Origin of the sequence: Streptacidiphilus jeojiense, assembly GCF_000719095.1 — a bacterium.
Lineage (GTDB): Bacteria > Actinomycetota > Actinomycetes > Streptomycetales > Streptomycetaceae > Streptacidiphilus > Streptacidiphilus jeojiensis.
In genome coordinates, this window is record NZ_JOEH01000009.1 from 173,015 (window position 1) to 227,539 (window position 54,525).

Sequence of the window (54,525 nt, forward strand, 5' to 3'; positions counted from 1 at the left end):
AGCGGGCCCGCTACCAGGGCTACATCCTCGCCGTGTTCGCCACCTCCAGCGTGCTGGGCCCGCTGGTCGGCGGTTTCCTGGCCGGTCAGAGCACCATCCTCGGCATCGCCGGCTGGCGCTGGGTGTTCCTGGTGAACGTGCCGATCGGCATGGTCGCGCTGGTCGTGGTCGCCAAGGTGCTCAACGTCCCGCACACCCGCCGCAACCACCGGATCGACTGGTGGGGCGCGGTCACCATCGCCCTGGGCGTCGTCCCGCTGCTGCTGGTCGCCGAACAGGGGCAGACCTGGGGCTGGCTCTCCGGCCGGTCGCTGGCCTGCTACGTCATCGGCGTGGCCGGCGTGGTCGCCTGGATCCTGGTGGAGCGCCGGATGGGCGACGCCGCGCTGATCCCGATGCGGCTGTTCGGCAACAAGGTCTTCAGCCAGACCAGCGTGCTGTCGGTGCTGGTGGGCATGGGGATGTTCGGCGGGATGCTGATGATCCCGCAGTACCTGCAGATCGTGAAGGGCGCGTCGCCGACCAAGTCCGGTCTGCTGATGCTGCCGCTGATGCTGGGCATGATGTCCGCCTCGATCGCCACCGGTCAGCTCACCGCCCGCACCGGCCGCTACAAGATCTTCCCGGTGATCGGCACCGCACTCCTGGTCGTCGCCATGCTGCTGTTCCACTTCGAGGTGCAGTGGAACACCCCGCTGATGGAGACCATGGTCTTCATGCTGCTCTTCGGCATCGGCCTGGGCCTCACCATGCAGACGCTGACCCTGTCGGTGCAGAACGCCGTCCCGGCGAAGGACATGGGCGTGGCCACCGCCTCGTCCACCTTCTTCCGCCAGCTCGGCGCCACCGCCGGTACCGCGATCTTCCTGTCGGTGCTGTTCAGTACCGTCGGCGACAAGATCAACAACGCCTTCACGGCCGCGGCGAAGACCCCGCAGTTCCAGCAGGCGCTGAACAACCCCGCCGTCGCGGGGAAGGCCGGCAACCAGCCGGTGGTGCAGATGATCCAGCACCCGGGCTCCAGCGGCGGCGGTGCCTCGGTGCTGAGCGACTCCTCGTTCATCCAGAAGCTGGACGACGTGTTCGCGGCCCCGTTCAAGCAGGGCTTCGCCGACTCTATGCACCTGGTGTTCCTGCTCGGCGCCGGTGTGATGGTGCTGGCCTTCGTGCTCGTGCTCTTCATCAAGGAGGTGCCGCTGCGCAGCGTCTCCGGCATCCAGGCCCAGGCGCAGGCCGCGGCCGCGGCGATGGAGAAGGCAGCGGCGAAGGAAGCTGACGCCTCGTAGGACCGCTCGTAGGAGTGTCCGACGCGTGAACGGCCCCACCGTGAGGTGGGGCCGTTCGCATGTTCGGGGTCAAACCTGGGAGGGTGTGGCCCGCGCCAGTTCCCCTGTCCCAACCCCCCCGTCAGACCCCCCAGTCCCAGCCCCCAGTCCCAGTCGCTGGCGCCGGACAGTACGGAGAAGAGAACCATGAAGGGTTTCCGCAGTTTCCTGCTGCGCGGGAACGTCGTCGACCTCGCGGTCGGCATCGTGATCGGTGCGGCCTTCACGGCCGTGGTGAACGGGTTCGTCACCGCGTTCCTGACGCCGATCGTCGGCCTGATCACCAACTCGACGGGTGACTACAGCAAGAAGACCTTCAACGTCAGCGGGGTCACCTTCCCGTACGGCGCCCTGGTCTCCGCCCTGATCAGCTTTGTGCTGATAGCGATCGTCGTCTACTACTTCGTCGTCATGCCGATCAACCGGCTGCACGAGCGCTTCTTCCCGGCGAAGGAGCCCGACGTCCACACCAAGGACTGCCCGGAGTGCCTGAGCACGGTTCCGGCCGCTGCGACCCGCTGCTCCTTCTGCACCATCCCGCTGACGGTCCAGGTCGAGATGCCCAAGCAGTTCCCGCAGAACCCGCAGTACTGACGTCACTCGCAGTACTGACGTCCGCTCAGCCGACGACCAGCGCCGGTCGGCGCGGGTCGTCGGCCCGGACGACCAGGTCGGCGGCGTCCGTCGGCAGGGTCTCCGCCTCGTAGCGGGCGAAGGCGGGCAGGGTCCACCGTTCGTCCTCCGGGGTCCGCCGCTCCAGCGCGGCGGGGCTGAGCCGCAGATGGACAGTCAGGTCCAGCGGCAGCCAACGGCCGAGCAGCAGCGGGCCGTCCAGCAGCAGGACGCCGCCGGGCGGCAACGGTACCGGCAGGGCGCGGACGGCGCGGTCCGCCCGGGCGTCCCACAGCGCGGGCAGGACCAGGCCGCTGCCGCCCGGCTCCAGCGGATCGAAGACCTCGCGGAACAGGGCGTTGGTGTCCAGCCAGCCGTCGAAGTAGGCGTCGGCGTCCTGGTGGCCGTACTCGAGCCGGAGCGAGGCCGGGCGCAGGTAGTCGGCCGCACTGACGCGCACCACCGGCCGCCCGAGCAGCCGCAGCAGCGCGGCGGCGGCCTCCGCGAGGCCGCCGGGGTCGGCGGCGGGCGCCCCGTCCACCGCCACCCGCAGCCGCCCGCCCTCGGGGAGCGGCAACGCGTGCACCCGTTCCGCGAGGGTGTCGGCGAGCGCTGCCGGTGTCAGCGGACGGACCTCCACGGGAATCCCCAATCCCTTCCTACGATTACGGCGACCGGTTACGCCGACCGATTACGCGGACGCGGCCGTGAGCAGCTGGATCTCGTCCGCGCCCAGCTCCAGGTCGATGGCCGCGACCAGGCCGGGGAGCTGCTCCACGGTACGGGCACTGGCGATCGGGGCGGCCACGGTCGGCTGCGCCAGCAGCCAGGCCAGGGCGACGGTACCGAGTTCGGCGCCGTGCGCGGCGGCGACGGTGTCCAGCGCCTCCAGCACCTTGGGCCCGGTCGGGGTCTCCAGGTACTTGGACGCACCGGCGGCCCTGACACTGTCGACGGCGGCGCCGCCCGGACGGTACTTGCCGGTCAAGAAGCCGGCGGCGAGTCCGGCGTAGGGGACCGCTGACAGCCCGAACGCCGCGGCGACGTCGGCGAGCTCGCCCTCGTAGCTGTCGCGGGAGACCAGGTTGTACCTCGGCTGCAGCGCGACGTACGCGGCCAGGCCCTCGCGCCTGGAGAACTCCAGCGAGTCGGTGAGCCGGCGCGGCGAGATGTTGGACGCGGCGATGTGGCGGACCTTGCCGGCCCGGACCAGGGCGTCCAGCGCGGTGACGATCTCCTCCACCGGGGTGCTCTCGTCGTCGAAGTGCGTGTAGAGCAGGTCGATGGTGTCCGTGCCGAGGCGGCGCAGGGACTGCTCGGTGGCGGCGGCGATGGTGGCGGCCTTGAGTCCCCGGTACTCCGGGTGCGAGCCGACCTTGGTGGCCACCACGATCTCGGCGCGGTTGCCGCGCGCGGCCAGCCACTCACCGAGGACGGTCTCCGACTCGCCGCCGGAGTTCCCCGGCGCCCAGGCGGAGTAGACGTCGGCGGTGTCGATGAAGTTGCCGCCGGCCGCGGTGTAGGCGTCGAGGACCGCGAACGACTGCTCGGTGTCCGCGGTCCAGCCGAAGACATTGCCGCCGAGGGAGAGCGGGGAGACCGAGAGGTCGGAGGCGCCGAGGGTGGTGCGCCAGGGGGAGGGGGACCCGGAAGCGGAGGTAGAGGTCATGATCAGGGGCAACGCGGCGGTGCGGCGGGGTATTTCCACCGCCGCACCCGCCCTGCCCCCGCTACCGCTACCGCAGCGTCGTGCCCGCCTCCGCGTCCAGTAGCCCCAGTTCGTCGCGGGTCGGTTGGCCGGACCAGTCATTGGGGACGGTGACGGCGAAGGCTCCGGTGAGGCAGGCGAGCCGGAGGCGTTCCGCGACGGGGGCGCCGTCCAGCAGCGCGGTGAGGTAGCCGGCCACGAAGGCGTCGCCCGCGCCGACCGGGTCGAGGGCCCGCACCGGGACGGCCGCGCGGTGCAGCTCGGGGTTGCCGTCCGCCGGATACACGGAGGCGCCCCGCGCTCCGCGCTTGACCACCAGCTCGGGGCCGCCGGAACCGCCAGGGCCGCCGAGCCGGGCCACCGCTGACGGTTCGTCGGTCGCGTCGGCGAGCAGCAGGAGTTCCTCCTCGCCGCCGAAGAGGTGGGAGAGGTGCGGCAGCAGCGGCGCCAGCCGCTCCCGCAGCAGTTCCGCTCCGCCCAGCGCGGCGCGGTGGTTGACGTCCAGTGAGACCGGGACCTCCGCCGCGACCGCGAGCTCAACCGCCCGGGCGACGGCCCCGGCCGCGCTCGGTGAGAGCAGCGGGGTGATTCCGGTGATGTGCAGGACACCGGCGCCGGTGATCACCCCGACCGCCGCGTCCACGTCGGCCGGGCAGAGCCGGGAGCCTGCCGAGCCGGTGCGGTAGTACTGGACGCGGGTGACGTCCGGGGTGCGCTGCTCCTTGACGAGCAGTCCGGTGGGGGCGTCCGGGTCCACCAGCGCGCCGCTCACCTCGACCTGTTCGGCGCGCAGCCGCTCCAGCACCAGCGCGCCGAACTCGTCGGCGCCGACCCGGCCGATCCACGCTGCCGGGTGCCCCAGTCTGCGCACGCCGATGGCGACGTTGGACTCTGCGCCGCCGATGGAGAGTTCCAGGTGGGGGGCGTGCCGCAGCGGGCCGGGGCGCGGGGAGCCCAGCACGGCCATGGTCTCGCCCAGGGTGACCAGGCCGGGCATCAGCGCTCCGCCGAGGTCGCGGCGACGTAGGCCCGGGCCCGTTCGGCGAGGGCGGCCAGCGCGGCCGGGCTGCTGTCCGTCCCGGCCTCGCGCAGTAGCGGGGAGCCGACGCCGACGGCGACGGCGCCCGCGGCGAAGTAGTCGGCGATGTCGTCCAGGGCTATGCCGCCGATGGCGATGAAGGGGACGTCGGGGAGGGGCGCCCGGAGGTCCCGCAGATAGCGCGCGCCACCGACGGCGTAGGCGGGGAAGAGCTTCACGGCGGTGGCGCCGAGCCGTACCGCGGCCATCGCCTCGCTGGGCGTGAGCGCTCCGCAGAGCACCGGAACGCCCTGGTCGACGCCTTCGGCGAGGACCTCCTCGGTGACACCGGGGGTGACCAGGTAGCGGGCCCCCGCGTCGATGGCGGCCCTGGCCTGGTCCCGGGTCAGCACCGTCCCGGCGCCCAGCACGGTGTCGGGCGGGAGTGTGCGGTCGGCCGCGACGCGGCGCAGCGCGGTGAGCCCGGCGTCGCTGGAGAGGGTCAGCTCGATCAACCGGACGCCGTTGGCGGCGAGGACGGCGGTGGCGGCGGTGAGCGCGTCGGCGTCGGCGCCACGCAGGACGGCGACCAGCCGCTCCCGGCGCAGCAGGTCGAGGACGGGGGGACGGGGGGTGGCGAGTTCCATGGGTGGGTCTCCAGGCGCAGGCAGGCGTGCAGGGGGGCAGGCAGGCAGGGGGCAGGCAGGTGGGCAGTGGGACGGCAGCGGATCCTGATGGAGCAGCACGAACGATAATCGATTGGATGGATGCCGGATACCCCCCGACCGATAGAGTCGGTTCCGACACTGAGGAGCACCGCCATGACTGTTGAGCCCGTACTCGGCGGACGGTTGTCCGACCAGGTGTACGACCTCGTCCGCGCCTCCATCACCGCGGGCGAGCTGGTGCCGGGTGCCCGGCTGGTCGAGTTGGAGCTGGCCCGCCGCTACGGCGTCAGCCAGGCGCCGGTGCGCGACGCACTGCGGCGGCTGGCGGCCGACGGCCTGGTGCTGCAGTTCCCGCGCCGGGGCAGCTACGTCGCCGACATCTCCGAGGAGGACGCCCGCCAGGCCTACCGGGTGCGGGCGGTGCTGGAGCAGTTCGCGGCCACCGAGGTGTGCCGGCTGGCCCCGGCCGGGCTGGTCGAGGTGCTGCACGGGGACGTCGCGGCGATGCGCGAGGCGGCCGGCCGCGACGATGTCGCCGGCGTGGTGGACAGCGACGTGTCGTTCCACCGGCACGTCTGGGAGGCGGCGGGGAACGGGCTGCTGGCGCGGATGTGGACGGTGACCGAGGCCAGCCTGCGCAGCTTCACCGCAGTGTCCAACAAGGTGTACTTCGGCCGGCTCGAGGAGATCGTGGAGCACCACACCCCGCTGGTCGCGGCGCTCCAGGGCGGCGTCCCGGAGGTGGCCGGAATCCTCTTCCGGGAGCATGTGCTGGACATCTGGGAGCGCATCGGCACGCCGATCGCCGACTGATCAGCGGTCGACCGGCGGCCGAACAGCACCTCATCTCTGGCCGATTATCGATCGGACCACCGCCCCGAATGGGAGGGGTGGGGTTTCCGCGCTCCCAAATCGTTCAGTAAACTGAATGCAGTTCATGAACATGAACGACCTGATGCCCTGCTGAGGAGCCCCATGGACCTCCACGCCGTACTCACCCCACCGCTGTCCTTCCCGTTGACCCCCTTCACCGACGACGACCGACTCGCCCTGGACGTCCTCGCCGTCCATGTCGAGCAGCAGGTGGCCGCCGGTACCGCCGCGGTGTTCATCGCCTGCGGCACCGGGGAGTTCACCGCCCTCAGCCGGGAGGAGTACCGCGAGGTGGTCGCCCTCGCCGTGAAGACCGTCGCCGGGCGGGTCCCGGTCTTCGCCGGCGTCGGCGGCGGTCCGGCTGTCGCCCGTGAGTACCTGGCCGACGCCGCGGACTGCGGCGCGGACGGGGTGCTGCTGCTGCCGCCGTACCTGGTCAGCTCCACCCCGGAGGGGGTCCTCGGCCACATCCGCTACGTGGTGCGGGACAGCCCGCTGCCGGTGATCGTCTACCAGCGGGCCAATGCCCGGCTGAACCCGGCCACGGCCCTCGCCCTGCTGGACCTGGAGCAGGTGGTCGGGCTCAAGGACGGCCTCGGCGACGTCGAGCAGATGCAGCGGATCGTCGCCACCGTCCGGACCAGCGGGCACCGGCGCGCCGCCGACTTCCACTTCCTCAACGGTCTGCCGACGGCCGAGCTCTCGGCCCGCGCCTACCGGGCCATCGGCGTCGGCAGCTACTCCTCGGCGGTGCACTCCTTCGCCCCCGACCTGGCCCACGGCTTCGCCCGGGCGCTGGACTCCGGAGACGACGAGCTGGTCGACGCCCTCCTCGCGGCCTTCCTGCTGCCGCTGGCGGACCTGCGCGACAAGGTCCCCGGCTATGCCGTCTCACTGGTCAAGGCCGCCGCGGTGCGCGAGGGGCTGGCCGTCGGGCGGGTCCGTCCGCCGCTGGTCGAGGCGGCGGAGGAGGATGTGGACGAGCTGGTCCGGCTGATCGCCGCAGGACGGGCCGTCCTGGCCGCGTCCACTGCTGCCGCAGCCACTGCATCCACTGCCACCGCATCCACCGCCACTGCATCCACCGACACCGCATCCGCCGTCGAGGAGGCCAAGTGAAGATCCGCCAGGTCACCGTCACCCCGGTCGCCTTCCACGACCCGGCCCTGCTCAACGCCGTCGGCGTGCACGAGCCCTACGCCCTGCGCAGCATCATCCAGCTGCACTGCGACGACGGTGTCGTCGGTCTCGGCGAGTCCTACGGAGACGACGCCTTCCTCGCCCTGCTGGAGGCCGCCGCCGACGCGATCACCGGCCTGGATGTGTTCCACCTCGGCCTGATCGAGCAGGCCGTCAGCCGCGCCGTCGGCGGCGGGGCCTTCGCCGACAGCCACGGCCTGACCGGCGGCTCCTCCAGCTCCAAGACCGTGCTCTCGGTCTTCTCGGCCTTTGAGGTCGCCTGTCTCGACGCCCAGGGCAAATCCGTCGGCCGTCCCGTCGCCGACCTGCTCGGCGGTGCGGTGCGGGACCGGGTGCCCTTCTCGGCCTACCTCTTCTACAAGTGGGCTGCCCACCCGGGCGGCGCGGAGGACGAGTGGGGCGCGGCGCTCGACCCGGACGGGATCGTCCGGCAGGCGCGCTGCATGATCGACCGCTACGGCTTCGGCGCCGTCAAGCTCAAGGGCGGGGTGTTCCCCCCTGAGGAGGAAATCGAAGCGATCCGCGCGCTGCGCGCCGCCTTCCCCGACCTCCCGCTCCGGCTGGACCCCAACGCCGCCTGGACCGTCCCCACCTCGCTCAAGGTCGCCGCCGAACTGGACGGTGTGCTGGAGTACCTGGAGGACCCGACCGCCGGTATCGAGGGCATGGCGGAGGTCGCCCGGCAGGCGCCGATGCCGCTGGCCACCAACATGTGCGTGGTCGCCCCCGAGCACCTGGCCCCGGGGCTGAAGCAGCAGGCCATCGGGGTGCTGCTGTCGGACCACCACTACTGGGGCGGGCTGCGCCACTCCCAGCAGGTCTCGGCGCTCTGCGCCACCTTCGGCGTGGGCCTGTCCATGCACTCCAACAGCCACCTCGGGATCAGCCTCGCCGCCATGGTCCAGCTCGCGGCGGCGACCCAGCACCTCAGCTACGCCTGCGACACCCACTGGCCGTGGAAGCGCGAGGACGAGGACGTGATCGTCCCCGGCGCGCTGACCTTCCGCGAGGGCGCGGTGGCGCTGCCGTCCGGCCCCGGCCTCGGCGTCGAACTGGACCAGGACGCCCTGGACCGGCTGCACCGGCTGTACCTCGACTGCGGGCAGCGACGCCGGGACGACACCGCGTACATGCAGCGGTTGCACCCGGGTTACCAGCCGCACACGCCGGGTTGGTGAGGCAGGAGTTTCACTTGATCGGTACAGGACTGCGACAGACACGCGCGACCACTGCTCACCCTGATTGGCTAGAGTCACCTGCCATGGCCGACTACCAGAACCCCCCTGTCGAGGACCCCTCCGCGAGCACGCAGATGTTCCGGGCCTTCGTCGACGAGCCCCAGCCCAAGCCCGCCACCGCTGTCAGCGAGAGCAGCCGCACGGGCGTCATCACGGTCGGCGTGATCGTCGCGCTGGCGATCATCGCCGCTGTGGTCTACCTCGCAGTCAAGTAGCAACCACTGCACCAGAGCACTACTGCACCACAGCACCACAGCACCGCTGCACCACCGGCACTCGTGGCCGGCAGCACCGGCACCAGCAGCACAGCACCCCGCCGACCGGCGCGCCCACCCCCGCAGGGGCACGCCGGTCGGCGGGGTGCTGCCCTGCGTCCGGCAGGCGTCGGCCCGGCAGGTGCCGCCGACCCCGCCAATTTACTGACGAGTCATCAGATGGAAAGGGTGAGTCTCCCCGCCCTGCCTAGACTGGCCTGCAGCACTCGGCCAGGGGAGAGAACGACGTGACCGCAGACCAGCACGGGACCCGCGCCCGCAGCCTCGGCCTCAAGGCTGCCGCCAACGCCCGCGATCTCGGCGGCTACCGCACCGCGGACGGCCGCACCGTCCGCAGCGGGGTCGCCCTGCGCGGCGACGCGCTGAACCGGCTCACCGATGCCGACCTGGACGTCCTCGCCGGGCTCGGGCTGCGGCACGTGGTGGACCTGCGCGGGCTCAACGAGGTCGAGGAGAACGGCAGCGACCGGCTGCCCGAGGGCGTCCCGGCCGGCGCCGACGGGCCGGTGCGGCTGGTGCACCTGCCGGTCTACTCGCCCGAGCACGACATCTACCTCTCGCTGCGCGACGTCCTGGCCGGTCAGGACGCCCGGGAGCAGCACGCCCTGCTGGGCGACGGCGGTGCCGAGCGGATCATGGCGGAGATGTACGGCTGGTTCGTCACCGACCCCGCGATCCGCGAGCTGTTCGCCGGCGCGGTCCGGCTGCTGGCCGACCCGGACGGGATCCCGCTGATGTTCCACTGCACGGCCGGCAAGGACCGGACCGGCTGGACCGCCGCGATCGTGCTGACCGCGCTGGGTGTGGACCGCGACACCGTCTACGAGGACTACCTGCTGACCAACACGCGCTCGGCCGCGCTGATCGAGCGGATCATGGAGGTCTTCAACAGCAGGGGGGTGATGGAGGACCCGTCCTTGATGCTGCCGGTCATCCGGGCCGAGGCCGCCTACCTGGACGCCGCCTTCGCGGCCGTCGAGCAGGGCTGGCCGAGCTTCGACGCCTTCCTCGGCGAGGGGCTGGGGCTGGACGCCGCCACGCTCGCCGCGCTGCGGAAGAACCTGCTGGAGGACTGAGCGCGGCCCGCCGGGCCGCTGGAGGCCTGAGGCCTGGCCGGTCCGTTCGTGAGCCGGACGGTGGGCAGCGGGCCCGCCGTCCGGCCGGCGGTCATCCCTCGGAGATCAGGCCCTCCCGGAGCTGCGCCAGGGTCCGCGTCAGCAGCCGGGAGACGTGCATCTGCGAGATCCCGATCTCCTCGCCGATCTGCGACTGGGTCATGTTCCCGAAGAAGCGCAGCATGATGATCCGGCGCTCGCGGGCGGGGAGCCGGGCCAGCAGCGGCTTGAGCGACTCGCGGTACTCCACGCCCTCCATCGCGGTGTCCTCGTAGCCGAGGCGCTCCGCGAGCGGGCCGTCGCCGTCCTCGTCGGTCGGGGTGGTGTCCAGCGAGCTGGCCGTGTAGGCGTTGCCGACGGCGAGGCCCTCGACCACGTCCTCCTCGCTGACGCCCAGGCAGGCGGCCAGCTCGGCGACGGTGGGCGAGCGGTCCAGCTTCTGGGCCAGCTCGTCGCCGGCCCTGGTGAGCGAGAGCCGCAGCTCCTGGAGCCGGCGGGGGACCCGCACCGACCAGCTGGTGTCGCGGAAGAACCGTTTGATCTCGCCGATGATGGTCGGCATCGCGAAGGTCGGGAACTCGACGCCGCGCTCGTTGTCGAACCGGTCGATGGCCTTGATCAGGCCGATCGTGCCGACCTGGACGATGTCCTCCATCGGCTCGTTGCGGCTGCGGAACCGGGCCGCGGCGTAGCGGACCAGCGGGAGGTTCAGCTCGATCAGGGTGTCCCTGACGTACGGGTGGTCGGGGTGCTCGGGGGTCAGCGTGGCGAAGCGCTGGAACAGGCTGCGGGAGAGGGAACGGGTGTCGAGCCCGGCCTCCGCCTCGGTGGCGATCTCGGGCTCCGCCGGCGTACCGGGCGTCGCGCCCGGAAGGATCGGAGCTTCGACCTCGGCCGCCCGGGGGGCGGGGAGGACTGCTGCGTGGGAGTGAACCTCAGGGCTGCCCAGTTCTACGGACACGCTACCCCCTCATGGTGACAAAACCGCCGCTGCCCGAGTCGACAAGGCGACGACTCGATGTACCTCCACTGGGATACCGGCTCAGCATCCATCGCAAACCCCAACACGACCAGACGTCACGCGATGGTAACGCGCTGCAATGCTGGCTTTGGCACGGAAAGTGACGGATTGTCACCAAGTGAACTGCAGGTTTGAAACGGCCCCGGGCGGGCCCGGGAATCAGTTCTCCCAGGCGTTACTGCTGCGTAGCCGGGCGAAGATCCGTGCCAGCAAACGGGATACGTGCATCTGCGACATTCCGAGCTCGGTACTGATCTGGGACTGCGTCAGATTGCCGAAGAAACGCAACATCACAATCTGTCGCTCACGGTCGGGCAGCTGCACCAGCAGGTGCCGGACCATGTCCCTGTGCTCCACATGGGTGAGGGCGGAGTCCTCGTACCCCAGCCGGTCGAGCAGGGCCAGGCCGCCGTCGTGCTCCTGGGTGGCCTCCAGCGAGGTGGCGTTGTAGGCGCGGCCGGCGTCCAGGCAGGCCCGGACGTCCTCCTCGGGGATGCGCAGGCTGGCGGCGATCTCCGGGACCTTGGGCATCCGCCCGTGGGCCACCGTCAGATCCTCCATGGCGGCGCTGACCTGGACCCACAGCTCCTGGAGCCGGCGCGGTACGTGCATGGTGCGGACGTTGTCGCGGAAGTAGCGCTTGATCTCGCCGAGGATGGTCGGCAGGGCGTACGTCGGGAACTGCACGCCCCTGTTCGGGTCGAACCGGTCGATGGCGTTGATCAGTCCGATGGTGCCGACCTGCACCACGTCCTCCATGGGCTCGCTGCGGCCGCGGAAGCGGGCGGCGGCGTAGCGCACCAGGGGCAGGTTCACCTCGATCAGTGCGGCTCGGACGTGCTCGTGCTCCGGGGTCCCCGGGGTGAGCTCGGCCATCCGTTCGAAGAGCACGCGTGTGAGGGTGCGGACGTCCACACGGCTGGAGTCGACCGGCGCGGGAGCCGCTGGCGCGTCACCTTCGTCCTTTGCGCTCCCCTGTGTCTGCACCGACACGCCACCCCTCGCGAGCTCCATGGAGGCGCAACGCGTGCCCCAGTTCACCATCCGGCAAACCGGTCATAGCATCACAAGAGGGATGCTATTCGGGCAAGCACCACATATGGGTGTGTTGATCTCGGCCGGTACCCAGGAGTGAATCGGCGCCGCCGTCCGGTCCTGCTCCGGGGTGGCGGCGCCGGGGCGCACTGTCGGGGTGCTGTCGGTGGGCTGTCGGGATGCGGCCGGTGGGCTGCCGCGCCCCCGGGGGCCCTAGACGGGAGGGGAGGTCCTAGACCTCGATGTCGGCGATCACCCAGGTCGCGAACTCGCGCCAGAGGGCGACCCCGGCCTGGTGTGCGGGGTGGGTGAGGTAGGCCTGCAGCGCCTCGGCGTCGTCGACCAGGCTGTTGATCGCGTAGTCGTAGGCGATGTCCCGGACCGTCAGGTTCCAGCCGCACTGCCACTCGCGCAGCTCGTCGATCTGCTTGCCGAGCCCTTCGAACGCCGCGACGCCGGCGAGTACCCGCGGCTCGTCCTTGGCGACGCCCTCGTTCAGCTTGAAAAGGACCAGGTGGCGAATCATGGATGGCTCCTCGGGAGTGGTGTCCGACGGCCCGAGGCTACTTCACGGCTCCCGCGATGGATGCTCCGACAGATGGTCCGGCAGATGCTCCGGCCGGGACAGCAGCCTCACTTGACCAGGCTGGTCATAAAGGTCCCCACCGACTTGGCCGCACTGGAGATGCCCGTGAAGCCGACCTGCACCAGGTCGGCGGCCCGCACCGGAGACGTGATGATCGTATAGAGCACAAAGATGACCAGGCAATACATCGCGATCTTCTTCGCCTGCCCCATGACCCCGCCCGCCTCCCAGCGCCCCACTCCTATGGCCGAAGCTTAGTGCTCCCGGATCCGCTCGTGGACGGCAATCCCGGGCCGGATCCCACCTGCCCCTTCCGTGCCCCGGCTAAAGTCCCGGTGAACCCGAAGGGACCAAGGTCCCCCCGGAAGGGGACGCTTGCCGGGTGCGCGGCCCCGCTCCGTGCAGCAGAGTAGAAGGTGTACCGAGCGGGTCTGGCAGGAACCTCCCGGTACACGGACCGGAGTCCCCGCTGTGGGACCGGCCGCCGCGGCATCCCCCCGACGCGACGGCCGGTTGTGGGACTCCGCCGGGGGAGCGGCCTGTCCCCCCACGGCCGCTCCCCCTCCTTCCGGCAGTACCTTCCGGATCTTCCGGCAAGCCCCCTCCCCGGGTTCTGGTGATCAGCACCCGGGTGCAGGGGGTTTCGTCATGTCCGGCGGCTTCCCGTCGGGCTGGCGTCCCGTCCCGCCCGGCCGTGGACGTCAGAGCGCCAGCGTGCAGATCACCGAGGGGATGGCGGCGGCCGGGGCGGGCTGCTCCAGGGAGCCGTCGTCCAGGATGCGCAGGGCGGCGACGGTGCCGCTGTACTGGTTGGCGACGAGCAGGTGACCTGCGGTCAGGGCCAGCCCACGGGGCCAGCTGCCGCCGCTGGGGGTCTCCCCGACGGGCTGCAGGGTGTCGCCCTCGACCCGGAAGGCGGCCACCGTGTCGGCGCCGCGGTTGGTCATCCAGACGAAGCGGCCGCAGGGCGAGGCGACGATGCCGCCCGGCTGGTTGTGGGTGTCGGCCGTGGTGGCGCGGACGCTGGAGACCTCGGTGAAGGTGCCGGCCGCCGCGTCGTAGCGCAGGCCGGTGACGGAGGAGGAGAGCTCGTCCGCGATCCAGGCCTGGTCGCCGCCGGGGGCGAAGGCGAGGTGCCGGGGTCCGGATCCGGCCCGCAACTGGTTGGCGACGACCAGCTCCAGGGTCCCGGAGGCGGTGTCGAGCCGGTAGGTGTAGACCGTGTCGGTGCCGAGGTCCACCGCGAGCACATGGCGGCCGGACGGGTCGACGACCACCTGGTGGGCGTGGCTGACCTCCTGCCGCCCGGCGACCGGACCGCCGCCCTGGTGGAAGACGACATCGGTGAGCTCGACCGGGACGCCGTCCTCGTCGAGCCGGTGCACGGCCACCGTGCCGGCGATGGTGTCGTCGCCGTAGTTGGCGGTCAGCAGCCAGCCGCCGTCCGGGTGGACGCTCAGATGGCAGGGGTTGGTGCCGCCGCTCGCGATCGGGGACCCCAACGGGACCAGCGCGCCGTCCGGCTGCCGGGCGAAGGCGCTGACGGTCCCGGACACGGACTCGTTGGTGCTGTAGACGACCTGCCCGGACGGGTGGGCCACCAGGAAGGAGGGGCCGCTGACGGGGACCTCCGGCAGGGCGGCGTCGACCGTGAGGGTGCCCGTCTCCGGGTCGAACCGCAGGGCGGCCAGGCCGATGCCCTCACCACCGGTGTCCGGGGTGTAGGAGCCGGTGTGGACGAGGAGACCGGGGTGCGGGCCGGTGGGGGCGGGGTGCGCTGTCATGGGGATCAGTGTCCACGGTGGGGCGTCGGTGCGGCGGAGCGGGTGCCGACTGTTTGCGCCGACCCCGCGCCCCACCCCGCCGCAGCCCACCCCACTTCGCCCCACCATGCCGCGCCCCACCGGGCCCCGCCCCGCACCCCACCGCAGCCCACCGAGCCAGGCTGCTGCTCAGCCGTGCTGACGGGATGTCACCAGCCGCGGGTGGAGCCCGCCTCGCGCTCGATGGTGAGGTGGTCGAACGCCGTGCCGGACTCGGTCAGGGCGGTCAGCTTCAGCTTGGCGGTCGCACCCTTCCGGGCCGGGACCACGTCGACGCGGAGGAAGGAGTAGCCGGTGTAGCGGACCCGGGACCAGTCGATGGTCTCGGCGACCTTCACCGAACCCTTCTCCCAGTGGTAGGTGACCAGCTCGTCCACCCGGTGCTCGTTGCCCTCGTAGGTGTCCGCGTAGTCGAAGCTGTAGAGGCTGCGACCGGCGGCACCCGCCGTCACGTACACCACGCCGTCCTCGGCCGGACGGATGCTCGCACCGCTCGGGGCGGCCTTGGACGCCTTGCCGCCGAGGATCGCGTCGGTGCGCTCGTAGACGTGGTTGTGGCCGTTGATCACCAGGTCGACCCGGTACTGCTCGAACAGCGGCACCCAGGCGTCGCGCACCCCGCCCTCGGAGGCGTGCTGGTGGGTGGTGGAGAAGGCGCAGTGGTGGAAGAAGACGACGATGAAGTCGACCTCCGCGTCCTGGCGGAACTCCCGCAGCCGGCGCTCCAGCCAGGTGGTCTGCTTGCCGCTGGTGATGCCGTTGTTGGCCGGGATCTCGTAGGAGACGTCGTTGGCGTCGAGGGAGATCACGCCGACGTTGCCGTAGCGGAAGGAGTAGACGCCGCTGTCCTTGGTCGGGCCGTTCTCGGGCAGCGAGAAGCGGGCCTCCTCGCCGCCGTAGCCGGTGGGTGAGTACCAGGCCTCCATGTCGTGGTTGCCGTAGGCGACCATCCACGGGATCTTCGACGCCACGGTCTCGGTCTGCGCCAGGAAGCTGTCCCAGGTGGTCGCGGCGTAGTCGGCGCCGTCGCTCTCCAGGCCCTGGCCGTCGGGGTCGGCATAGCAGATGTCGCCGGCGTGCAGGTGGAAGGCCGGCTGCTGGGCCAGGATCACGTTGTCGTTGGCCAGCGCGTGGGCGCTGACGCCCTGGTCGCCGAAGGCGGTGAAGGTGAAGGCGTCGTGGGCGCGGCTGCCCTCGCCGCGGCGCGGGGCCGGGGCGGTGGTGAAGGTGGACAGGGTGGCGGCGTGCGCCGGGTCGGCCGGGTCGAAGCCGGTGTGGCCCACCCCGTAGTAGTAGGTGGTGCCGGGCTGCAGGTGGTCCAGCGCCACGTGCAGGTAGTACTGGTCCAGCGCGGCCGAGGTGGCGGTGAGCGCGGGGGTGTGCAGGTCGCGCAGCTCGGCCGGGATGCGCTGGCCCAGCTCGTGCGGATGCCGGCCGAAACGCAGGAAGGGCTTCTTGACGGCGGCCGGGACCTGCCAGGAGATCCGGAACTGGGTGCTCGGGTCGGCACCGAAGGCGAGGTGGCGGCCGACCGGGGCGACCAGGGAGCCGTCGATCCCGTCGGTGGCGGAGCGGGTGACCAGGTCAGGCGCGGCGGCGAAGGCGGGGGAGCCGAGCACGCCGACGGCCGTGAGCGCACCGGTGGTGGCCGCGCTCGCGCGCAGGATGCCTCTTCTGGAGTACCCGCGGGAGAACCGTCGGCGCAGGTAGTCGTGCTGCTCGGCCATGCTCATCTGCTCGGCGAGGTGGTCGGGAATGCCCATCCGTGGAATGTCCATGTGGCGGGACTCTGGCAGCGTGAGGTGAAGCCGAGAGGGCGCGGACATGAACACCGAACAGCCATGACCAATGAGCCCAACTCGCTTTCGGGGCTGGACATATGACGTGCTTGGCGGAGTCACAGCGGGCCCTCAGCCGCCCCCGGGCCGCGACCGCACTGCCACCGCGCTGCCACCGCACTGCGCACCACTGTCCAGGCCCGCACCAGCGGCCCCGCAGGACCCGCCGGTGCTGCCGCGAAACGGCTGTGACCAGGCGTAACACCCCTCGGACAGAAGCCGGAACCGGCCTGTTCCGTTCTCTTCCGCCTTCGCGGGTTCGGTGCGACTGTCGCGGTCATGGCATCCACAGAACCGTCCTCGCCCCCCTCTTCGCCCCCGCCCCCGTCCCCGTCCCCGTCCCCGCCCTCGCCCCCGCCCGTGTCCGGATCCCCGTCCCCCTCCCTGTTACGTCGCCGGCGGCGGCGCGGGGCCGCTGCGGCGACCGCGCTGGCCCTCGCCGCAGCCATGCTGACCGGAGGTCAGCTCACCGGGGCCACCCGCAGCTCCGCCGCCGCCGCGGGTTCAGCACTCTGGTTCGACACCGCGACCGCCGACCAGGTGGTCGTCGCCACCGACAGCAGCGGTGCCCCCGTGCTGCGGGACGGCTACGGCCGCGAGGTGGTGCTGCGCGGGTTCAACGTCTCCGGTGAGTCCAAGCTCGCCGAGAACGGCTACCTGCCCTTCGCCACCCGCGCCGACGCCGACATCGCGGCGGCCGCGATGCGCAAGCTGACCGGCGCCGACCTGATCCGGCTGGTGGTGTCCTGGGCCGGCGCCGAGCCCACCCCCGCCGGTGTCGACACCGGCTACCTGAGCGCCCTCACCGACCAGATTCAGGCCTTCACCTCACGCGGCATCAGGGTCCTCATCGACTACCACCAGGACCTCTACTCCCGCGCGCTGTTCAACCAGGGCAGCTGGTACACCGGCGACGGAGCGCCGGCCTGGGTGGTTCAGGCCGGCGGATACCCGCAGGAGTCCTGCGGCATCTGTGTGCAGTGGGCCAGAACTACCTCACCAACGCGGCGGTCACCGAAGCGCTGCACGACTTCTGGCACAACCGGACGCTGACCACCTCGGCCGGCGCGGTGGGCGTGCAGACGGCCTTCCTGGACCAGGCCCAGCAGTCCATGGACTACCTGCGCCAGCACCTCTCCGCGAGCGACTTCGCGCAGATCGTCGGCGTGGACCCGTTCAACGAGCCCTCGGCCGGCAGCTATGACTCCGGGCAGACCAGCACGACCTGGGAACGGGACCTGCTGTGGCCGTTCTACCAGCGGTTCCGGGCCCGGATGGACGCGGCGGGCTGGCAGGCCAAGACGGCCTGGGTCGAACCGCTGGCCTTCTGGGACGTCAACGTGAACGTCGGCGGCACCTCGCAGCCCGGGGGCTTCCCGCTGGTGGCCTCGCTCGGCAGCCGCTACGTCTTCAACACCCACTACTACGACGCCAAGGCGCTCAGCGGCATCCTGATGCTGGGCAAGGCGACCGACGGGCAGTACAGCTCCACCTTCGCCGGATTCCGGCAGCGGGCCGCGGCGCTCGGCAGCCCGCTGGCCGTCACCGAGTTCGGGTACCCGCTCACCGGCTACACCTCGGACAAGGGCCCGAGCGTGGAGAAGGCGACCTACCAGGCGCTGGACTCCACCGCCACCGGCGCGACCTGGTGGAGCGCCGCGGCGGGCGGGGCGTCCACTGGCACCGTGGTCTCCGGCACCCAGTGGCAGTGGGACGTCTACAGCGGCCAGCACCACGAGCTGATGAACGACAACCCCAGCAAGGTGCAGACCAGCGGCGACGGATGGAACGGCGAGGACTACTCCGTCGTCCAGCAGGGCACCTCCGGCGTGGCCTTCCGGGTGGACCAGCTGCTGGTCGACCGGGTCTACCCGCGCGCCGTCTCCGGCGACGCGCTGGCCTTCAGCTACGAGGACCTGTCCCGGGACGGCAGCACCACCATGCGCTGGAACAACGTCCCCGGAACCCTGCCGAACGTCGCCGCACTGCTGGCCACCGGCGGCCCCTACGCGGTGCTGACCTGGCGCTCCGGCAGCACCGACGCACCCACCGAACTCCACCTGCCGCAGGCCTTCGACCCGGCCACCACCACGGTGGTCTCCGACCTCGGTACCCTCCGCGGCCTGCCCTCCTACACCGCCACCGGCGAGGTCGCCGACCACCCGGTCGCGGTCGCCCCGGACGAGGCCGGCGACGGCTCCAACCGGCTGCTGCTCTCCAGCAGCTCCCCGGCCGGAACCCTGCACTACGCCCTGATCGCCGCCGGTGCCCCCGACTCGGCGTCCCAACGCACGGCCGCAGCCAGGGAACTGGCGGCCTGGTCCGGCACCGGCTGAGCGGGGGCGGCTGAAGCGCGGGCGGCCGAAGCCGACCTGCCCGGCTCAGGGGGCGGCGGGCCGGTGGATGAAGCCGGTCAGCGGTGCGATGACCTTCCAGCCGAGCGTCTCGTAGAGCGCTCGGCCCTGGTCGGTCGCGCCGAGGACGCCGGTGGCCGCACCATTCTCGACGGCCGCGTTGGCGAGCGTGCCCATCACGGCCGTCCCGAGGCCGAGGCGCTGATGGGCCTTCTCGGTGGAGATCCGGTCGAAGACGCAGGCGGCATCCGGGGCATCCGGCCGTCCGGTCTTGCCGCCGGCGGCAAGCTCCCCGTCGGCGGCCAGGATCCGTACACAGGTGACACCGTCGGCCGTCTCGACGGTGGCTGAGTAGCCGTCAGGCAGCTGTACGGCGGACGGGCGCAGGTCCACGCTCATCAGGAAACCGGGGCTGTCCGGTTCCCACCCGGAGCGGAACCACGGCCGCATCACCTCAGGTTCGAGGAAGGCCTTGATCCAGGTGGCCGGCTCGGTGACGGAGTCGACGAGCCCGCGGGCGGTCTCGACGTCGGCGTCGAGCAGGACGTGCCGGACCGTCTGGGTCGGCAGTCCGACCGCGATGCTGAGTCCCCATGGCGTGTCCACCGGCTTCGGCGTCCGCCGTGAGACGGTCCATCCCTCGACCCATGAGCGCGCGATCTCCAGCATCCGAACAACCCTCCGAACAGTCCTCTGAGTAATGGTTGAGTACTGTACTCGGATATTACACAGGGCTGTCAGGAGCGATCGCCGCGCATGAGGGTGTTCAACTCCCGGTAGTCGAGGGCCTGGTCGAGCGTGCTGTAGGTGCCGCTGCGCACCAGTTCCTCGGCGGCGCGACGGACCGCCGCATAGGCGGCCAGGGCCGGCGACGAGCCCAGACTGACCCGGGCGACACCCAGCCCGGACAGTTCGGCGACGCTGGGCGCGCCCGGCCCGACCAGGATGTTCACCGGTGCGTCGATACCGGCGGTCAGGGCCGCGACGGTGGCGGGGTCCGTGACACCGGGTACGAAGACGCCGTCGGCGCCGGCGTCGAGGTAGGCCCGGGCCCGGTCCAGCGTCTCCGCCAGCCGGCCCTCGGGGTCCCCCACCGCGCGCAGGTAGGTGTCGATCCGGGCGTTGACGAACAACGCCACACCGGCCGCGTCCGCGGCGGCGCGGGCGGCCGCGATGCGCTCGGCCTGCTCGCCGGTGGGACGCAGCGGGGAGACCGGCTCGGTGTGGGCGTCCTCGATGTTCACCCCGACCGCGCCAGCGGCGACGACCAGGCCCACGGTCCGGCCGACCTCGGCCGCGGTCTCCCCGAAGCCGCTCTCGATGTCGGCGCTGACCGGCAGGTCCACCGCCGCCACCACCCGCGCGATCAGCGCGACGGCCTGCTCACGGTCGAGCCTGTTCCCGTCGGGGGCGCCGAGCCCCCAGGCCACCCCGGCGCTGGTGGTGGCCAGCGCCGTCGCCCCGGCCGCCTCGACGACGCGGGCACTGGCCGCGTCCCAGACGTTGGCCAGCGCCAGCGGAGCCAGCGGATCGTGCAGCGAACGGAACAGCCTGGCGTGATCGTCCTGAGTAGTCATACGCCCCATTCGACCAGCCCCCACCGCATCCCGCTGGCGGTTTTCCGACAGGCTCAGCGGCCGAAGTAGCCCGCCAGATCGCCGACCAGGTCGACACGGCCCGACTGGTTGTAGAAGTCGACGTTTCCGCCGGAGCCGATCGGGATGAAGGCCGCGTTGGGCCGGGTCGTACCGCGGGCCGGGTTGAGGGTGGAGGTCTGCGGCGCCTTGGTCCAGGGCGCCGGCCAGGCGGTGACGGTGGTGTCGACGGTCGGCAGCGCCGCGGTCAGGTTGGTGGCCACCGCCAGGGCGTTGGTGGGCACCCCGTGCGAGCCGGCGATGTGGACGGCGACATAACTGGCGGCGCCGACGGCCCCCTTGCGGACGCCGGTGCCCGACCGGGTGTCGAAGATCCGGACCGGAGTCAGAGGTACGAACGCCGCCGCCGAGGTCGCGGTGGTGTAGTAGCCCTCCAGGTCGGCGATCAGGTCGACATGGCCGTAGCCGTTGGTGAACTTCACCGTGCCGTCCGGGGCGACCGGGACGGTGACCAGGTTGGGGGAGATCTGGCCCTTGCCGAAGTTCAGGTCGGACGCCGAGGGCCGGGTGGTGTTGCCCGGGTAGACGACCGCATAGCCGGCACTGTCGGCGTCCGCCGCGGTGACATTGAGGACGACGGCGGTCACCCCGGGGTACTTCGCCAGGTTCAGCCGCAGGGTGTCGGTGCCACCGGGCCCGATCTTCGCCTCGGGTACTCCGCCGGTTCCCTTCCTGGTGTCCATCACCCGGACGGGCGTGAGCGGTTGGTAGTAGCCCTGGTCGGCCGCGGCCTTGACGTCGGTGAAGTAGCCCTGGACGTCGGCGACCACGTCAGTGGTCCCGAAGGCGTTGTACAGGTCCACGTAGCCGTCACTGCCGACGGAGACGGTGACCTGGTTGGGCACGGTCTGACCGCTGGTGAAGTTCAGGTTGGAGGTGCTCGGGACGGGGGCTCCGTCCGGGTAGGCCGCCAGCCAGCCGCCGGAGCTGGATCCGGTGACCGTCACATTGAGCGTCACCGCGGTGACCCCGCCGGAAGGGAGCCCTCCGGCTCCGGCGATCTTCAGCCGCAGGGCCTTTCGGGCGCCCAGCTTCCCCTTGGCGACTCCGGTGCCGTTGCGGGTGTCCAGCAGCCGGGTCGGCCGGACCGGGACGAAGGCGTCGCCCACGGTGACCGTCTGCTTGACCGTGGTGCTGCGGCCGTAGACGTCGGTGACGGTCGCGGTGGCGGTGTAACTGCCGGGCTCGGCGTAGTGGTGGACGGCGGTCGCGGTCGTGCTGCGTGCCGGGACGGCGGCGGCCAGCGTCCCGGTGCCGTCCCCGGGGTCGACGGTGGCGGAGGCCAGGTAGGTGTTGCCCTGGACCTTCAGCGACTCCGTCTGCGGGGCCGAGGCGGAGGCGGGGGCGGCGGGGAAGGAGGCCGAGAGCGGGGCGGGGGTGGCGATGGGCGTGTACTCCCCTCCGTCCATGAGGCCTTCGCTGTCCGTCGTCGGGATCTGCTCCCCGTCCGGCAGTACCGCGTAGACCTTGGGGTAGGCGACCTGGCCGGCCATCGAGAGCGGATACCTGTAAGTCGCCTGTGGCTGGGCGCTGGTGGTCGTCAGCGTGGACCCGTCGAAGTAGAACGCATACGAGGTGACGCTGGTCTTCCACGGGTTGGACGTCGTCTGCGCCCGGACGGTGTAGGCCAGCGGATCGGCCGGATCGTCGGCGGTTGCCGGACCGTTGAAGTCGAAGGTGTAGGGGTTCTGGGCCTCCACCGCGCCACGGTCGACCGGCGCGCTCGTGGCGTCGATGTCCTTGACCAGCGGATCCTGTACAGCCCTGAGGTCACCGTAGACGTCCCGTGCGGGTTCACCCGGTGCATCCGCGCTGCCGGAGTCGATCGCCGGCGATGGATCGGCCGGCTCCCAGGCGCGGGCGCCCACCGTGCGGAGATCTGCATTCGCATAGAGATCATGGGCACCCTGCTGAGAGGCGGCCTGAAAGGCGGCCACCGTGGCATAGGTCGTCCCCGCCCAACTGTAGGGATCCCCTGCTGAGGTCGGGCCGAGCAGGTTGTAGTCCACGGTTGACCCGGTCGTGGAGGCTGCCGAGATCGACAGTAGGCCGTCCGCGGCCCCCTGGCAGTTGCTGCCCGACACGACGTTGTTCTCGATGGTGGCGCCGTGCGAGTCACCGGAGAGGGCGATTCCGGTGTCGCAGATCTGCGAAACCGTGTTGGCCACGACGACGGAATCAGGAGCGTCGGTCAGGGATATGCCGGTCGTGTCGAAGTTACTCGGCGAATCTACGACGTTGCCGGTGATGGTCGTGTCCGTCGCGCCACCCTCCACCCTCACGCCGCTGTTGCTGCCCCCGGCATACATGAACAGCCCGGACAACGTCACATTGTGGCTTGCCCCCTGGACGAGGAACGAGCCCATGGCGCTGAAACTGTGCAGGACCGAGATGTCCGACGAGTCCTTGACCGTGACGGCACCGGCGCCGTACCTGAAGCCCCGCAAGGTGACGTCATGAACACCCTGGAGCACGAAGCCGGAGCCTCCGTCGGCGCTCGGCTGTGTGTCGAGATCGAGCACTGAGCCGTTCTCCCACCCTGCGTCGCCCTTGAAGACGATGGGGTGTCCGGGCGTGCCCGAATGAGTGACGGTCACCGTTCCGCTGTAGCTGCCGTACGCGACCTCAACGGTCTGGCCCGCTTGGACCGCCAGTGCGGCCGCCTGGATGCTGCAGTAGGGGATGCCCTGGGTCCCCGCAGCCGCGTCCGTGTCCGAGCAGGCGGCGTTCTTCTTGTCCACGTACAGCGTCGTGCCGTCGGCGGAGGCCGGTGCCGCCCCGACGAGCACGGCGGCGGACGGCAGGACGAGCCCGAGGCTGAGCATGATGGCGCCGAACCTGACGGCACGTCCGGATATGCGCGAAGAGCGCACGTTCCCCCCAAGGAACAGTGTGATGATCCACGCGATTGTGCCGCACGGGGCGGTTGGCCCGCCACAAGGCTGAGCGGGCGTTCCGTGACGGCCCGTCGGGTCTCAGCGGGAGGACATCAATGGTGCCGGTGCCGCGCTCACCACGTACAGGCCGGTGTCCTTGCCGGTGGCGCAGACAGATCCACCCCCTGTCGCCACCAGGGCTGCCGACGCGTGCGGGTCATCCGTCGCTCCGAGCGGGCAGTCGGCAGGGAGCGACTTCCACACCCGGTCCCAGACCGAGGCGGTGACCAGTGCGATGGCCTGCTGCATCGTCAGTGCCTGCTGCGATCCGTCCGTCTCCTCGCGGAAGATCATCGACCGACCCTTGGGCGCGTTCCAGTAGAGAACCCGTGGGGCCGGCCGTCACCGCGGTCCTCGCGGTGGGCGCTGGTGCGGTCCCGACCGGTGCCGTACCGGAACCGCCGCCGCCCAGCAGTGGTATCCCCACGGCGGCCACGACACCGAGCACGGCCGCACCGGCGAGGGCCTGCCCCAGCGCCTCCTGCACCAGATCCTCGGCCAGGTGCGCGTCACCGGCCGTCAGCAGGAACGCCGTCCGGAACAGCTGCCCGCTCCGGCCCACCGCGAACTCCTGGAAGTCGACGGACTCCTGTGCGCGGACCCGGGACCGTGCCGCCGTATCGGCGGCCGTCATGTGCTCCATGCCCCACTAACGCCACGGCGCAGCGGTTCTGTTGCAGCAGGTGTCCGGGGAGAGTCGTCCCTACTGCTCGGCACAGGACTTGAGGGATCCGGCCGGGTGCCCCTCGCGATGGTGTGTCAGACGATGGCGAGCCGGTCCACCAGTAGTTCCACCCTTCGCCCGGCTTCTGCCGGTGGCAGCCGTCCGACGCGGGTCAGGGTTGCCAGGCCGTGCAGGGCGGCCCAGAAGACCTCGGTGAACAGGCCGGGGTGGACGCCGTCGCCGGCGACTACGGCGAGGGTTTCCAGCAGGGCGGCGAAGGCGTCCTTGAGGGGTTCGGGGGTGTCCTCGCGGGCGAAGGCGAGGCCGCCGTCGAGTTGGAAGATGGCGTCGTAGACCGCGGGATTGTCCGTGGCGAAGTCGAGGTAGGCGTGGGCCAGCGCGGTGACCTTGGCGCGGGGGCCGTCGGCGGCGGAGGTCGCGGCCCTTACCGCCGCGGCCAGTTCGGTGGCGCCCTCCAGGGCGACGGCGCCGATGATCTCGCGCTTGCCACGGAAGTGGCTGTAGAGGACAGGCTGGCTGTACTCGATGCGTTCGGCGAGCCGGCGGGTGGTGACCGCGTCCCAGCCCTGCTGCTCGGCGAGTTCGCGGGCGGTGGCCACGATGAGGCGTTCGCGGTGCGCCCGTTCGCGTTCCTTGCGTTCCTGTACCGACATGAATCGATCCTAGCACCGCTAGACAACGGAGCGGCAGTAGTACTAGCGTTGCCTCATCAGTTAGCAGCGCTAGATCCCAGGAGGGGTCATCATGCTCAACGCACTCGAGGTCCTCACCACCGTGGTCGTCGGCGTGATGGTGGGGGTGGAGTTCTCTGTCCTGTTCGTCATCAACCCGATCCTCGACGCCCTGCCCGAGGACAGCGGCCAACTCGGCCACGCCCACGGGGGTCGGATGCTCGGCGCCGTCATGCCGTTCTGGTACATCGGCTCACTCGTCCTGGCCGCGCTCTGGGCCGCCACCGGATGGCACCACCACGGCACCGGCCTGGTCCTCATCGCCGCCGGACTGCTGATCCTCAGTGTGATCATGTCCGTGCTGCTGCTCGTCCCGATCAACAACCGCAACAAGGCCTGGACCCCCGAGAACCGCCCCGAGGACTGGAAGGAGCAGCTGAACCGCTGGCTCCGCTTCCACTACGTCCGCGTCGCCGTCATCATCGCCGCCTTCACCCTGCTGGTCACCGCCCTCACCTGACCCGCAGTCGGACACCACGCCGGCCAGCCCCGACCAACCGTCGCCAGCCTGCGGCCGACGACGAACGAAGCCCCGTCCGGGATCCCGGACGGGGCTTCGTCTTCCTGCTCAGAGCGGTAGCGGTGGGATTCGAACCCACGGTGAAGTTGCCCCCACACACGCTTTCGAGGCGTGCTCCTTTGGCCGCTCGGACACGCTACCGTGGGACAGCCTACCGGACGTGGAGCAGTGCTCCTAAACCGCTTTTGTCGGGTGGTCGGGGCCGGTCGGCGGCACTCCGGCCCGCTGGGTGTCGAAGAAGGCGGTCAGGGTGGCGGCGCAGTCCTGGGCGAGGACGCCGGGGACCACCTCGGGGCGGTGGTTGAGGCGGCGGTCGCGGATCACGTCCCAGAGCGAGCCGGCCGCGCCGGCCTTGTCGTCCCAGGCGCCGTAGACGACGCGGTCCAGCCGGGAGAGGACGATCGCGCCCGCGCACATGGTGCAGGGCTCCAGGGTGACCACCAGGGTGCAGCCGCTCAGCCGCCACTCCCCGACGGACCTCGCCGCCTCGCGGACGGCCAGGACCTCGGCGTGGGCGGTGGGGTCGCCGACGGCCTCGCGTTCGTTGTGGCCGCGTCCGACGACGGTGCCGTCGCGGTCCAGCACGACCGCGCCGACCGGTACGTCGCCGCTCGGCAGGGCGAGCTCCGCCTCGGCCAGGGCGAGCCGCATGGCGGGGGCCCAGCGGTCGCGGAGCGGGTCCGGCCGGGGGCCGGTGCGGGGGAGGGGGTGCTGCATGGCATCCAGTCTCCCGCACCGGCCCCCGGCCGGCGGCTACCGCACCGCCTCCAGGACGTCGCCCACGCCCAGGGCGTCGGCGATCTCGGTGAGGGCGTCGCCGGGCACCGAGCCCTCGACGCTCATGTCCATCAGTTCCTTGGCGCCGACGCCGAACTCGATCAGCAGACCGGCGTCGCCCAGCGGGCCCGTCGGTACGCCGTCGGGATCGACAGCCGCGTCCTCGTCGTCGTCCTCGTCCTCCCCGTCCGCGGAGGCGTCCTCGTCCAGATCGACCACCAGGTCGTCCAGGTCGCTGTCGGAGTCACGCCCCAACAGCTCGTCGGTGAGGACGATCTCCCCGTAGGCGCTGCGCGAGGCGGCGGCCGCGTCGGAGACGAAGATGCGCGGGTCCTCCTCGCCGTCCACCCGGACGACGGCGAACCAGGCGTCCTCCTGTTCGATGAAGACCAGGACGGTCTCCTCGTCCTCCGCGGCCTCGCGCGCCAGGTCAGCCAGGTCAGCGAGGGTTTCGACGTCGTCAAGCTCGGTCTCGCTCACGTCCCACCCGTCCTCGGTGCGAGCGAGCAATGCAGCGAAGTACGCCACCAGCGACTCTCCCAGGTCTTGGCCACAGGACCGGACCCGCTCTTCCGCGCGTCCGGAGTCCAGGGGTCCGTGCGAACGCCCCATCGGCATCGTGACAGAAAGCGGGCCGCTCCGGGGAGTGTTCTGCTGTGCGTCTTCGCTGGTCGTGTCGCGCACGGGGGGTGGCACTTCGGTGAGTTGCGGTGGGAATGCCCGGCTGGTGGCCCGGTCGACGGGGCGTCAGATCCGGAAGGTGCGCATTCTCACGGCCTGTCGCATCCGCTCGGTCTTGGTGCGTCGCGGGTGCACCCGGGCCTGGAGCTCGCGGGCCTCGGTGAGCTCGCGCAGGAAGGCGGCCCGGCGGCGGCGGCGTTCCGCGGGGGTCTCCGAGCCGGCCTGCTCCTCGGGTCCGGCGCTGTCTGCGGGCTGGGCGACCATGCCTGCCCCTCCGATCGGGGTGGTTTCGTCCCTCTCACCTTCCCACTTCGACAGCCGGGACACATATTTTACAGGTGCATGCCAGAATCGCTGCTGAATGCGGGCACGGGAGGTCGTCTGCGTGTCCACGCTCGGTTAGTGTCGCCTCATGCGGATTCATGTCCTGGACCACCCCCTGGTGGCGCACAAGCTCTCCACGCTGCGCGACGAGCGCACCGACTCGCCCACCTTCCGCCGCCTCGCGGACGAGCTGGTGACCCTGCTGGCCTACGAGGCCACCCGGGACGTGCGCACCGAACCGGTGGAGATCACCACCCCGGTCGCGGTCACCACCGGCACCCGGCTGAGCTACCCCCGGCCGCTGGTGGTGCCGATCCTGCGGGCCGGTCTGGGCATGCTCGACGGGATGACCCGGCTGCTGCCCACCGCCGAGGTCGGCTTCCTCGGCATGGTGCGCAACGAGCAGACGCTCGAGGCGTCCACCTACGCGACCCGGATGCCGGACGACCTCTCCGGCCGCCAGGTCTACCTGCTGGACCCGATGCTGGCCACCGGCGGGACGCTGGTGGCGGCGATCCGGCTGATGATCGAGCGCGGCGCGGACGACATCACCGCGATCTGCCTGCTGGCGGCCCCGGAGGGGGTCGCCGTGCTGGAGAAGGAACTGGTCGGCCTGCCGGTCACGATCGTAACCGCGGCGGTGGACGACCACCTCAACGAGCAGGGCTACATCGTCCCCGGACTGGGCGACGCGGGCGACCGGCTCTACGGGACCGTGGGGGACTGAAGCCGGCTCAGCAGTGGGCGGCGGAGGCGGACGGGCTGGGGCGGCTGGCCAGGGTGACCGCCTTGGCCGCCTGGGCCGGGGTGGCCAGGGCGGAGAAGCCGTTGCCGAGGACCAGGTCGACCGTGGTGTCGTTGCGCTTGTCGGTGACCGGGTGCGAGCCGGTGACCTCGGTGCCGAGCACGGTCATCATCGCCGCTCCGGCCTTGCCGCCGGTGATCTGGGCGCTGCCGGGCACCTTGTTCTCCAGGGCCGCCGGGGCGTTGCCGATCTTCCCGATGGTGAATCCGCGCTTCTTCAGCTCCGCGGCGGTCTGCCCGGCCAGTCCGGGCCGGTTGGTCGCGTTGTAGACGTTCACCGTGACGGCGGCGGGCTTGGGGATCGCACCCGGGACCAGCACGGCGAAGGCTGCCGCGACCGGTGCTGCCGAGACGGGGGCGGAACCCGAGGGGGCGGCCGAGGCGGCTCCGGAGGCCTTGTCGGCCGAGCCCGCGGCGGTTCCGCCTGCGCTGCCGGCCGCCGTGGTGGTGCGGGTGCAGCCGGCCGCGGCGGTCTTCTTGTGCCCGCCGCCGAAGACGTCCACCAGCTGGAAGGTGCCCCAGCCGAGCACGGCCAGCACCACCACCCCGGTGACGCTCTGCACGATGCGCCGGCGCCGGGTGTTGGGCCGGGCCAGACGTGGATAAGTCGTACCGGTGATCCGGTACTGCTTTCCCTTGAGTCCAGGGGGAGTCAGCATGCTCACCGCGGGTGCCCCCTTGTGCAACGGGCTCGTCTGGAATGGTCGGACAGCCTGTGCGGCTGCTGTTCTCAGACTAGTGCGGTCGATCGACTCTGCGTACTAAAGGATCATCATCTGGCGTATCAGGGCACCCGAAAGGGTGCAACGGCACCCGATCAGTCCATCTCCAGCACGCGTGCGTGCAGGACCTGACGCTGTTGCAGGGCGGCACGCACGGCTCGGTGCAGGCCGTCCTCCAGGTAGAGGTCGCCCTGCCACTTCACGACATGGGCGAACAGATCGCCGTAGAAGGTGGAGTCCTCGGCGAGCAGGGTCTCCAGGTCGAGCTGCCCCTTGGTGGTCACGAGCTGGTCCAGGCGTACCGGACGTGGGGCCACGTCCGCCCACTGACGGGTGCTGACCCGGCCGTGATCCGGGTAGGGCCGCCCGTTGCCGATGCGCTTGAAGATCACACGGAGAGCCTACCTGGCCACCGGGGTGCGATGCAGCAGGGATGATGGGCCGTTATCCGGCCCCCCGCTCCGACCTGGGCGTTTGCCGGGGGATTTGGGAAGGTTCCTTGCCTGGGGTCACTCCTGAGGGTGCCCGGCCCCGCCCCCGTGCCGACTCTGCCCCGCCCCCCAGCCCCGCCCCGTGCCGGCTCAGCCGCGCAGCGCAGCGCCGATCCGGTCCATGGAGCTCAGGCGCATCAGGCCGTAGTTGTAGAACTCGACCTCGGGGACGCCCAGTTCGTCGAGCACCCGGATCTTCGCGGCCAGGTTGGCCGCGCCCTCGCAGTCCTGCGACATCGGCCGCAGGATCACCGCCAGGGCGGAGGGGTCCACCCCGTACAGGGCGAAGGCGGCGACCTTCTCACGCACCTGCTCGGGGGTGGGCGCGTAGCCCAGGGTCTCGATTCCGTGGACGGCCTTGGCCAGTGCGGGCAGGTCGATGCCGGAGAGCCGGCCCTTGCCGGGGCCGTCGCCGTCCATGAAGGTCAGCCGCATGCCGTGCTCGGTGGCCACCGCGGCGGCCTCCTCGGCGAGCGAGGTGACGGTGGCCGCCGCGGCGTCGATGTAGGCGGCCAGGGCGCCGCCGGCAAGGGTGTCGAGTGCGGGCGGACGCTCCGCGGCGTGCTCGTCGGTCAGGGCCCGCCGGATCTCCTCGCGCACCGCCCGGCGGACCTCCTCGGCCGGGACGCCCAGGGCCGCGGCCCGGCTGCGGCAGTGCCCGCAGAAGCAGAGTCCGAGCAGGGCCTCGGCCACCGGGCCCAGCGGTTCGAAGTAGCGCTCGTGGTGGAAGCCGTGCCGCAGGCCGTGGAAGTGCAGCGATTCGGCCCGGATGGCGTCGACGCCGTAGCGGGCGTGCTCGGCGACCAGGGTGCGGACATAGGCGCGGACGTCCGGGGCGGCCGGGCACAGCTCGGTCAGCGCGCGGTCGCCGAAGGCGTTGGCCGGGGAGCAGTCGGGGTGCTGGAAGCCGAGCCGGTCGTTGTGCAGGAAGACCGTCCAGGCGTGCAGCTTCATGCCGCGGCGCCCGGCCTGGAGCGCGGCCTCGGCGAAGGGGTCGCCGTCGCCGATCGCCTCGGCGGGGGCGGGGCGCAGCCGCAGGCCGTGCCAGCGGGCCGGGTCGGGGCGGAAGTAGGCGGCGCCCGGCTCCAGGTAGCCGACCACCCGGCGCGGGTTGTGCGGGAAGACGTCGCGCGCCTGGTGGTAGACGGAGGCGAGGGTGAGGCCGCCGACCCCGGCGCGGTCGGTGAGGCTGCCGAAGAAGAGGTCGCTGCCCTCGTCCAGGAGGTCGGTGGCGAAGGCGAGGACGGACGACTCCACGGGGGCTGCTCCGGCTGGTAGGGGTCTGCTGGTAGGGCCTGCTCGACGGTCGGACCGACCGTCGGATCCGACGTCACCGTAGCCGGAGGGCGGTCATTGGTCTAGACCTAGTGGAGCGGGTAGTGGGAGGCGAAGCAGTCCGACGCATTCTTTTCAGGTATGCCCCGAATTGATCGACCGACCCGTGTGAATGAGTGCGGAAACTGACCGAATATGATCCGGATTCACTGGAAGGAATTCAATCGGGTCGTTTGCGATTAACCGCACGAGGACGCCTCGCTAGCGTGGTTCACCTGCTGTACCCACGTTTCTGACGTTCTCTCATGGCACCGGAGGCTCGGTGAATGCGCCGAATCGCATGTTAAATCTACATGAACCCGCAGGTGAATTCAGGCAGGAGTCGCCGGAACCCCGCGGCCTGTTCCGGCGGACGGTCATTTCGCCCGCCACGATCAGGGCGAAGCTGGTCCGGATCCTGGTCATCGCGCTCGCCCTGGTCATGGCGCTGCTCGGGGTACTGGTCGGGCAGCAGTTCTCGGCCGAACAGCAGGCCGGCTCCACGGTGCGTGAGGTGAAGCTGCTGATCGCGGTGCAGTCCTTCGTCCACGAGCACCAGAAGGAACGTGGACTGACCACCGGCCTGATCAGCGGCACGCAGAGCTTCAAGGCGCTGCTGCCGGCCCAGCGCAAGGCCACCGACGCCGCCCTGGCCCAGGTCAGGGAGCTGGTGGCGGGGCGCACCGACGCGGCCTCGGCGTCGGTACGGACCGACCTCGGCGCCGTCGACCAGCTCGCGGCCATCCGCAGCGCCGCGGACGGCGGGCACGGCGACCTGTTCGCCACCTTCGACTACTTCACCAACGTCAACACCGCGCTGACCCATCTGACGATGGGTCTGGAGCAGGCCCAGGACCCGCGGCTGCACAGCGGCATCCAGGCCCTGCTGGCGCTGGGCAACGCCAAGGAGTCGACCGGTCAGGAGCGTGCCCTGATGACCGGCTCGCTGCCGCTGGGCCGCTTCCCCAACGACTGGTACACCCGCTTCACCGAGGCCAGGGCCGACCGGCTGGCCAACCTCGCCGAGCTGCCGCTGTGGACCACGCCGGCCGAGCAGGCCCAGATCAACCGGATCTGGACGCAGCCCTACGCCCAGCAGATCCAGGCCTGGGACCTGCAGGCCGTGCAGGGCGGCGGATCGCTCGACGACCGGGCCATCCCCAGCGACCAGTGGTTCGCCAAGATGACGCTGACCGTCAACGACATGCGAGCCGCGCAGATCACCCTCGGCAACGACATCACCGCCAGGGCGAAGACCCTGCAGGACGCCGCCCAGCGGCAGCTGCTGCTGCTCGGGCTGCTCGCCCTGCTGGCCTTCGGACTGATCGGCGCCCTCGCGGTGGCCTGCATCCGCTCCATCTCCTCGCCGCTCGCGGCCCTCGCCCGGGAGGCGGACGAGATCGCCGGCGGCCGGCTCCCGGCGGCCGTGGGCAAGGTCCAGGAGGGCGCCGGCGAGCAGCCGCCGCCCGCGCCGGTGGTGGTGCCCAAGCGCGCAGGGGCCGAGGTCAGGATGGTCGCCGAGGCCTTCGACCAGGTCCAGCGGGTCGCCTTCGACCTGGCCACCGAGCAGACGGTGCTGCGTCGCAACGCCACCGACTCGCTGGTCAACCTGGGCCGCCGGAACCAGAATCTGGTCCGCCGTCAGATCGGCTTCATCAACAAGCTGGAGCACGAGGACGCTGACCCGGCCCAGCTGGCCAACCTGTTCGAGCTGGACCACCTGGCCACCCGGATGCGCCGCAACGCCGAGTCCCTGCTGGTGCTCGCCGGCGAGTCCAGCCCGCGTCCCTGGGCCACCCCGCTCAGCGTCACCGACGTGATCCGGGCCGCGCTCTCCGAGGTGGAGGAGTACCGCCGGGTGACGCTGCGCCGGGTCGACCCGGTGAAGGTCACCGGCGCGGTCGTCGCCGAGGTCGCCCACCTGCTCGCCGAGCTGATCGAGAACGCCCTCAACTTCTCGCCGCCGGACGTGGACGTGGAGATCGAGGGACGCAGGACCAGCGCCGGATACCTGGTCGCGGTCGTCGACCACGGCCTGGGCATGGGCCCCGAGGCCTTGGCCGAGGCCAATGTCCGGCTCTCCGGCACGGCCAGCTTCATGGCCGAGCCGACCCGCTTCCTGGGCCACTTCGTGGTCGGCTCGCTGGCCCGCAGGCACGGCATCGAGGTGCGGCTCGGCGAGGCCCCGGCCGCCGGTGTGGTGGCCCGGGTGCTGCTGCCCAACACCCTGCTCGCGGAGGCGGCCCAGCCGAAGGAGCAGTACGACAGCGTGCCCGAGTGGGCCGGACGGGCGCTGCCCGCCGACGATGCACCGGAACTCCAGCGGGAGATCGACATGGGAGCGCTTCCGCCGATCCGTACCGCGGCCCGGCTGGGCAGCGAGTACACCATCGGGCAGCAGTCCGAGGCGGCGCCGGAGCCGGCCGCGGCCGTGGTCGGCCCCCGGGGCGCGTACGACGACCTGGTCGGCGCGGGGGCACGCAGCCCCTCCGCCGCGAGGACCAGGAACGGTCTGGTCAAGCGGCCCCGGCGGACCGCCATCCCCTCGGCCATGACCGAGGTGTCGGGCCGCTGGCAGGCAGGTGAGGAGCGCACCCCGGAGCGCTCGCCGGAGGAGGTCCGCTCGATGCTCTCCTCCTTCCGCGCCGCCCACCAGCGCGGCGAGACGGCCACGATGCAGAGCGGGGCCGCCGGGGACGGCCCGCTCGAATCCGGCACGGACATGGAGACCCAGGAGACCCAGCCGAGGGAGACCGAGTCATGAGCACATCCAGCACCACCCGCTCGCCCGACACCCAGACCTTCAACTGGCTGCTCGCCAACTTCGTCCGCAACACGGACGGGGTGCGGGACGCGGTCGCGGTGTCCTCGGACGGGCTGCTGATCGCGGTCTCCGAGGGGCTGGGCCGGACCGACGCCGACCACCTGTCGGCGGTGGTCTCCGGCCTCGCCAGCCTGGCCCGCAGCGCCTCGCGGCGCTACGACTTCGACGGCATGAAGCTGCTGATGATCGAGATGCGGCGGGGCTTCCTGCTGGTCTCGGCCGTCAGCGACGGCAGCTGCGTGGGCGTCCTCGCGGACAGCACGGCCGAGTTGGGCCTGGTCGGCTATGAGATGGCGGTCCTGGCCGAGCGGGCCGGCGACCTGCTGACCCCGGCCCTGATCGCCGATCTGAGGCAGGTCCTGCCGAGATGAGCTCCGAGGACACGCCTGACGCCATGTTCGTGCGGCCGTTCATCATGACCGGCGGCCGGGTCCGTCCGGTCCGGGACGACCTGCGGCTGGAGACTCTGGTCACGGCAACTCCTGGATCTCTTTTCGCACCCCTGGAGTTCGAACGCCGGCGGATTGTGACAATCTGTCAGACCCCGCAGTCGGTGGCCGAAGTGGCGGCAGGGATCGGGGTGCCGCTCGGCGTGGCCAAGGTGCTGATCGGTGATCTCGTCGCCGTCGAACTGCTGGTCTGCCACCAGCGCAGGGAAGTACCGCTCGATGTGATGGAGAGGATCAGGGACCATGTCCGGGCGCTTTGAGAACCGCAGCAGGGACCGGGGCCCCAAGGCGAGCCCTGCCGCCTCGGCCCAGGTGCCGCTGGCCGCGAAGATCGTGGTCAGCGGGGGCCTGGGGGTCGGCAAGACCACCTTCGTGGGGGCGATCTCCGAGATCGAGCCGCTGGACACCGAGGCGGCGATCACCGAGGTCTCGGTGGGCGTCGACTCGCTGGACGGGGTCGAGGGGAAGACCACCACCACGGTGGCCCTGGACTTCGGCCGGATCACCCTCGACGCCTCGCTCGTGCTCTACCTCTTCGGCACCCCGGGGCAGGACCGCTTCTCGTTCCTCTGGGACGACCTGGTGGAGGGGGCGCTGGGGACCGTCGTCCTGGTCGACACCCGCAGGATCGAGGACTCCTTCCCCGCGGTGGACTACTTCGAGGAGCGGGGAGCGCCGTTCGTACTGGCCGTCAACCGCTTCGACGGGGCGGATCCGTTCGAGCTGGAGGAGGTGCGGGAGGCCCTGGGGCTCGGCGCGGACGTCCCGGTGGTGCACTGTGACGCCCGGGACCGGGCGTCGGTGCGGGATGTGCTGGTGGCGCTGATGGATCAGGTGATCAGCCGGCACATCGCCGCTCAGCGGAAGGTCGGTGCGTTGGTGCGGTAGGGGTGGCCGGACTGTTCTCGGCTGCGGGCCGTGGACGGCTTGTCGCGCAGTTCCCCGCGCCCCTGGGTGGTGCAACATGCCCTCAGTGGGTCAGTTGCAGCTGGACAGGGGCGCGGGGCTGTACCTGATCAACCGCGTGCGTGACAAGCCCGGCACGGTCCGCGGCCGGGTTCCGTCAGATCCAGTCCCGCTTCTTGAAGCCGAGGTAGAGGGTGACCGAGAGGGCGACCATCACCACGGTGGAGGCCCAGAAGCCGGCGTGGGTGCCGAAGCCGGGGTAGGGGACGTTCTGGCCGTAGAAGCCGGTGACCGCGGTGGGGACCGCGATGATCGAGGCCCAGCTGGTGACCTTCTTCATGATCATGTTCATCCGGTTGCCCTGGACCGTGAGATTGGTCTCCATCACCGAGCTCACCAGGTCGCGCAGCGACTCGGTCCACTCGGTGGCCCGCAGCACATGGTCGTAGACGTCGTGGTAGTACGGCAGCATCGCGTCGCTGACCGTGTGCAGGTCGCGGCGCAGCAGGGTGTTGACGACCTCGCGCATGGGCAGCACCACCCGGCGCAGTCGCACCAGGTTCTTACGCAGCTCGAAGGAGCGCCGCTGGACGGCCTGCACCTCGGCCCGGCCGTCCTCGAAGAGCAGCTCCTCCAGCTCCTCGATCCGCTCGTCCAGCTCCTGCACGGCGTTGAAGTGGCCGTCGACCAGGTAGTCGAGCAGCCCGTGCAGCAGGTAGCCGACGCCCTCCTTGGCCAGGTCGGGGGAGTCGTCCCAGCGGGCGACCACCCGGTCCATGTCGAAGTGCCCGGTCTTGCGGACGGTGATCAGCGCGTTGGCTGTGACGAAGACCGCGATCTCGCTGGTCTCCAGCGTCCCGTCGCCCGGCTCGGTGTGCACCGCGTAGGCGCTCAGGAAGAGGTGGGTGCGGTAGCGGTCCAGCTTGGGCCGCTGGTGGTCGTGCCTGGCGTCCTCGACGGCCAGCTCGTGCAGGCCGAACTCCTCGGTGATCAGGTCGAAGTCGGCCGGCTCGGGATCGCACAGATCCAGCCATACGGTGCAGTCCGGCTGGCACACATAGTCCGATATGTCCTGTGCTGGGAAGTTCTCCAGGGCCAGGGTGCCGTTGCGGTACAGCCGGGTTCGAGCCATTCCGACAGGATACGGCCGGGCTGCGGCCCGGCCCGGACGCGCCCCGCTGGGATACGCTCGACAGTCCAGGACGCACCAGGAGACCAGCGGGGACTATCGCGATGAGCGTTGTTGAGGACGACGGCTCCGAGGGCGGTGGACGGCGGTCCAGCAAGGGGGTCTGGATCCGCGCCGGGATCTATGTGATTGGCTTCCATGTGTTCGCCGGCTTCGTGATGCTGCTGCTCTACCTCGGCGGCCGGAACCACTGAAGCAGTGCCGAACGGCATGTCCCGCACGTCCCCCCCACCTGCGCCGGAGGCCCCCATGACGATCCAGTGGCATTTCCAGGACGGCCCCTCGGTCGGCGTGCTGGCGGTCTCCGGCTACCTCGGCGCCGAGTCGGTCCCGCGTTTCGCCGGAGCGGTCGGCTGGGCGCTGGCCCGCGGCACCGGCACCCTGATCGTGGACCTGAAGGCGCTGCACGGATGGTCCCCGCAGGGCCAGGCGGCGGTGCGGGACGCGGTGCTACGCCTGGCGGTGCAGCAGCGGACGGTGGAGCTGGCCGCGCTGCCCGGCGGCGAGGGCAGCGCGCTGATACCCGAACTGCGCGGGCTGCCGGTCCACCCCGACCTGGAGTCGGCGCTGGCCGCGCACCCCGCCACGGCGTCCGAGCAGGCGCGCTCCGAGGCGGAGCACCAGGGCGGCCACCAGAACTGGCGCAGCGCGGGGTGGCTGGAGCAGTCGGCGTAGTTGGCGTAGTCGGCCCCGTCCGGCAGCGGGTCCGCTGTTGCGCTGTGCCCGGGGGCGTCTGGCTGGTAGGCATGGGCTGTGCGCTTTGATGCCGTTCCGATGCCGCCGTCCGTCCGGGCCAGGCCGCGCGATCCGCGCGGCTACCCGGTTCCCGCGATCACTCCCTGGGAGGACGGGCAGCCGCAGTTCGCGCTCACCGACTACCAGCGGCAGGCCGACTGCGCCAACGGCCGGCTGTGCTCGGTCTGCAACCGGCTGATGCCCAGGGGACCGGTCTGGCGGGTGGTCGGCGCCGGCGAGAGCGCCGCGATCGCCGAGGCGCTGGCGGAGGGACGCCCGTACCGCAATCTCGCGCCGACGCCGGAGGGGCCCGGGCACCGGGCCTGCATGCTGTACGCCTCGATGGTCTGCCCCTACCTGGCCCGGCCCAACGCCAGGCGCGGGGTCTCGGCGGAGCAGCCGGACGAGCTGACCGCCCATGCGGTCCGCGGCGCCGCCCGGGGCGGCACCGGCGCGGTGGTGGGTTTCGCCGACTACGAGTACGCCGTCACCAGCACCCAGGTGCTGTTCCGCTTCCTGGACGTGGTGGAGTTCCTGCCGCACGAGAACGCCGAGTCCCACCTCCCGGAGCTGGAGGCGGAACTCGGCGGTCGTTCGACCGGTCCCCGGCCGCGGTAGCGGTTCAGCCCCGGTATGCGGGCAGGCCGGTCCAGGAGGAGACCACGGTCGGCGCGGCGGAGCCGTCGGCCGGGAGCGTGGCGACGCCGGCGGGCGTGCGGACGGCGATGGTGCGGCTGTCCGGCGACCAGGTGGGCTCGGTGTAGTCGGTGGTGGCGTTCGGGGTGAGGTCCCTGGCGATCCGGTCGCCCTGCACCGACTCCTCGAAGAGGTGGTCGTGGCCGCCGACGGAGCGGACGAAGACGGCGGACTCGCCGTCCGGGGACATCGCGGGCTCGGAGCCGGTGCCCAGCTTCACGGCCGTGGTGCGCAGGTTGTCGTCCAGGATGTAGACGCTGTCGGTACCGGCGTTGGCGTACAGCACGGTGCTGACCTTCCCGCCGGCGGTCGGCCAGGCGTTGCCGGTCTGCGGCAGCGGCTTGCCGACGACACCGGGCTCGCCGTCGGTCTGCGGGATGCCCAGTGCGGTCGGGGTGCCGCCGGCCGAGGGCACCTGCTTGAGCAGTAGCGTCCCGCCCTTGGAGGCGGCGAAGAGGATCTCGTTCAGACCGGGGCTGCCGATGCTCATGTCCCGCTGGGTGACCCGCCAGACCGGGTGCGACCAGTTCTCGCCGCTGGGCGCGCGGGCGACCACCACGCGCCCGCTGCCGTCGGCGTTGGCGGTGTCCAGGTTGCCGGCGCCGTCGATGAAGGCGCCCCTGCTGCCGTCCGGGGACCAGGCGAGGTCGCGGACCACGGTGCCGAAGTCGACCACGGTGCCGTTCATCACCACCTTGGTGGTGCCGTTGCTGATGGTCAGCCGGCTGCCGGCGGTGCCGTTGAGAGGCGGGGCTGCGGCCGGGGCGGAGGCCGGGGCAGAGGCCGAGGCCGAGGCAGCGGCGGTCGCGGATGCGGTGGCGGAGCCGCTCGGGGCGGGCGGCGACGAGGGCGCCGACGGCGACGAGGAACCCGAGGACGCACCGCCGGCGGGCGTGGCAGCGGCGACGGAGGTCCGGGTGGTGGCGGCGCACCCGGTGAGCAGCAGCGCGCTTCCGGTGATCGCTGCGGTGAGTGCGACGGCGGCAGTGCGGTGAGCTCGCATCAGTTTCCCCCCGATGGTGTCAGCAGTATGTGCACAACTAGAGCGTGGGCCATGAACGTCCGGCATTCGTGTGGCGCCCGTCACAGCCCTGCAACAGTCCGTCACCGCACCCGTTCGGACGGCCGCTGTCAGTGGCCGGGTATACGTTCGTCGGGTCGGCCCAAACCGGTCCGCGACAGACCGAACCAACACCAGACCCGACCCACAGTGGGGTGGTCCCATGGCGGAGCCAACGACGACGGCGTCCACCGCCGAGCCCAGCGAGGACACCAAAGACACCGAACACACCGAACACACCGATGCCCCGGAGCAGCCGCTGGAGCTCCAGCTCGAACGGTTCCGCAGGGAGCTGACCGGCTACTGCTACCGCATGCTCGGCTCGGTCTTCGAGGCCGAGGACGCGGTGCAGGAGACCATGGTCCGCGCCTGGCGCGGGCACCAGCGCTTCGAGGGCCGCTCCTCGCTGCGCTCCTGGCTGTACCGGATCGCCACCAATGTCTGCCTGGACGCGCTGAAGGGGCGCAGCAACCGGGCCAGGCCGATGGATCTGGGCGGTCCGGTGACGGTGGCGACGGCCTCGGACGCGATCCTTCCCGAGGTGACCTGGATCGGTCCGGTCCCTGACGGCCGGGTGGTGGCGGAGGCGGCGGACCCGGCGGAGGTGGCCGCCCAGCGGGAGTCGGTGCGGCTGGCGTTCATCGCCGCGCTGCAGCGGCTGGCGCCCAGGCAGCGGGCCGTGCTGATCCTGCGTGAGGTCCTCGGCTGGCACGCCGGCGAGGTGGCCGAACTCCTCGACAGCAGTACCGCCTCGGTCAACAGCGCATTGCAGCGGGCCAGGTCGACGCTGGCGGCCTGCGAGCCCGCCGACACCGACCCGGTCCGCCCGCTGGACCAGGAGCAGGCGGCGCTGCTGGCCCGCTACGTCCGGGCCTTCGAGAACTACGACATGGAGGGGCTGGTGCTGCTGCTGCACGAGGACGCGGTGCTGTCGATGCCGCCGTTCGCGATGTGGCTGCGCGGTCAGCAGGAGATCTGCGGCTGGATGCTGGGCCCCGGCCACGGCTGCCGGGGATCGCGGCTGATACCTGTGGTCGCCAACGGCGCCCCGGCCTTCGGCCAGTACCGGCCCGCCCCGGACGGCGGGTACGCGCCGTGGGCGCTGCAGGTGCTGGAGATCTCAGCCGGGCGGATCGTCGGGCTGAACAGCTTCCTCGACACGGACGTGCTCTTCCCACTGTTCGGGCTGCCGCCGCGGCTGGAGCAGGAAGGGACCGGTCAGCAGGGGTAGCTGCTCCGAGAGCCCGACCAGGGCGATCAGTTCGCGCAGCCGCTCACCCGCACCGACCAGGCGCAGCTCGCGACCGGCGCGACGGGCCCTGAGCTGCAGTCGCGCCAGTTCGCCGAGGTCGGCGAGGTCGGGGTCGGTCAGTGCGCTGACGTCGCACAGCAGCCATCCGAGCCGTCCGGGAGTGGGAGCGTCCATACCTGGACAGACCCCCGGAGCGCCCCGGGCTCATCGGTGCCCGCCCGGGGCGGCTCGCGAAGGTTGGCGACCGTTCGCGACTGTTCGCCGGTTGGTCAGTCCAGCTCGACGCGGCCGGTCAGCGGGCGCGGGCCCTGCCCGTCCCGGCTGTCGCGCTCCTCCTTCTCGGCGCGGTTGGAGGTGCCGAGGTTCTGCCGGACCGAGTCCAGGATGGTCAGCCCCTGGCCGACCAGTCCGGCCGCGATCTCGCCCAGGCCGTCGGCGCCGTTGAGCACGTTGACGTTGGCGCCCTGGAGGCCGGCCGCGGCCTCCTTGACGATCTGCGGCAGCTGGTCGATCAGCATCCGGTCCAGCGCCACCCGGTCGTGCGAGGCGGCGGCCTCGGCCTGGATCTTCATCCGGTTGGCTTCGGCCAGCGCCAGCACCCTGATCCGCTCGGCCTCGGCCTCGGCGGGCTTCACGATCTCGGCCACCAGCTGCTGCTGGCGCAGCTCGGCGGCGCGCTGGGCCAGCTCGGTCTGCGCGGTGAGCACCTCCTGCTGGGCGTGGGCCTGGGCCAGCGGTCCCGCCTGGGCGGCCTCGGCCTGGGCCCGGTCCACCTCGGCGGAGTACTGGGCCCGGACCACCGCGGTCTGCCGGGCGTACTCGGCCTGGTTCCGCTCGGCGGCCTGCTGCGCCTCCACCGACTGCTGGGTGGCCAGCGCCTGGGCGATCTGGGCCTGCCGCTGGATGGCGGCCTTGTGCGGGGCGGCCATGGCGGCGATGTAGCCGGTCTGGCCGTCGTCGATGGACTGGATCTGCAGCGAGTCGACGGTCAGGCCGATCGTGCCCATCTCGGTCTTGGAGGTCTCCAGGACCTCGGAGGCCAGCTTCTGGCGCTCCGTCACGATCTCCTCGACGGTCATCGAACCGATGATGGAGCGCAGGTGGCCGGCGAAGATCCGACCGGTCAGGATCGACATCTGGTCCTGGTCGGAGAGGAAGCGCTGGCCGGCGTTGACGATGCTCTCCTTGTCGTTGCCGACCTTGAACGCGATCACCGCCTTCACCGTCAGGGCGATGCCCTGGCGGGTCACGCAGGTCTCGGCGACCTCCGCCTCGCACATCGCCAGGGTCAGGAAGCGGGTCTTCCGGAACACCGGGAGCACGAACGCCCCGTGTCCGGTGACCACGCGGAACGGCGCGTCCCCCATACCGCGCCTGCCACCGGAGATCAGCATCGCCTCGTCGGGGGCGGGAACCCTGTAACCGAACATCCTTCGCGTCTCCTCAACCGGCGTCGCCGGCGTCGCCGGCCAACGCGTCCAACGGATCTGCCCATGCGATGACATCGACCTGGCGACTGCCACGGGACTCGATCACCAGGACCGGAGCCCCCTTCGGCAGCGGCTCTGCCGACCAGGCGAGAAAGGCCTCGGAACCACCCCTGACGCGCACCAGGACCTCGCCGGGCCCGGCCGCGCCGCGGGTGTGCACCAGCAGCACCCCGATGCAGCCCACCACGGCCTCGTCCGGCGCCATCCGAAGCTGCCCCCTATGTCGATCCTGTGTCTGATTCCTGTCTGATTCCTGACCCTAGCGCTACAACGGATCAGCGGCCCATCCTCCGTAGGACCGTTGTGCGACCCACGTTCCCAGCCACGTTCCCAGCCCCGTTCTCCCCGTTGTGGAAGGCGCGCACACCGTCCCCGCGCCGGAGTCGTGCTTTGACGGGGTGAGCGCAAAAAATCAAGTGATGTCCGAAGTTTGGGAGCAGGACTGCGAAAATATGCCGCATGAGCCTTGTGGCTCGCCGCGCGGCGGCCCTAGTGTCGGCTCACCCTCAACGCGTCCGCTCCACCGTTCACTCGTGCGCGAGAAATGAGCATCCGATGTCACGGAGCACTACCAGGGCCGCAGCAAGGCGGGCAGCCAGACCACCGATCAGGGCCGCGTTGGCGGTGGCAGCGGTGACCGCTGCCGTTGTGGGACTCGGTGTCGCCCCCGGCGGCACCGCCTTTGCGAGTTCGGCCGGTTCAGTCGGCACGGCGGGTTCGGCCGGTTCGGCCGGCGTTCCCGCCGCCACCCGGGCGGCGCTCGACCCGGCGCTGGTCGCCGGTACCGGCGCCACGGTGGGCTTCACCGAGCAGGAGGCCGAGAAGGCCGCCACCGACGGCACGGTGATCGGCCCGAGCACGGCCGCCTACACCCTGCCGGCCGAGGCGTCCGGCCGCTCGGCGGTCAGCCTGAAGCCGGGCCAGTACGTCGAGTTCACCCTGCCCAGCGCGGCCAATGCGATCAACGTCCGCTACAGCATCCCCGACGCGCCGGACGGCGGCGGCATCACCGCGCCGCTGGACGTCACGGTCAACGGCAAGAGCCGCACCACCATGACGCTGACCTCCCAGTACGCCTGGCTCTACAACCAGTACCCGTTCTCCAACGACCCCAACGCGGGCCTGCTGCAGCCGGACTGGTGGATCACCGAGTGCTCCTGCGTGCCGGACCAGACCACCCCGGCCCCGGTGATCACCACCCCGTTCCGCCCCAACCACTTCTACGACGAGCAGCGGCTGCTGCTGGGGCGCACCTACAAGGCCGGTGACAAGATCCGGCTGGCGGTGCCCGCCGGGAGCGACGCCTCGGCCACCGTCATCGACCTGATGGACTCCCAGCTGGTGGCCCCGCCCAAGGTCGACCTGATCGCAGCCAACGTGCTGGCCTTCGGCGCCGACCCGACCGGGCGGCGCGACTCGGCCGACGCCATCGACCGGGCCATCGCCTTCGCCCAGCGGACCCACCTCAAGGTGTACATCCCGCCGGGCACCTACCAGGTGAACCGCCACATCATCGTGGACAACGTCACCATCGAGGGCGCCGGCAGCTGGTACACCGTCATCAAGGGCCACCAGGTCACCCTGAGCACCCCGGCGCCGGACGGTTCGATCCACACCGGCGTCGGCTTCTACGGCAAGGACGCCTCGGTCGGCGGCAGCACCAACGTCCACCTGTCCGGCTTCGCGATCGAGGGCGACGTCCGCGAGCGCATCGACACCGACCAGGTGAACGGCATCGGCGGCGCGCTGAGCAACTCCACCATCGACGGCCTCTACATCCAGCACACCAAGGTGGGGATGTGGTTCGACGGGCCGATGACCAACCTCAGGATCACGAACAACACGATCGTCGACCAGATCGCCGACGGCATCAACTTCCACACCGGCGTGACCGACTCGGTGGTCTCCAACAACTTCGTCCGCAACACCGGTGACGACGCGCTGGCCATGTGGTCCGAGAAGACCGAGGACGCCAACGACACCTTCGACCACAACACCGTCCAGACGCCGGTGCTGGCCAACGGCATCGCGATCTACGGCGGGACCGACAACACCGTGTCGAACAACCTGATCGCCGACCCGATCCGGGAGGGCAGCGGCATCCAGGTCGGCTCCCGCTTCGGTTCCGAGGCGTTCACCGGACACCTCTGGATCACCGGCAACACCACGGTCAGGGCCGGGACCTACGAGCTGAACTGGAACATCGGCCTGGGCGCCATCTGGTTCTACGCGCTGGAGAAGAACATCAACGCGGACATCGAGGTGACCGGGGACAACTTCCTGGACAACACCTATGACGCGATCATGCTGGTCACCGACTTCCCGGTGAAGGACCAGTACTCCATCACCAACGTCCACTTCAAGGACATCAAGGTCGACGGCACCGGCACCGACGTGGTCAGCGCCAGGACCGCCGGGTCCGCGACCTTCCAGAACGTGGTCGCCCGCAACGTCGGCGCGGTCGGCGTCAACAACTGCGGATCGTTCAACTTCACCGCTGCCGGGTCGGAGTTCTCGCTGACCGACCTCGGCGGCAACACCGGCGGCGGCACCACCGGGCCCTGGCTGGCCCCCTGGGAGCTGCCGAACACCATCACCTGCGACGACCGTCCCACGGTGGTCGTCCCGCCGGCGCCGTCACCCTGGTGACGGGGCGTCAGTAGGCGCACGCAGTGAGGGCCCCGACCTGCCAGTGGGCGGTCGGGGCCCGCGGCGTTCCGGTCACCCGTCGCCGAGCCGCCGCCGGGCCTCCAGGCCGTCGAGGATGCAGGCGAGCCCTTCGTCGAAGCTGTCACCCCGGGTGCTGTCGACGTCGAAGCCCTCGCGCTGCGCCGCGTAGAGCCTGCGCAGCCGCGGATAACCCTGGACCGCCTGCTCGGCGACCGGCCAGAAGCGCTCCACCCACTCCTGCTGGCTCTGGCCGCTGCGGGCCAGCAGGGCCAGCGTGGCCGCCTCGGTCGAGGCCACGCCGATGACATAGGCGCTGACCGTGTTCATCCCCTGCTCGGCCGCCTGCAGCGAGTAGCCGGCCTCCTCGAACACCCCCAGCAGCGCTTCGGACAGCCGCAGCAGGTTCGGTCCGAGCGCCGCCATGCCCACCTGGCCGAGTGCCGAGGCGATCCAGGGGTGCCGCAGGAAGCCGTTCCGCAGGCCGTGGGCGAGGCGGGTCACCGCCGTGCGCCAGTCGGTGGAGCTGTCGATGCCGGTGAGGTCGATCTCGCCGTAGACCTCGTCCACGACCAGTTCGATCAGCTCGTCCTTGTTGGCCACGTGCGAGTACATCGAGGTGGCGCCGGCGTTCAGCCGGGTGCCGAGCTTGCGCATGCTCAGGGCGTCGATGCCCTCGGCGTCCAGCAGTTCCAGGGCCGCCGACACGATCTGGTCCCGGCTGAGGGCCGGCTGGTCCCGGCGCGATCGCTGCGGACGGGTCCACACCGACGGAAGTCCCTGCTGGTCGGCCGACATGCCGCCTCCTCGATCTGTCCGCTGCTTCTCGTGCTTCTCGACTACTGCTGCCGCACAGCGTACGCCCTTGCGCACACCGTGCGGCGACCGTACAGTGTGCGGAGTAGCGAACAGTGTGCGGCGAAGCGCACGCTGTACGGTCAGATGTCCCGGAGGGGTTCGATCATGGATATGACGAAGGAATCGCAGGAATCGCCGGAATCACAGGGGTCGCCGGAAGGCCGGCAGGCGGCGCGCAACCCGCGCCGCTGGGTGATCCTGGTGGTGCTCTGCCTCAGCGCGCTGGTGCTGGTCATCGACAACATGGTGCTGACGGTGTCGGTCCCGACCATCGCCGACAGCCTCGGGGCGAGCGCCCAGGACATCCAGTGGATCATCGACTCCTACATCCTGGTCTTCGCCGGGATGCTGCTCACCGCGGGCAGTCTGGCCGACCGGTTCGGGCGCAGGCGGATGCTGATCATCGGGCTCTCCCTCTTCGGAGGCGCCTCGCTGCTGGCGGCGCTCGCCGCGAGCCCCGCCGAACTGATCGCGGGCCGGGTGCTGATGGGCGTCGGCGGCGCGCTGGTGATGCCCAGCACGCTGTCCATCCTGATGACCGTGTTCGACGCCGAGGAACTGCGCAAGGCCTTCGCGATCTGGGGTGGCGCGTCCATGATCGGCCTGATCGGCGGCCCGGTGGTCGGCGGCGTCGTGATCGCCCACTTCTCCTGGGGTGCGATCTTCCTGATGAACGTCCCGGTCGCCGCTGTCGCCATCGTCGCCGCGGTGGTGCTGATGCCGGAGTCCAAGGGTCCGGCGCGCAAGGCCGATCCGCTGGGCATGGTGCTGTCGATGGTGGGCATGACCGCGCTGGTGTGGACGATCATCGAGGCGGCCCGGGAGGGCCTGACCCGTCCGGGGATCCTGGCCGGCATCGCGGTGACCCTGGCGAGCCTGGTCTCCTTCGGGGTCTGGGAGACCCGGGTCGAGTCGCCGATGGCGCCGCTGAGCCTGTTCCGCAACCGGGTGTTCAGCGCCTCCAGCTTCTCGCTGGTCCTGGTCACCTTCGCCAACGGCGGGCTGATGCTGGTGCTGACCCAGTACCTGCAGTTCGTGCTCGGCTACTCGGCCGTGCGCACCGGAGTGGCCTTCGCCCCGCTGGCCGTCGCCGCCCTGGTCTTCAACTCCCTCGGCGCCACCCTGGGCGCGAAGATCGGCAACCGCACCATCACCGTCGCCGGTCTGCTGGTGATCGCCGCCGGGTTCGGGGCGCTGACCACCCTCTCGGTGCATGCCGGATTCGGGATGGTCGCCCTGGGCATGATGCTGATCGGCGCGGGCGCCGGACTGGCGATGCCGGCCGCGACCACGGCGCTGATGAGCGCGATCCCCGCCGAGCACGCCGGGGTCGGCTCGGCGCTCAACGACACCGTGCAGCAGGCCGGGGCCGCGCTGGGGGTCGCCGTCCTGGGCACCGTCCTCTCCGGCACCTTCACCGGCCACATGCCCGGCTCGGCCCCCGAGGCCGCCCGCCACTCGGTCGCCGCGGCGCTGTCGCTGGCCGCGAGCACCGGTGACGGCGGGCTGGCCGCAGCCGCCCGGGAGGCCTTCACCTCGGCGATGTCCGCGAGCTTCGTGGTCGGCGCCTGCGGGGTGCTGGTCGCCGCCGCCCTGGCGCTGGTGCTGATGCGCAACGGCAAGGCCGGGGTCGGCGAGTCAGAGGCCCCGCTCGTCGGCGAGGCGTCCGTGCCCGCGCCGGTGCTGGACCGGGCGGCCGCCTGAACCCGGCAGCCGCGTCCGGTCGCCCGACGACGGAGCCCCCCTCGGGGGGCTTCGCGTCGTTCCCGGGGCGTTCCGCCGTTGTGGCGGTCGGCTCAGGGCGCCCGGAAGCAGCGCGGGAAGGCGGGGGCGAGCTGCGGCCTGCGGCCCCAGGCCAGGATCCCGCCACGGGCGATCGCGCCCCAGGGGGAGCACCGTCCCAGCGCGATCAGCAGGAAGGTCACCGGCTCGGTGACGATGGTGCAGTCCGGCCGCTGCGCCGGTCCCGCGGTGACGGTGAGGGTGCCCCCGGCGAAGGCGGCGGTGTAGCGCGGCCCGCCGCCGCGCAGTCGCAGCTCGTAGACGGCGTCCAGCCGGTCGGCCCGGTCGTGGTCGAGCACCCGGGGCATCGCCGTGACCAGGAACGGCAGGCACAGCTCCACCCGCTGACGGTCGATCATGTGCGGTCGGCGCAGTGCCCGGGCCAGGTCCCAGCCGTGGCCGAGCATATGGGTCAGCAGGTAGGACCCCAGCGTGTCCAGGTCCAGCGGACCCATCGGGGTCAGCACCGGCAGGTCGCCGGGGCGCTGCTCGGCGGCGGCCACGAAGGCCTGCGCCTGCTCGACCACGATCCCGCCCAGGACCGCGGGATCGCGTTGGGTGAACCAGGCCAGGGAGTCCTCGTTGGCGGCGGCCAGACTCCCCGGGGTCCCGTCCCCGTAGGGGCGGTCGACCCCCGCCGCCAGCTCCGCCATCAGCTCGTTGGCCAGCGCCAGGTGTGCCGCGGCCTCCCCGAGGTTCCAGGTGGAGCGGGGGACGCGGGCGGTCGGGTCGGCGCCGGAGGCCAGCAGTGCGGCGATGTCCGCCGCGGTCGCGGTGACGGCCTCGTACAGCTGTCGGGGTGGCTGCGCCGGGCCGGCCGTGGGGGTGGTCATGACGGAGAAGCCTGGACCAGCGGTGGCGCACTGTCCAGGGTTCGCGCCCCGACGGCCGCTCCAGGACTTTGCCATCTCTTTACAACCTGTCCCCGGGCTGTGTCGTCTCTCCTCCCGTTCAGCAACGCAGCCCGGCGCACGCCACCCCGGCGGCCCGGGCCGACGAGAGAGAGCCCTCATGCGTACAGCTCGTTCAGCCCGTACCGGCCGCGCCGGTGTGTTCACCGCCGCGCTCCTCGCCTGCGCCGCGGTGCTGGCCGGGGCCGGGTCCGCGAACGCCGCCGGGTCGGCCTCGCCGACCGCCTCGGCGTCCCCGGCGGCGGCGGGCACCGTCTCCGCGACCCCGAGTGCCACCCGGGACGGCTCCACCGCTGTCCCGTCGGCGTCCGCCAGGCCGACCCGGGCGCCCAGCGCCGTCGCGTCGGGCCAGGTCGGCGCCGTGCCGAAGGGCGCTCCGGACACCGGTGTGGTGGCCGCCCAGGGTGGTGGCGACACCGCCGCGGTGACCGGTGCCGCCGCGGCCGGAGCGCTCCTGGTCGGCGGGGCGGGCGTGGTGCTGCTGCGCCGCCGGGCCAGGACCCAGGGCTGATCTTGCCGACGAAGAGCGTGCGGGCACTGCTCACCGGCGTGGTCGCGGTGCTGCTGGTCTCCGGCTGCGGCAGCGGGACGGCGGCGGTGCGGGCGGGGGAGGGGACCGGGCCGTCCGGGGCCGGGTCCGCTTCGACGGCGCCGAGTACGCCACCGTCGTCCGCTGCCGCCGCACCGTCGACGGCGCCGAAGGCCCTCGCCGCCTCGGTCCCGGTTCGGCTGCAGATCCCGAGCATCGGGGTGGACACCTCGGTGATGCGGCTCGGGCTGGCGGCCGACGGGAGCGTCCAGGTGCCGCCGATCGAGGCGAACGCACCGGCCGGCTGGTACCGGAACTCGCCGACGCCGGGTCAGGTCGGCCCCTCGGTGATCCTGGCCCATGTGACCGTCGGTCAGTACGGCAACGGCGTGTTCCTGCACCTCTCCCGGCTCAGGCCGGGCGACCGGGTGGTGGCGCGGCTCCAGGACGGCGCGTCGGCGGCCTTCACCGTGTACAAGGTGCAGACCGTCGCCAAGGCCGAGTTCCCGACGGCTGCCGTCTACGGGAACGTCGACCGCCCGGAACTGCGTCTGATCACCTGCGGCGGCCCGAGGGACAGCACCGGGCACGGCTACCTCGACAACGTGGTGGTCTACGCCGCACTGACCGCCGAGCAGTAACGACACCCGCGCACAGAGACACCCGCACAGCAGAGACACCCGCACCACGACCCATGGAGAGCGTTGAGCCGGTCACAGGACACCGCGGCGTCCGAGCTGTTCGCCGCCCTCTACCCGGCCCTCGCCGGGTGGTGCCGTCGTCTGACCGATGACGACGGCACCGCCCACGAGATCGCCGCCGAGGCGTTCACCCGCCTGTGGGCGCGCTGGACCAAGGTGGACGAGCCGCGCGGCTTCCTCTACGTCACCGCGGCCAACCTGGTCCGCGACCACTGGCGCAGGACGGAGCGGGAGCGGCGGGCGATGCGCCGGGTGACCGCCGAGGCCGTGCTGAGCGGTCAGCGGGAGGAGGGCGCCGACCCCTCGGTCCGGCTGCTGGTCCAGTCGCTGCCGCTGCGGCTGCGCACCCCGGTGCTGCTGTACTACTACGCTGATCTGCCGATCCGGGAGGTGGCCGTGCTGACGGGGCGTAAGGAAGGGACAGTCAAGGCCGATCTCCACGCGGCACGGGAACTACTGCGCAGCAGGCTTGGGGGACACCTTGATCACACCCATTGAGGAGCCGGACGAGGAGCGTGACGACCGGCTGGCGGCGCTGCTCGGACCCGGCCCGGTGGTCCTGCTGCCGCCACCCGGCGCGTTCGAACACATCCGTCGCAGCGCGGTGCGCAGGCGCCGGCGGCGTACCGCGGCCGGCGGCGGACTCGTGCTGGCCCTGGCCGCCGCGGTGATCACCCCGCTGCTGCTGTCCGGCGCCGGCACCCCGGCCGCCCCGGTGCGGGTGGTCCCGGCCGCGCCGATGCCGGCCGCGACCGCCCCGGCGTCCTCCTCGGCGGCGCCTTCACCGACCCGAGACGACCCCCGTCGGACGGCCTCCGCGTCGGCGAGCCCGACCGCATCGGCCTCGGCGTCGCCTTCGCCGACGCACCGCCCGGTCCGGGCGACCTCGGTGCCCACGTCCCGCGCCGGCGCTGCCGCGGTGCCCTCGGCGACCTCCCCGTCGTCGGCGTCCACCGCCGCTGCCGTGAACGGCAGTTCGGCCACGCCGAGCGCCACCGGCCGGTAGCAGCTCCGCCGGGGCACTCTTGGGCAGACCGATGAGTTCCGGGCCCAGGTCCGGTCCCTCTCTGCAGAAGCACTCTGCAGAGAGGACAGCACCATGAGCCTGCCGGAGATCACCACCAGGGCGCAGTGGCTCCAGGCCCGTAAGGAACTGCTGGTCAAGGAGAAGGAGTTGACCAGGGCGCGGGACGAGCTGAACGCCGACCGGCGGCGGCTGCCGATGGTCAGGGTCGAGAAGCAGTACACCTTCGACTCGGTGCACGGACCGGTAACGCTGGCCGGACTGTTCGACGGCTGCCGTCAACTGATCGTCCAGCACGTCATGTTCGACCCGGCCTGGGAGGACGCCTGCTCCAGCTGCAGTGCCGGCATCGACGAGATCCCCGAAGCGCTCCTGGCCCATCTGCGGGTCCGTGAGACCGGGTTCGTGCTGGTCTCGCGCACCCCGCTGGAGAAGATCGAGAAGTACCGCGCCCGCCGGGGCTGGTCGCTGCCCTGGTACTCCTCGTACGGCAGCGACTTCAACTACGACTTCCACGTCTCGCTGGACCCGGCGGTGGCGCCGGTGCAGTACAACTACCGCGACGCGGCCGAGCTGGCCCGGACCGGCGCCGGCTGGATGCTGGAGGGGCCCACGGAGATGCCCGGGTACAGCTGCTTCCTGCGGGACGGCGACGCGGTCTTCCACACCTACTCGTCCTTCGCCCGCGGCGCCGAGCAACTCGGCGGCGCCTACGCCTTCCTGGACATGACCGCGCTGGGCCGCCAGGAGGAGTGGGAGGAGCCCAAGGGCCGCTCGGCCGCCCCCAGGGGCGCCGTACCGGACTTCTCCGCATAACCGTCGGCGGAACAGAACAGCGGAACAGAACAGCCGTCCGCCGGCCGGGCGTCGAGGTCGAGGTCAACCCGCCCCGGCGAGCTGGTCGTCAAGCGCGGCGCGGAGCCAGTCGTGGGCGGAGCCCATGGTCGGCTCCGCCGGGCCGGCGGGCGGGCTGACCAGTTCGCCGGCCAGCTGCCAGTACCGGTCGACCAGCGGGTCGGCGGACAGCACCAGGATGCTGCTGAGCTTCTGCCGGAAGGCGGGGCTGTCCGCCGTGCCGCCCGCGGCGGCGTGGGCCGCCACGAAGCAGTCCAGCGCCCCGCCCTGCTGGGGTGACCGCCCGGCCCGCAGATCGGCGGCGGCCAGGGCGTAGGCCTCGCCGAGCCCGTCGTAGAGCACGGCCGGGCGGTACTTGTCAGGGGCGCAGCGGAACTCCGGGCGGCAGAGGTCGCTGTCCAGGCGGACACCGGTGGTGAGGGCGTGCAGCCGGGCGAAGGCCAGCACCTGGGCCGGCGACGGATCGGTCGGCGGCTGCGGCACCGCCGCGTCGATGATCGCGCTCCGCAGCCGGGCCGGGAGCCGTGCGGGCAGCAGGAAGCGCCAGAACCGTGCCAGCGGAGCGGTGCTGGGTGGCGCGGCGACCGCGCCGATCAGCCGCAACCGGTCGGCGCGCTCCTCGGCGCTGCAGTCACGCAGCAGCCGCAGCGCGGCCTCGCGCCAGCGCAGCGCCGCCAGCTGCGAGCCGAGTTCGCGCAGCTGCCCGGCGACGGCGTCCTCCAGCGCGTCCTCCCGTGCCGCGTCCTCCCGGCCCAGGATCCGGCCCACCTCGGAGACCGGCAGGTCCAGGCTGCGCAGCGAGCGGATCAGCCGGAGCTGTTCCAGCGCCTCGGGCCCGTACCGGCGGTGGCCCCCGGAACTGCGGCGGGCCTCGGGGAGCAGGCCCTGGTCGGAGTAGAAGCGGACGGTCTTGACGGTGACGCCGGCATGTTCGGCGAGTTCCCCGATGCTCCACAGGTCGTCGGGCGACAAGGCTTGAACCTCCCTCAGGGGGAGTTCCTACGGTACCGGTGAGCCCGGGAGCGGGACATCCGAGGAGGTAGTCATGACGGCGTTGGTGCTGGTGTCGGGCAGCCATGTGGGCGGGTGGGTGTGGCGCGAGGTCGCCGCCCGGTTGCGGGAGTCGGGGGCGGAGGTGTTCCCGGCCACGCTCACCGGGCTGGGGGACCGCCGGCACCTGGCCGGTCCCGGCACCGACCTGGACACCCACATCGAGGACCTGGTGCAGCTGATCGACCACGTGGACGCCCCGGACCTGGTGCTGGTCGGCCACGACACCGGCATCCACGCGGTGCTGGGCGCCGCCGACCGGCGCCCGGAGCGGATCACCAGGGTGGTCCACCTGGACGCCGGTCTGCCGCTGGACGGGGAGTCGGTGCTGGACCTGGTGCCGGACCAGGCGGTGCGGGAGCGGATGCTGCGGCAGGCGGGGGAGAGCGGCGCCGGCTGGCGGGTGCCGGCGCCGACCAGGGAGGAGTGGGCGCTGCGCGGCAGCACCGACGGCGTCCCCGAGGAGGCGCTGGACCGACTGACCCGGCTGGCCGCGCCGCAGCCGGTGGGCACGCTGACCCAGCCGCTCCGGCTCACCGGGGCCGGTGCCAAGCTGCCCACCAGCGGCATCCTCTGCACCGCCAACGGTTCCAGCATCGCCCTGGTGGAGACGGTGCTGTGGTTCGGCGACCCGCGCTTCCAGGGGCTGACCGACCCCCGGGTGGGCTTCTTCGAACTCGCCACCGGCCACTGGCCGATGCTCTCCTGCCCGGACGAACTGGCCGCCGTCCTGCTCCGGGCCGCGGCGGGGGAGGGCCGGCGGCTGGCCCCGGCCGCCGCCGAGGGCCCGGCCCGGTCGGGCCGCTTCCTGCTGGACCCGCCGGAGGGAGCGCAGACGCGGGAGCGGGTCGGCCGGGTCGACCTGCATCTGCCCGGTGACCTCGCCGACGGCGTCGGCCCCCGCCCCGCCGTGGTGTTCGTCCACGGCGGACCGATCTCCCCCGAACTGCGGCCCACGCCACGGGACTCGGAGACCTTCCTCGGCTACGCCCGGCAGACCGCGGCGCTGGGGGCGGTCGCCGTGACGCTGGACCACCGGCTGTACGGCCTCGGCGACTACGGGCGGGCCGCCGAGGACGTCGCCGAGGCGGTGGAGCTGGTGCGGGCCGATCCGCGGGTCGACGGCGAGCGCATCGCGCTGTGGTTCTTCTCCGGCGGCGGGCTGCTGTCGGCGGACTGGCTGGCGGCGCCCCCGGCCTGGCTGCGGTGCGTGGCGGCGACCTATCCGATCCTGGCACCGCTGCCGGCCTGGGGGCTGTCCGAGTCCCGGTTCCGCCCGGCGGCCACGGTGCGCGGGGCCGGTCGGCTGCCGATCGTGCTGACCCGGGTGGAGCTGGAGCAGCCGGGGATCGCGGCCACGGTCGCCGAGTTCCTGGCCGCGGCGGAGGACGTCGGCGCCGCTGTGGAGGTGGTGGACGTGCCGCTGGGGCACCACGGGTTCGAGACCATCGACCACACCGGCCCGGCCCGGGAGGCGGTGCACCGGGCGCTCGGCTCGGTCCTGGCCCGTCTGCGGGCCTGAACGCGCGGGGAGCCAGATCAGGGCCCCTGGTCCAGCACACCGGTCAGGGTCGGTGACCCGGTCGCGGCGTCCACCGAGGAGTGGGTGACGGTGCCGTCGGGGTTCCGGCTGAGAAGCTGCTCGGCCGCTCCGGTGGGGCAGCCGGCCGGGCTTCCGGGCAGCGGGCTGCTGCGGAAGGTGAGCTGGTGGGAGTCGGCGCCGAGCAGTGTCCAGGCCGTCGGGCAGGGGGTCTGCGGTCCGGTCGCGGCGGTGTCCAGGGCCAGCGCGGTGGTGGACGCGCCGCCGACCGGTCCGGGCCGTACGGTGACCGCGTCCTCCCAGGCGCGGGATCCGTCGGCGTCGGCCAGGGTCCCCGACCAGGTGCCGAGGAAGCCGGCCGGGACGGCGTCCGCCGACGTCCCGGCCACGGTGCGGGCCGGCGCGGGGGCTGCGGGCGGCACCAGCCGGGCCGGTGCGGAGGGCACAGCCGCCGGGGTCGGGCCCGGCAGGCCGCCGACGATGCCGACCCGATGCCCCCGGGTGATCAGCATGGCGACCCCGATCGCCATCACCGTGAACACGGTCGCGATGATGACGATCCCACCCTCACGCACCCGGGCCCGCTCCGCCATCACCCGTCGACCTCCCACGACCGCGGGACGCCGAGCCCGCGTCCGCTCCAGCGTCCCGCCGCGGACGGCGGATCGCCAGAGCCGGGTGACGGTTGGTCAGGTGCTGGCGGATCCGATGTTGCCGGATCCGATGTCGCCGGATCAGATGTCGCGGAAGACCTCGATCTGGGCGCCGACGGAGTTGAGCCGGGCGGCCAGGTCCTCGTAGCCGCGGTTGATGACGTAGACGTTGCGCAGCACCGAGGTGCCCTCGGCGGCCAGCATCGCCAGCAGCAGCACCATGGCCGGGCGCAGTGCCGGCGGGCACATCATCTCGGCGGCGCGCCACCGGGTGGGGCCCTCGACCAGCACCCGGTGCGGGTCCATCAGCTGGACGTGGGCGCCGACCCGGTTGAGCTCGGTCAGGTACACCGAGCGGTTCTCGTAGACCCAGTCGTGCACCAGGGTCGAACCGTGCGCGCAGGCCGCGATGGCGGCGAAGAAGGGCAGGTTGTCGATGTTGATGCCGGGGAACGGCATCGGGTGGATCTTGTCGACCGGCGCGGTCAGCTTGGAGGGGTGCACGGTGAGGTCGGTCAGCCGGGTGCGGCCGTTGTCGGCCGGGTACTCCGGGCTGCGGTCGCAGTCCAGGCCCATCTCGTCCAGGACGGCGAGCTCGATCTCGACGAACTCGATCGGGACCCGGCGGATGGTCAGCTCGGAGTTGGTGACCACCGCCGCGGTGAGCAGGCTCATGGCCTCGACCGGGTCCTCGGAGGGGGCGTAGTCGACGTCGGCGTCGATGGTGGCGCGGCCGTGCACGATCAGGGTGGTGGTGCCGATGCCCTCGACGTGCACGCCCAGGCGCTCCAGGAAGAAGCAGACGTCCTGGACCATGTAGTTGGCGCTGGCGTTGCGGATCACCGTGGTGCCGGGGTGGCGGGCGGCGGCGAGCAGCACGTTCTCGGTCACGGTGTCGCCGCGCTCGGTCAGCACGATCGCCCGCTGCGGCTCCACGTCGCGCTCCACGGTGGCCCGGTAGGTGCCGGTGGTGGCGCTGACGTGGAGGCCGAAGTGGCGCAGCGCCGACAGGTGCGGCTGGACCG

57 protein-coding genes and 1 tRNA gene (2 of these 58 only partly in view) are annotated in these 54,525 nt (G+C 71.6%); 27 read left to right on the forward strand and 31 right to left on the reverse strand.

Features of this window, described 5'->3' with window-relative positions:
- Both IF29_RS0113235 and mscL read left to right on the forward strand, forming a co-directional pair.
- On the forward strand, positions 1–1,286 hold the 3' portion of the coding sequence (locus IF29_RS0113235; RefSeq protein WP_030253690.1) for an MDR family MFS transporter. It extends 451 nt beyond the left edge of the window; 1,286 of the gene's 1,737 nt are visible here — the last part of the coding sequence; its start codon lies beyond the left edge, outside the window; it ends in the stop codon at positions 1,284–1,286.
- A gap of 186 nt (positions 1,287–1,472) precedes the next feature.
- Positions 1,473–1,919 carry a large conductance mechanosensitive channel protein MscL gene (gene mscL, locus IF29_RS0113240; RefSeq protein ID WP_030253692.1) on the forward strand — a complete coding sequence of 149 codons (447 nt, stop codon included), beginning with the start codon at positions 1,473–1,475 and terminating at the stop codon, positions 1,917–1,919.
- Positions 1,920–1,944: 25 nt separating this feature from the next.
- On the opposite strand, the gene IF29_RS0113245 is transcribed toward mscL, so the two are convergent.
- The 4 genes from IF29_RS0113245 to IF29_RS0113260 form a co-directional block, all read right to left on the reverse strand.
- Complete coding sequence (locus IF29_RS0113245) at positions 1,945–2,577, reverse strand: nucleoside/nucleotide kinase family protein (protein ID WP_030253693.1); 633 nt, start codon at positions 2,575–2,577, stop codon at positions 1,945–1,947.
- 51 nt (positions 2,578–2,628) lie between these two features.
- Positions 2,629–3,606 carry an aldo/keto reductase gene (locus IF29_RS0113250; protein ID WP_030253695.1) on the reverse strand — a complete coding sequence of 326 codons (978 nt, stop codon included), beginning with the start codon at positions 3,604–3,606 and terminating at the stop codon, positions 2,629–2,631.
- A 67-nt stretch (positions 3,607–3,673) separates the two neighbouring features.
- A complete protein-coding gene (locus IF29_RS0113255; protein WP_030253697.1) occupies positions 3,674–4,642 on the reverse strand; it encodes a sugar kinase in 969 nt (322 codons plus the stop codon).
- Complete coding sequence (locus tag IF29_RS0113260; protein WP_030253699.1) at positions 4,642–5,310, reverse strand: bifunctional 4-hydroxy-2-oxoglutarate aldolase/2-dehydro-3-deoxy-phosphogluconate aldolase; 669 nt, start codon at positions 5,308–5,310, stop codon at positions 4,642–4,644. The genes IF29_RS0113255 and IF29_RS0113260 overlap by 1 nt, the downstream gene beginning before the upstream one ends.
- Before the next feature lie 174 nt (positions 5,311–5,484).
- Between IF29_RS0113260 and IF29_RS0113265 the strand changes: the two genes are divergently transcribed.
- From IF29_RS0113265 to IF29_RS0113285, 5 genes are all read left to right on the forward strand, one after another.
- A complete protein-coding gene (locus tag IF29_RS0113265) occupies positions 5,485–6,144 on the forward strand; it encodes a GntR family transcriptional regulator (RefSeq protein ID WP_051725260.1) in 660 nt (219 codons plus the stop codon).
- A gap of 162 nt (positions 6,145–6,306) precedes the next feature.
- The gene (locus IF29_RS0113270) at positions 6,307–7,323 is read left to right on the forward strand and encodes a 5-dehydro-4-deoxyglucarate dehydratase (protein ID WP_063757490.1); all 1,017 of its coding nucleotides are present in this window, start codon (positions 6,307–6,309) and stop codon (positions 7,321–7,323) included.
- A complete protein-coding gene (locus IF29_RS0113275) occupies positions 7,320–8,582 on the forward strand; it encodes a glucarate dehydratase family protein (protein ID WP_030253705.1) in 1,263 nt (420 codons plus the stop codon). The genes IF29_RS0113270 and IF29_RS0113275 overlap by 4 nt, the downstream gene beginning before the upstream one ends.
- An 83-nt stretch (positions 8,583–8,665) precedes the next feature.
- On the forward strand, positions 8,666–8,857 hold the full coding sequence (locus IF29_RS0113280; RefSeq protein WP_030253707.1) for a hypothetical protein: 192 nt from the start codon (positions 8,666–8,668) through the stop codon (positions 8,855–8,857).
- A 287-nt stretch (positions 8,858–9,144) separates the two neighbouring features.
- Positions 9,145–9,993, forward strand: a complete 849-nt coding sequence (locus IF29_RS0113285) for a tyrosine-protein phosphatase (protein WP_030253709.1) — start codon at positions 9,145–9,147, stop codon at positions 9,991–9,993.
- A gap of 91 nt (positions 9,994–10,084) precedes the next feature.
- Here the strand turns inward: IF29_RS0113285 and IF29_RS0113290 are convergent, their stop codons facing one another.
- From IF29_RS0113290 to IF29_RS0113315, 6 genes are all read right to left on the reverse strand, one after another.
- Positions 10,085–10,909, reverse strand: coding sequence for an RNA polymerase sigma factor SigF (locus IF29_RS0113290; RefSeq protein WP_380521386.1), 825 nt, complete (start codon positions 10,907–10,909; stop codon positions 10,085–10,087).
- A 303-nt stretch (positions 10,910–11,212) separates the two neighbouring features.
- Entirely contained in the window at positions 11,213–12,067 is an 855-nt protein-coding gene (locus IF29_RS0113295) for an RNA polymerase sigma factor SigF (RefSeq protein WP_030253712.1), read from the reverse strand.
- A 253-nt stretch (positions 12,068–12,320) separates the two neighbouring features.
- The gene (locus IF29_RS0113300) at positions 12,321–12,614 is read right to left on the reverse strand and encodes a Dabb family protein (protein ID WP_030253714.1); all 294 of its coding nucleotides are present in this window, start codon (positions 12,612–12,614) and stop codon (positions 12,321–12,323) included.
- A gap of 107 nt (positions 12,615–12,721) precedes the next feature.
- Positions 12,722–12,886, reverse strand: coding sequence for a hypothetical protein (locus IF29_RS46845; protein ID WP_198037441.1), 165 nt, complete (start codon positions 12,884–12,886; stop codon positions 12,722–12,724).
- Between the two features lie 489 nt (positions 12,887–13,375).
- Positions 13,376–14,458 carry a lactonase family protein gene (locus tag IF29_RS0113310; RefSeq protein WP_051725262.1) on the reverse strand — a complete coding sequence of 361 codons (1,083 nt, stop codon included), beginning with the start codon at positions 14,456–14,458 and terminating at the stop codon, positions 13,376–13,378.
- Positions 14,459–14,646: 188 nt separating this feature from the next.
- Complete coding sequence (locus IF29_RS0113315; protein WP_037595112.1) at positions 14,647–16,275, reverse strand: purple acid phosphatase family protein; 1,629 nt, start codon at positions 16,273–16,275, stop codon at positions 14,647–14,649.
- 420 nt (positions 16,276–16,695) lie between these two features.
- Here IF29_RS0113315 and IF29_RS48795 point away from each other — a divergent pair, with 420 nt between their 5' ends.
- A complete protein-coding gene (locus IF29_RS48795) occupies positions 16,696–17,388 on the forward strand; it encodes a cellulase family glycosylhydrolase (RefSeq protein WP_332262538.1) in 693 nt (230 codons plus the stop codon).
- Positions 17,316–18,671, forward strand: a complete 1,356-nt coding sequence (locus tag IF29_RS41860) for an endoglycosylceramidase (RefSeq protein WP_332262539.1) — start codon at positions 17,316–17,318, stop codon at positions 18,669–18,671. The genes IF29_RS48795 and IF29_RS41860 overlap by 73 nt, the downstream gene beginning before the upstream one ends.
- A 45-nt stretch (positions 18,672–18,716) precedes the next feature.
- Here IF29_RS41860 and IF29_RS0113325 read toward each other — a convergent pair whose 3' ends face one another.
- The 5 genes from IF29_RS0113325 to IF29_RS0113345 form a co-directional block, all read right to left on the reverse strand.
- Positions 18,717–19,295: a GNAT family N-acetyltransferase gene (locus IF29_RS0113325; RefSeq protein WP_232242127.1), complete on the reverse strand. Its 579-nt coding sequence runs from the start codon at positions 19,293–19,295 to the stop codon at positions 18,717–18,719.
- Positions 19,296–19,426: 131 nt separating this feature from the next.
- A complete protein-coding gene (locus IF29_RS0113330; protein ID WP_037595115.1) occupies positions 19,427–20,266 on the reverse strand; it encodes an isocitrate lyase/PEP mutase family protein in 840 nt (279 codons plus the stop codon).
- A 53-nt stretch (positions 20,267–20,319) separates the two neighbouring features.
- Positions 20,320–23,169 (reverse strand): right-handed parallel beta-helix repeat-containing protein, encoded by a 2,850-nt coding sequence (locus IF29_RS48495; protein WP_037595117.1) that lies wholly within the window; start codon positions 23,167–23,169, stop codon positions 20,320–20,322.
- Positions 23,170–23,319: 150 nt separating this feature from the next.
- Positions 23,320–23,574, reverse strand: a complete 255-nt coding sequence (locus IF29_RS45960) for a hypothetical protein (RefSeq protein WP_030253723.1) — start codon at positions 23,572–23,574, stop codon at positions 23,320–23,322.
- Positions 23,575–24,039: 465 nt separating this feature from the next.
- On the reverse strand, positions 24,040–24,618 hold the full coding sequence (locus IF29_RS0113345; RefSeq protein ID WP_030253725.1) for a TetR/AcrR family transcriptional regulator: 579 nt from the start codon (positions 24,616–24,618) through the stop codon (positions 24,040–24,042).
- A gap of 91 nt (positions 24,619–24,709) precedes the next feature.
- Here IF29_RS0113345 and IF29_RS0113350 point away from each other — a divergent pair, with 91 nt between their 5' ends.
- Complete coding sequence (locus IF29_RS0113350; protein ID WP_030253727.1) at positions 24,710–25,156, forward strand: anthrone oxygenase family protein; 447 nt, start codon at positions 24,710–24,712, stop codon at positions 25,154–25,156.
- A 114-nt stretch (positions 25,157–25,270) separates the two neighbouring features.
- Here the strand turns inward: IF29_RS0113350 and IF29_RS0113355 are convergent.
- The 4 genes from IF29_RS0113355 to IF29_RS0113370 all read right to left on the reverse strand — a co-directional run bounded on the left by IF29_RS0113355 (position 25,271) and on the right by IF29_RS0113370 (position 26,938).
- Positions 25,271–25,357, reverse strand: a tRNA-Ser gene (locus IF29_RS0113355).
- 33 nt (positions 25,358–25,390) lie between these two features.
- Entirely contained in the window at positions 25,391–25,933 is a 543-nt protein-coding gene (gene tadA, locus IF29_RS41870; protein ID WP_051725263.1) for a tRNA adenosine(34) deaminase TadA, read from the reverse strand.
- 36 nt (positions 25,934–25,969) lie between these two features.
- Complete coding sequence (locus tag IF29_RS0113365; RefSeq protein ID WP_030253731.1) at positions 25,970–26,521, reverse strand: tRNA adenosine deaminase-associated protein; 552 nt, start codon at positions 26,519–26,521, stop codon at positions 25,970–25,972.
- 219 nt (positions 26,522–26,740) lie between these two features.
- Entirely contained in the window at positions 26,741–26,938 is a 198-nt protein-coding gene (locus IF29_RS0113370) for a hypothetical protein (RefSeq protein WP_030253733.1), read from the reverse strand.
- 148 nt (positions 26,939–27,086) lie between these two features.
- Here IF29_RS0113370 and upp point away from each other — a divergent pair, with 148 nt between their 5' ends.
- Complete coding sequence (upp, locus tag IF29_RS0113375; RefSeq protein WP_030253735.1) at positions 27,087–27,725, forward strand: uracil phosphoribosyltransferase; 639 nt, start codon at positions 27,087–27,089, stop codon at positions 27,723–27,725.
- A 7-nt stretch (positions 27,726–27,732) separates the two neighbouring features.
- Here upp and IF29_RS0113380 read toward each other — a convergent pair whose 3' ends face one another.
- The 3 genes from IF29_RS0113380 to IF29_RS0113390 all read right to left on the reverse strand — a co-directional run bounded on the left by IF29_RS0113380 (position 27,733) and on the right by IF29_RS0113390 (position 30,272).
- Positions 27,733–28,461 carry a LytR C-terminal domain-containing protein gene (locus IF29_RS0113380; protein ID WP_030253737.1) on the reverse strand — a complete coding sequence of 243 codons (729 nt, stop codon included), beginning with the start codon at positions 28,459–28,461 and terminating at the stop codon, positions 27,733–27,735.
- A 158-nt stretch (positions 28,462–28,619) separates the two neighbouring features.
- Entirely contained in the window at positions 28,620–28,916 is a 297-nt protein-coding gene (locus IF29_RS0113385; RefSeq protein WP_030253738.1) for a type II toxin-antitoxin system VapB family antitoxin, read from the reverse strand.
- 189 nt (positions 28,917–29,105) lie between these two features.
- Positions 29,106–30,272 carry a hypothetical protein gene (locus IF29_RS0113390; protein ID WP_030253740.1) on the reverse strand — a complete coding sequence of 389 codons (1,167 nt, stop codon included), beginning with the start codon at positions 30,270–30,272 and terminating at the stop codon, positions 29,106–29,108.
- 358 nt (positions 30,273–30,630) lie between these two features.
- Between IF29_RS0113390 and IF29_RS0113395 the strand changes: the two genes are divergently transcribed.
- Genes IF29_RS0113395 through IF29_RS0113410 form a run of 4 tightly spaced genes read left to right on the forward strand, consistent with a single transcriptional unit; the run spans position 30,631 to position 34,490 of the window.
- Positions 30,631–33,093 carry a sensor histidine kinase gene (locus IF29_RS0113395; protein WP_051725265.1) on the forward strand — a complete coding sequence of 821 codons (2,463 nt, stop codon included), beginning with the start codon at positions 30,631–30,633 and terminating at the stop codon, positions 33,091–33,093.
- On the forward strand, positions 33,090–33,524 hold the full coding sequence (locus IF29_RS0113400; protein WP_030253743.1) for a roadblock/LC7 domain-containing protein: 435 nt from the start codon (positions 33,090–33,092) through the stop codon (positions 33,522–33,524). Before IF29_RS0113395 ends, IF29_RS0113400 begins: the two co-directional genes overlap by 4 nt.
- Positions 33,521–33,862, forward strand: coding sequence for a DUF742 domain-containing protein (locus IF29_RS0113405; RefSeq protein WP_030253745.1), 342 nt, complete (start codon positions 33,521–33,523; stop codon positions 33,860–33,862). Before IF29_RS0113400 ends, IF29_RS0113405 begins: the two co-directional genes overlap by 4 nt.
- Positions 33,846–34,490, forward strand: a complete 645-nt coding sequence (locus IF29_RS0113410) for a GTP-binding protein (RefSeq protein WP_084714104.1) — start codon at positions 33,846–33,848, stop codon at positions 34,488–34,490. The genes IF29_RS0113405 and IF29_RS0113410 overlap by 17 nt, the downstream gene beginning before the upstream one ends.
- Positions 34,491–34,665: 175 nt before the next feature.
- On the opposite strand, the gene IF29_RS0113415 is transcribed toward IF29_RS0113410, so the two are convergent.
- A complete protein-coding gene (locus IF29_RS0113415; protein ID WP_030253751.1) occupies positions 34,666–35,640 on the reverse strand; it encodes a magnesium transporter CorA family protein in 975 nt (324 codons plus the stop codon).
- A 101-nt stretch (positions 35,641–35,741) separates the two neighbouring features.
- Here IF29_RS0113415 and IF29_RS46850 point away from each other — a divergent pair, with 101 nt between their 5' ends.
- From IF29_RS46850 to IF29_RS0113430, 3 genes are all read left to right on the forward strand, one after another.
- Entirely contained in the window at positions 35,742–35,891 is a 150-nt protein-coding gene (locus IF29_RS46850; RefSeq protein ID WP_198037442.1) for a DUF6126 family protein, read from the forward strand.
- Between the two features lie 55 nt (positions 35,892–35,946).
- Positions 35,947–36,372, forward strand: coding sequence for an STAS domain-containing protein (locus IF29_RS41875; RefSeq protein WP_037595121.1), 426 nt, complete (start codon positions 35,947–35,949; stop codon positions 36,370–36,372).
- Positions 36,373–36,471: 99 nt separating this feature from the next.
- Positions 36,472–37,050 carry a hypothetical protein gene (locus IF29_RS0113430; RefSeq protein WP_030253755.1) on the forward strand — a complete coding sequence of 193 codons (579 nt, stop codon included), beginning with the start codon at positions 36,472–36,474 and terminating at the stop codon, positions 37,048–37,050.
- 4 nt (positions 37,051–37,054) lie between these two features.
- Here the strand turns inward: IF29_RS0113430 and IF29_RS0113435 are convergent, their stop codons facing one another.
- On the reverse strand, positions 37,055–38,131 hold the full coding sequence (locus IF29_RS0113435) for a TolB family protein (RefSeq protein ID WP_030253756.1): 1,077 nt from the start codon (positions 38,129–38,131) through the stop codon (positions 37,055–37,057).
- Positions 38,132–38,351: 220 nt separating this feature from the next.
- Here IF29_RS0113435 and IF29_RS0113440 point away from each other — a divergent pair, with 220 nt between their 5' ends.
- The gene (locus IF29_RS0113440) at positions 38,352–39,419 is read left to right on the forward strand and encodes a sigma-70 family RNA polymerase sigma factor (RefSeq protein WP_030253758.1); all 1,068 of its coding nucleotides are present in this window, start codon (positions 38,352–38,354) and stop codon (positions 39,417–39,419) included.
- 290 nt (positions 39,420–39,709) lie between these two features.
- Here IF29_RS0113440 and IF29_RS0113445 read toward each other — a convergent pair whose 3' ends face one another.
- Both IF29_RS0113445 and IF29_RS0113450 read right to left on the reverse strand, forming a co-directional pair.
- Entirely contained in the window at positions 39,710–40,870 is a 1,161-nt protein-coding gene (locus IF29_RS0113445; RefSeq protein ID WP_030253760.1) for a flotillin family protein, read from the reverse strand.
- A gap of 13 nt (positions 40,871–40,883) precedes the next feature.
- Complete coding sequence (locus tag IF29_RS0113450; RefSeq protein WP_030253761.1) at positions 40,884–41,135, reverse strand: hypothetical protein; 252 nt, start codon at positions 41,133–41,135, stop codon at positions 40,884–40,886.
- Positions 41,136–41,485: 350 nt separating this feature from the next.
- On the opposite strand from IF29_RS0113450, the gene IF29_RS0113455 reads away from it, so the two are divergent.
- On the forward strand, positions 41,486–43,579 hold the full coding sequence (locus IF29_RS0113455; protein WP_030253762.1) for a glycosyl hydrolase family 28-related protein: 2,094 nt from the start codon (positions 41,486–41,488) through the stop codon (positions 43,577–43,579).
- Positions 43,580–43,651: 72 nt separating this feature from the next.
- Here IF29_RS0113455 and IF29_RS0113460 read toward each other — a convergent pair whose 3' ends face one another.
- Positions 43,652–44,395 carry a TetR/AcrR family transcriptional regulator C-terminal domain-containing protein gene (locus tag IF29_RS0113460; protein ID WP_030253764.1) on the reverse strand — a complete coding sequence of 248 codons (744 nt, stop codon included), beginning with the start codon at positions 44,393–44,395 and terminating at the stop codon, positions 43,652–43,654.
- A gap of 171 nt (positions 44,396–44,566) precedes the next feature.
- Here IF29_RS0113460 and IF29_RS0113465 point away from each other — a divergent pair, with 171 nt between their 5' ends.
- On the forward strand, positions 44,567–46,159 hold the full coding sequence (locus IF29_RS0113465) for an MFS transporter (RefSeq protein WP_030253766.1): 1,593 nt from the start codon (positions 44,567–44,569) through the stop codon (positions 46,157–46,159).
- A 92-nt stretch (positions 46,160–46,251) separates the two neighbouring features.
- Here the strand turns inward: IF29_RS0113465 and IF29_RS0113470 are convergent, their stop codons facing one another.
- Positions 46,252–47,070, reverse strand: a complete 819-nt coding sequence (locus IF29_RS0113470; RefSeq protein WP_030253768.1) for a maleylpyruvate isomerase family mycothiol-dependent enzyme — start codon at positions 47,068–47,070, stop codon at positions 46,252–46,254.
- Between the two features lie 178 nt (positions 47,071–47,248).
- Between IF29_RS0113470 and IF29_RS0113475 the strand changes: the two genes are divergently transcribed.
- The 5 genes from IF29_RS0113475 (at position 47,249) to IF29_RS0113495 (ending at position 50,218) form a co-directional block, all read left to right on the forward strand.
- Positions 47,249–47,659: a hypothetical protein gene (locus IF29_RS0113475; RefSeq protein WP_051725266.1), complete on the forward strand. Its 411-nt coding sequence runs from the start codon at positions 47,249–47,251 to the stop codon at positions 47,657–47,659.
- A 2-nt stretch (positions 47,660–47,661) separates the two neighbouring features.
- Positions 47,662–48,318, forward strand: a complete 657-nt coding sequence (locus IF29_RS0113480; RefSeq protein WP_037595124.1) for a class F sortase — start codon at positions 47,662–47,664, stop codon at positions 48,316–48,318.
- Positions 48,319–48,381: 63 nt separating this feature from the next.
- A complete protein-coding gene (locus IF29_RS0113485; RefSeq protein WP_030253771.1) occupies positions 48,382–48,876 on the forward strand; it encodes an RNA polymerase sigma factor in 495 nt (164 codons plus the stop codon).
- Positions 48,860–49,384 (forward strand): hypothetical protein, encoded by a 525-nt coding sequence (locus IF29_RS0113490; protein ID WP_051725267.1) that lies wholly within the window; start codon positions 48,860–48,862, stop codon positions 49,382–49,384. Before IF29_RS0113485 ends, IF29_RS0113490 begins: the two co-directional genes overlap by 17 nt.
- Before the next feature lie 93 nt (positions 49,385–49,477).
- Positions 49,478–50,218, forward strand: coding sequence for a DUF899 domain-containing protein (locus IF29_RS0113495; protein WP_030253774.1), 741 nt, complete (start codon positions 49,478–49,480; stop codon positions 50,216–50,218).
- 63 nt (positions 50,219–50,281) lie between these two features.
- On the opposite strand, the gene IF29_RS0113500 is transcribed toward IF29_RS0113495, so the two are convergent.
- The gene (locus IF29_RS0113500; protein ID WP_030253776.1) at positions 50,282–51,229 is read right to left on the reverse strand and encodes a helix-turn-helix domain-containing protein; all 948 of its coding nucleotides are present in this window, start codon (positions 51,227–51,229) and stop codon (positions 50,282–50,284) included.
- 73 nt (positions 51,230–51,302) lie between these two features.
- On the opposite strand from IF29_RS0113500, the gene IF29_RS0113505 reads away from it, so the two are divergent.
- Positions 51,303–52,829, forward strand: coding sequence for an alpha/beta hydrolase (locus IF29_RS0113505; RefSeq protein WP_030253778.1), 1,527 nt, complete (start codon positions 51,303–51,305; stop codon positions 52,827–52,829).
- A 17-nt stretch (positions 52,830–52,846) separates the two neighbouring features.
- Here IF29_RS0113505 and IF29_RS0113510 read toward each other — a convergent pair whose 3' ends face one another.
- Together IF29_RS0113510 and IF29_RS0113515 are read right to left on the reverse strand one after the other, a co-directional pair.
- Entirely contained in the window at positions 52,847–53,440 is a 594-nt protein-coding gene (locus IF29_RS0113510) for a hypothetical protein (RefSeq protein ID WP_030253780.1), read from the reverse strand.
- Positions 53,441–53,581: 141 nt separating this feature from the next.
- Positions 53,582–54,525: the 3' portion of a UDP-N-acetylglucosamine 1-carboxyvinyltransferase gene (locus IF29_RS0113515; RefSeq protein ID WP_030253781.1), read on the reverse strand. It continues 586 nt past the right edge of the window; 944 of the gene's 1,530 nt are visible here — the last part of the coding sequence; its start codon lies beyond the right edge, outside the window — the gene reads right to left on this strand; its stop codon occupies positions 53,582–53,584.

What these genes read in the sequence shown, in the direction of transcription:
- mscL (WP_030253692.1), top strand. Translation starts at nt 1,473, where the DNA reads ATGAAGGGTTTCCGCAGTTTCCTGCTGCGCGGGAACGTCGTCGACCTC.
- IF29_RS0113250 (WP_030253695.1), bottom strand. Translation starts at nt 3,606, where the DNA reads ATGACCTCTACCTCCGCTTCCGGGTCCCCCTCCCCCTGGCGCACCACC.
- IF29_RS0113255 (WP_030253697.1), bottom strand. Translation starts at nt 4,642, where the DNA reads ATGCCCGGCCTGGTCACCCTGGGCGAGACCATGGCCGTGCTGGGCTCC.
- IF29_RS0113260 (WP_030253699.1), bottom strand. Translation starts at nt 5,310, where the DNA reads ATGGAACTCGCCACCCCCCGTCCCCCCGTCCTCGACCTGCTGCGCCGG.
- IF29_RS0113265 (WP_051725260.1), top strand. Translation starts at nt 5,485, where the DNA reads ATGACTGTTGAGCCCGTACTCGGCGGACGGTTGTCCGACCAGGTGTAC.
- IF29_RS0113270 (WP_063757490.1), top strand. Translation starts at nt 6,307, where the DNA reads ATGGACCTCCACGCCGTACTCACCCCACCGCTGTCCTTCCCGTTGACC.
- IF29_RS0113280 (WP_030253707.1), top strand. Translation starts at nt 8,666, where the DNA reads ATGGCCGACTACCAGAACCCCCCTGTCGAGGACCCCTCCGCGAGCACG.
- IF29_RS0113295 (WP_030253712.1), bottom strand. Translation starts at nt 12,067, where the DNA reads ATGGAGCTCGCGAGGGGTGGCGTGTCGGTGCAGACACAGGGGAGCGCA.
- IF29_RS0113300 (WP_030253714.1), bottom strand. Translation starts at nt 12,614, where the DNA reads ATGATTCGCCACCTGGTCCTTTTCAAGCTGAACGAGGGCGTCGCCAAG.
- IF29_RS46845 (WP_198037441.1), bottom strand. Translation starts at nt 12,886, where the DNA reads ATGGGGCAGGCGAAGAAGATCGCGATGTATTGCCTGGTCATCTTTGTG.
- IF29_RS0113310 (WP_051725262.1), bottom strand. Translation starts at nt 14,458, where the DNA reads ATGACAGCGCACCCCGCCCCCACCGGCCCGCACCCCGGTCTCCTCGTC.
- IF29_RS0113315 (WP_037595112.1), bottom strand. Translation starts at nt 16,275, where the DNA reads ATGGACATTCCACGGATGGGCATTCCCGACCACCTCGCCGAGCAGATG.
- IF29_RS0113330 (WP_037595115.1), bottom strand. Translation starts at nt 20,266, where the DNA reads ATGACTACTCAGGACGATCACGCCAGGCTGTTCCGTTCGCTGCACGAT.
- IF29_RS48495 (WP_037595117.1), bottom strand. Translation starts at nt 23,169, where the DNA reads ATGCTCAGCCTCGGGCTCGTCCTGCCGTCCGCCGCCGTGCTCGTCGGG.
- IF29_RS45960 (WP_030253723.1), bottom strand. Translation starts at nt 23,574, where the DNA reads ATGATCTTCCGCGAGGAGACGGACGGATCGCAGCAGGCACTGACGATG.
- IF29_RS0113345 (WP_030253725.1), bottom strand. Translation starts at nt 24,618, where the DNA reads ATGTCGGTACAGGAACGCAAGGAACGCGAACGGGCGCACCGCGAACGC.
- IF29_RS0113350 (WP_030253727.1), top strand. Translation starts at nt 24,710, where the DNA reads ATGCTCAACGCACTCGAGGTCCTCACCACCGTGGTCGTCGGCGTGATG.
- tadA (WP_051725263.1), bottom strand. Translation starts at nt 25,933, where the DNA reads ATGCAGCACCCCCTCCCCCGCACCGGCCCCCGGCCGGACCCGCTCCGC.
- IF29_RS0113370 (WP_030253733.1), bottom strand. Translation starts at nt 26,938, where the DNA reads ATGGTCGCCCAGCCCGCAGACAGCGCCGGACCCGAGGAGCAGGCCGGC.
- upp (WP_030253735.1), top strand. Translation starts at nt 27,087, where the DNA reads ATGCGGATTCATGTCCTGGACCACCCCCTGGTGGCGCACAAGCTCTCC.
- IF29_RS0113380 (WP_030253737.1), bottom strand. Translation starts at nt 28,461, where the DNA reads ATGCTGACTCCCCCTGGACTCAAGGGAAAGCAGTACCGGATCACCGGT.
- IF29_RS0113395 (WP_051725265.1), top strand. Translation starts at nt 30,631, where the DNA reads ATGTTAAATCTACATGAACCCGCAGGTGAATTCAGGCAGGAGTCGCCG.
- IF29_RS0113400 (WP_030253743.1), top strand. Translation starts at nt 33,090, where the DNA reads ATGAGCACATCCAGCACCACCCGCTCGCCCGACACCCAGACCTTCAAC.
- IF29_RS0113405 (WP_030253745.1), top strand. Translation starts at nt 33,521, where the DNA reads ATGAGCTCCGAGGACACGCCTGACGCCATGTTCGTGCGGCCGTTCATC.
- IF29_RS0113410 (WP_084714104.1), top strand. Translation starts at nt 33,846, where the DNA reads ATGTCCGGGCGCTTTGAGAACCGCAGCAGGGACCGGGGCCCCAAGGCG.
- IF29_RS0113415 (WP_030253751.1), bottom strand. Translation starts at nt 35,640, where the DNA reads ATGGCTCGAACCCGGCTGTACCGCAACGGCACCCTGGCCCTGGAGAAC.
- IF29_RS46850 (WP_198037442.1), top strand. Translation starts at nt 35,742, where the DNA reads ATGAGCGTTGTTGAGGACGACGGCTCCGAGGGCGGTGGACGGCGGTCC.
- IF29_RS41875 (WP_037595121.1), top strand. Translation starts at nt 35,947, where the DNA reads ATGACGATCCAGTGGCATTTCCAGGACGGCCCCTCGGTCGGCGTGCTG.
- IF29_RS0113430 (WP_030253755.1), top strand. Translation starts at nt 36,472, where the DNA reads ATGCCGCCGTCCGTCCGGGCCAGGCCGCGCGATCCGCGCGGCTACCCG.
- IF29_RS0113435 (WP_030253756.1), bottom strand. Translation starts at nt 38,131, where the DNA reads ATGCGAGCTCACCGCACTGCCGCCGTCGCACTCACCGCAGCGATCACC.
- IF29_RS0113440 (WP_030253758.1), top strand. Translation starts at nt 38,352, where the DNA reads ATGGCGGAGCCAACGACGACGGCGTCCACCGCCGAGCCCAGCGAGGAC.
- IF29_RS0113445 (WP_030253760.1), bottom strand. Translation starts at nt 40,870, where the DNA reads ATGTTCGGTTACAGGGTTCCCGCCCCCGACGAGGCGATGCTGATCTCC.
- IF29_RS0113450 (WP_030253761.1), bottom strand. Translation starts at nt 41,135, where the DNA reads ATGGCGCCGGACGAGGCCGTGGTGGGCTGCATCGGGGTGCTGCTGGTG.
- IF29_RS0113455 (WP_030253762.1), top strand. Translation starts at nt 41,486, where the DNA reads ATGTCACGGAGCACTACCAGGGCCGCAGCAAGGCGGGCAGCCAGACCA.
- IF29_RS0113460 (WP_030253764.1), bottom strand. Translation starts at nt 44,395, where the DNA reads ATGTCGGCCGACCAGCAGGGACTTCCGTCGGTGTGGACCCGTCCGCAG.
- IF29_RS0113465 (WP_030253766.1), top strand. Translation starts at nt 44,567, where the DNA reads ATGACGAAGGAATCGCAGGAATCGCCGGAATCACAGGGGTCGCCGGAA.
- IF29_RS0113470 (WP_030253768.1), bottom strand. Translation starts at nt 47,070, where the DNA reads ATGACCACCCCCACGGCCGGCCCGGCGCAGCCACCCCGACAGCTGTAC.
- IF29_RS0113475 (WP_051725266.1), top strand. Translation starts at nt 47,249, where the DNA reads ATGCGTACAGCTCGTTCAGCCCGTACCGGCCGCGCCGGTGTGTTCACC.
- IF29_RS0113495 (WP_030253774.1), top strand. Translation starts at nt 49,478, where the DNA reads ATGAGCCTGCCGGAGATCACCACCAGGGCGCAGTGGCTCCAGGCCCGT.
- IF29_RS0113505 (WP_030253778.1), top strand. Translation starts at nt 51,303, where the DNA reads ATGACGGCGTTGGTGCTGGTGTCGGGCAGCCATGTGGGCGGGTGGGTG.
- IF29_RS0113510 (WP_030253780.1), bottom strand. Translation starts at nt 53,440, where the DNA reads ATGGCGGAGCGGGCCCGGGTGCGTGAGGGTGGGATCGTCATCATCGCG.